Source organism: Chryseolinea sp. H1M3-3, assembly GCF_029360725.1.
In the GTDB taxonomy this organism is placed as follows: Bacteria; Bacteroidota; Bacteroidia; order Cytophagales; family Cyclobacteriaceae; genus Chryseolinea.
This window is the reverse complement of the sequence record NZ_JARKMY010000002.1, coordinates 1-57,671: the sequence shown is the minus strand read 5'-3', so window position 1 is coordinate 57,671 and position 57,671 is coordinate 1. Positions and strand designations below refer to the sequence as shown.

The following is a 57,671-nucleotide window of genomic DNA, read 5'->3' as shown; positions in this document are numbered from 1 at the left end:
AAGCTGAATGCAGAAAGCTAGTTTTGATTTATTAGTTTTTTGGAAGATCATTCACGTTCAAGTGTTACCGGTTTTGGATAACTGCTATTTTTATACCTTCACCAGACTCTCCTTTATTATTTTTTGAATTTCAGGTTTACAACTGCCGCATCCTAGGCCCGCTCCGGATCTTTGACAAAGTGCCGTAAGTGTGTGACATCCTTCCTCCACCAATTTGGTAAGATTCCCCTCGCCTACCTGGTTACAAGAGCATATCAATTTACCAATTACCGGCTCAACTTTTTTACCTGACCGCAACAGCTGCATTCTTCGCTCTGACAATTCGATTTTACTCTCAATGAGCGATTTAAATTCGGCAAATTCACTTTTGTCACCAATCAAAATTGCTCCTACCAACCGGTCGTCCTTGATAATACATTTCTTATAATACCGCAAAGATTTGTCGATGAATAAAATTTCATCATAACCTTCTCCGTTAACCGGAACATCCGGAATACCAAGTGAGCAAAGGTCGAATCCGGAGAGCTTCAGAATATTCATGGGCACCGCGCCCTCATATAAGCTTTGGAAATCGCCATGGATGAAATTCGCCAACACATCCGCTTGTTTTTCAGCCGCAGCGGTGATACCCATCATGCGTCCCCGGTGCTCAGCAATTTCACCAATAGCAAAAATGTCCGGGTCGCTTGTTTGCATATAGTCGTTTACGATAATTCCCTGAGCAGAATCAAGTCCGGACTCCACTGCGAATTCAATGTTCGGCCGGGTCCCGACCGCGTACACTACCGCATCAGCCTGCAAAATTTTTCCGCTGCGCAACCGGGCACGCAACTTTCCTTTTTGATGCGCAGGTTCCACTACTTGTACCTGGTCGTTCATGTAGACGGTGATGTTCTTTTCTTCAATGAAATCCCGTAGGAGCTCTCCTGCCAAATTATCGATTTGACGTTCCATCAGCCGGCTTCCCAATTGAAGGATGGAAACATTTACATCAATGTCACTCAACGATGCCGCTAACTCCAGGCCTAGCAGTCCACCGCCAATAATCAACACATGGCCTTTGGGTTCCAGAAAATTCTTAAGGGTGTCAGCATCATGCCGTGTGCGCATGGTAAATATTCCAGGTAAGTTGACGGGAGCATCTTTTGGCACATGTGCACGGGTACCGGTCGCTAAAATTAATTTGTCATAATTGTGCCTCTTGCCGTGTTTATCAACGACATATTTTTCACTTCGGTTGATTTCAACTATTTCAGTTTCCAGGTTTAACTTCACATTCAAAACTTCAAATTCTCCAACTTGAAATTTCTGCAGTTTATCCCACGATAATTTATCATTCACATATTCGGGGAGTAGAACCCGGTTATAAAAGGGATATTTCTCTTTAGAGAACACCTGAATTTCATCCGTAGGATTCAGGGAACGATACGTACACAGAAATCTGTATGATGCAGCCCCTGCGCCAGCGATAATGATTTTTTCAACAGGCTTCTTATATTTTTTTACTTCTATTGCTGCGAATTTAAAATCAGGTTCTTTTGATATCGGGTCGACCAGTGTGCTTGTCAGATTATTTGCACGGGCATAATCCTGGTTTAGGATTTTACCCCAATGCATCGGTAAAAAAACAACACCACGTTTAATATCCTCCGTGACTTTTGCGCATACCCTTACTTCACCTCTTCCATTTTCAACGATCACGACATCGCCCTCTTTTATATTTCTGGCGTCAGCGTCCTCGGGATGAATTTCGACATACGGTTTGTCAATATGTTGGCGAAGCTTATTCACCTTACCGGTTTTGGTCATGGTGTGCCATTGATCGCGTATACGTCCCGTTGTAAGGATCAATGGCAATTTTTCACTCACTGGCTCGGAAAGATTTTCAGGATGATCGAGCGGAAAAAATCTTGCTTTTTTGGATGGCGTGAAAAACGTATGATCCGTAAACAATCTTTTGGTGCCTCCATGATCGGCTGACGGTACTGGCCATTGGAAAGTACCTTCGGATTTTAATCTTTCGTAGGAAAGTCCACTGATATCAATGTTTGTGTTTTTAGTAAGTCGACAGTGCTCATCATAAATTTCAGATGGATTGCTATAATCGAATCCCTGGAAGCCCATCGCTTTAGCAAATTTGCAGAGTATCTCAGCATCCGGTAACGCTTCACCGGGAGCATTTACAATTTTGCTCAGATGACTTATGCGACGATCGGAATTTGTCATGGTTCCTTCCTTTTCAAAATGCCCTGCGGCAGGGAGAATAACGTCGGCAAATTGCAACGTGTCAGAATTTCGAGAGATATCCTGAACGACCACAAATTTCGCTTTCTTGAGCGCTGCCTCAGCCCGCCGTGCGTCCGGCAAACTGACTAAAGGATTTGTACAAACAATCCATACAGCTTTAAGATCTCCACGTTCTAACGCTTCAATCATTTGTGTTGCTGTAAGACCAGGCCTGTCTGAGATCTTAGGAACGCCCCAAAACTCCGCCACTTCGGTTCTGTGTTGAGGATTCGCAATGCTTCGGTGCGCTGCAAGCATGGTAGCCAATCCTCCTACTTCCCGGCCTCCCATTGCGTTGGGCTGTCCCGTTAGTGAGAATGGTCCTGATCCAGGCTTTCCAATATGACCTGTGATGAGATTAAGGCTAATCAACGCGAAATTTTTCTTTACCCCAATCACACTTTGATTAAGACCCATGGCCCAAAGGGTAAGAAAACCTTTAGAAGACGCAATGTAGCTTGCAGCCAACCTGATTTGATCGATCGTGATATCACATTTGTCAGCAGCTTCCTCGATGGAAATTTTAAAAACAGAATCACGATATTTTTCAAAGTCCTCCGTGTGTTTGGCAATGAAATCAAAATCGACTTCACCATTTTCAATCAGTACACGAGCAATGGCATTATATGCATAAATATCGGTACCTGGCGTAATTTGAAGGTGCAGGTCGGCAATAGAACAGCTTTGTGTTTTTCGTGGATCTACAACGATTATCTTAACGTCCGGATTATTTTGCTTATGCGCTTCTATTCTCCTGAATAAAATCGGGTGACACCAGGCGGGATTGGCGCCTGCAATTAAAAAACAATCTGCAATTTCAATATCCTCATAAGAAACAGGTACGGAATCCTCTCCAAGCATATTTGCATAACCCGCAACTGCGCTGCTCATGCAAAGTCGCGAGTTGGTATCTATGTTGTTCGTTCCAATAAACCCTTTTACCAGTTTGTTGGCCAGATAATATTCCTCTGTGAGACATTGTCCGGATACGTAAAATCCTACTGCATCAGGTCCATAATTTTGAATGATCGATTTAAAAACAGCGGCGCTCCGTTGCATGGCGGCGTCCCAGGTGACGCGTTGGTAAGGATGATTTTTACTCCACCGCATTTCCGGATAAAGCAGCCGGTCGCGCGTATCCTGCATCGCGTAGTGAAGGTTCATTCCTTTCGAACACAACATTCCCCTGTTTGCCGGATGGTCTTTGTCACCTTCGATCACCAGGTTGTTTTTTCGATCCTTCTTAACAACAATGCCGCAGCCTACACCGCAATAGGAACACGTTGTTTTAAAACTACCATCTCTTTTGATTGCCACGTTACAAATTGTTTTGTGCTACATAAATGAACCCCATCCAATAACTTTGAATGACGATTAAGCTGCCCGCTCCTCCTTATAAAATTCCGATTCATCCAACGCTACTTTCTCAATTAATAAATTCAATAAGCGTTCGCGGATAATTTTATATTCAGGTAAGTTCACAGTGTCTTTTTTATTTCTTGGCCGAGGTAAATGCACCTCCTCAATTTCTCGGATGGTTGCTGCCGGTCCATTGTTCATCACCACAATCCGATCAGAAAGAAAAACAGCTTCTTCAATATCATGTGTCACCATGACGATGGTCTTAGACCGATGTGTAAGATTCCATAATTTCAATAGCTCAATATGAAGTGAAGCTTTTGTCAAAGCATCCAGTGCGCCAAAAGGCTCGTCTAGCAACAGCACTTCTGGGTCAATGGCAAATGCCCTCGCTATTGCGACACGTTGCTTCATACCTCCTGAAATTTGCTTGGGATATTTTTCGCGATGCTCCCAAAGGTTTACCATCTTCAGGTACTTCTCAGACAATTCATGTTTCTCCGACTTGTTTTTATTACGCAAGGCTGCATCTACAGCCTGAAAAATATTCTGGTAAACCGTTAACCAGGGCAGCAAAGAATAATTTTGAAATACTATTCCGCGGTCTGGACCAGGACCTTTAATTTCTTTCCCATTTAAAACGACCTTCCCCTTTGACGGGAACACCATTCCGCCAATCGCATTCATGATAGTTGATTTACCACATCCCGAATGTCCAATGATTGAAATGATTTGTCCCTTTTCAACTTCCAGGTTGATATCTTTTACCGCTACAAATTTGCCCTTCAAAGAGTTGAAGGCGATTTCCATATTTTCAATTTTCAGATAGCTCATACATTTCACATTTAGATTGAATAGGTAACTTTCTTTTCCAGGTAAGAAAACACGCGGTCAAGCAACAGACCCACGAGCCCGATGATGAGGATCGCTGAAATAACTTTTTCAAGGCTCAAAGCATTCCAGCTGTCCCACACAAAAAATCCAATGCCCATACCTCCTGACAACATCTCGCCTGCAACAATCACCAACCACGCTACGCCTATACTAAGACGCAGTCCAGTAATGATATGAGGGAGACTGTATGGCAGAAGTACTTTTGTAAGATATTTCCATTTGGAAAAACCAAAAGCTTTAGCCACATTTTTATGATCGTCAGGTATAGAAGCTACACCAAAAGCGGTGTTAATAAGCGTGGGCCATAAGGAAGTAATGACAATGATAAAAATCGTGGCATCACTCGCTGATTGAAACGCAACCAGGCCAATAGGGAACCAGGCAAGCGGCGAAACGGGTTTTAAAATTTGCACAATAGGATAAAAAATCTTTCGACAGAAAGAGTTTGCCCCCATTAACAAACCTATCGGGATGGCTATTATTGATCCTAATATAAACCCTGTAAACACACGGCTCAATGAACTGTATAACTGTAAGGCTATACCTTTATCGTTGGGTCCATAGTCGTATACCGGATTGCTGATCAATTCCCAAAAAACGGATGACGTTGCGATAGGCCCTGGCAATTCACCATCGGTAACCAGGCTTACAACGTGCCAAATTCCAAGCAAAAGCACTATACCAATAAGGTTATAAGATAATCCCGTAAAAATGGATATAATTCGTTTTATAGTCGTGTGCAATCCTTGAGATGACGAAGGAGTAGTTCCTTTCATCCAATCTCTTGTCAGCGTCATTGTGAGTGTTATGGCTCTTTTCATGCTGTTATTTTTTTAAGTCAACCTCGGCCTGCATTGACCGAGGTTGACGTGAATACTATTGATTAATACTTTTTACCTGTTTCAAATATTCTCCTGGACTGTTCGGATCAAATTTGGCTTTATCAAGATCAATGGTGAACGGCTTCATGTCGTCATCGGGGATCTTGATCTTCATGCTAGCGGCGACCTCCTTATATAAATCCTGCATGATCAATTTGTCAGCAATAGCTTTGTAATCCGGGGCTTCTTTTAGATAATCAAATCTTACAAATTGTGTCATAAACCAGATCGCATGAGATTTCCGCGGAAAATTGGTTTCACCGCTACGATGAAAGAGCATGTAATCATCGGTGTAGATTTCAGTTCCCTGATTACAACCCAGGTTGTAATCACCTAATAGTCGGGCTTCAATTACGTCCGCAGGTGCATTGACATAGGGTGTTCTTCCGATTACTTCGGCCGCCTTTTTTCTGTTCGCCCTGTTGTCTAACCATTTACAAGCTTCCAGGACGGCTTTCATGACTGCTTTTAAATCTTCTCTTCTTTCCTCACTAAATTTTTTATTCACGACCAATGCTTTTTCAGGATGGTGTTTCCAGATGTCCTGAGTTGATATCTCCGTAAATCCGATATTTTGCTTCACAGCTACGCCATTCCACGGTTCGCCTACACAAAAACCGTCCATGTTTCCAACTTTCATGTTAGCAACCATTTGGGGTGGAGGAATAGTAATGATCTTTGAAGTCTTCTGGCTTACGTTTGCAGCTGCTAGCCAGTAACGTAACCAGATATCGTGTGTACCACCAGGAAAAGTCATGGCAAACGTAACTTCTTTATCCGCTTTTAGCTTGGATGCAACTACTGGCGCAACCTTGGTGGTCTGCTTAAAACCTACTTTGCCACAAAAATCTTTTGATAATGTAATGGCCTGACCATTATTATTAAGAATCATCGCAATTCTCATTTCAGATCCCGCTTTTCCGCCAACGCCAGTATATACTGAGAGCGGCATACTGGAAAGACAATGAGCTCCTTCTAATTCACCAGTCAGAATTTTGTCTCTAACATTAGCCCAGGAAGCTTCTTTGGATATTTCGACATTGACACCATATTTTTCAAACAGCCCTAGTTCTTTAGCCATGACAATGGGTGCACAGTCAGTAAGTGGAATAATTCCAAGACGAATTACTGGCTTCTGACTTACATCTGTATTCAAGGGACTGGATGATGTAAGGACCATCAATAATACGGGAAGGAAGAACCACGAGGTAATCGATTTTATATAAGTTTTTATGTTTTTCATGAGGATGTCGGTTTAGGTTATTTGAAAACAAATTCAGGTTTGATGGAGATCATTAGATATGCCCAGCTTGAAAAGCTATCTGCATTTTTCACATTCTTAACCTTGGCCGACGTCAATGTCGAAGTAGAAAACATCGAGGAATATCCCCCTTCAATGTTGATTACCTTCGTCATCGCATAGCTAAACACAAAATCAATTTCAGTTCCTAATGATTTATCCAGCGCTACACCTGCCTCATTCGTTACGGCAGATGGCAATGCAAATTGGTGGACATCCAATGAAAGGGTTAGATTATCTTTTGGTTTGTATTTGGATTTTAAATAGTAGTTAACAAGACCGCTGGGGCCAAATCCATCGGCTACATAAAAGTAGTCCATGTATCCCCAGAACTTATGCGGTGTTCCGTATAAAGGATCAAAGCGTTGAAACTTCTTTGAAGGATCAGCGCCATTATTCCCGGAGGTGACGTCAACGCCTGGGCCAAAGCTGAATTTCCTTCCGACCGAGTACATGGTTGAAAGCGAAAGCAAATACTCATCGAGTGAAGTTCCTTCACGATATTTTCCTCCTTGATAAAAGGCGCTTGCTGTAAAGGCAAGTTTTCTGGCCGCGGTACCAACCAAATGACCTCCTATCGTGAAACGGCTCCATACTCCTTTATCGTATATGGGCGTTTTCCTCTCGAGATCTGTCTCTGCAAAATGGAATTTACTGAAGTCGTCTTTGAAAGCAAGTAACGATGCATTTCCGAAGTGAAGTTTTCGGGCAACGTATAAAAACTGCATGGACTTATACATCGCCCCCATGCCGTTGGTACTGGCGGGATATCCCGTAGGTACACCGTTATATATGTGATTTGATTTACGCTCTGCGTTTTGATTATATGCAACTCCGAGATGAGCAGTCCAGCCGTTGTGATCAAATTTAAGAAGTGCAGCGTCATGACGACGGGCCTGCTGAAGCCAGTCTAGATTTCCAAGTAATCGGACATCATCATATACCAATTCCTGACGACCGATTTTTAAAGCAAAGTTCTTAATAACTTTTCCTGTATCAACCAAACTGATTTCTCCCCATGCTTCGTGAACCATAAATCCATCATAAGCATCAGTGGTGATACGGTTCACGGATGAAGCATCCTGTCCCCAGACTCTTACATCTTGCAAAGAAGCATAGAGCTTGAATCGGTAAGCTGAATATCCAAAGTTGATACGGGTACGTTGCGAGGTAAAAAAGGCGGGTACTGTGTCCTTAACAGATGGTGTGCCCTGTCCATCCCGGAGTTCAGTTCGTGTTCTGATTTGTCCGGAAACAGTGAATTGTGCCTGAAGTTGGCTCGTCAGGCACAAGCAAAAAAGAAAGGCTAAAATTGGTGAGTAAGTTTTCTTATCCATATTTTTGAGTTTAGTGTTACAACTAAATGCTTGTCCCCTGGAAGAATTCGTGGTTCTGAAAGGGGACTCTTTTTTTGAGGTTGGCTACCTGGTAACTTTCCTCGGGGAATTGTTCTTGTCTTTTTACTTTTTCGGTTAAGTTGGTCGGGTTAATAGTTAGGCGATAGCCTCCTTCAAAACTGGCTTTGGCTGCCGAGATTCCGATTTTGTATCCACATGCACGGTATCGGGATTAACATTTTTGGAAAAGCTCAACGCAAGTGAAACGAATGAAACCAGTGTTACAGCTATTCCGATGAAGAAGAGGCTTTCGCGATAGGAGATCGTTTCAGAAGTAAATAAGAAACCTGCAAGTACAGCCCCTACGTTACCACCAGCGCCAACAATCCCAGATACCGCGCCCATAGCCTTTTGGTTAATGAAGGGCACGACTGAATAGGTCGCACCATTTGACATTTTAAGAAATAGCGCAAATAGCAACATGGTTGCGATAGCCCATACCAACACGTCCATTGTGGAAAAAAGCATGATTCCGAGACCTTCCAGCAAAAGGAAGATTCCGAGGATAAAAATCCTTCCTTTCAACCCCCATTTTTTGCCTGCCTTGTCTCCGAATATCCCGCCCAATGCGCGGGCAAAAATATTCATCATGCCAAAAGTGCCTGCAATAATTCCTGCTTCCTTAAGGCCAAGATCGAAGTAGTCGACAAAATATAACGTAGCAATATTGTCGATAGTGATTTCTATGCCAAAGCAAGCCCCATATGCCAGAAAGAGTACCCATACCCGGTAATCCCGGCACGCGCTTAAGAAACTGCCTTTAGAATCTTTTGCTTTTGCCTTATAGTCAGGATTGGATTTCCGCAGATCCCGCAGATTGCCGTCTGGCGTATCTTGTGTGAAAAAATAATATACAATTCCCATAACAAACAACGCTATGCCTGGAATCACCATGCTGTATCTCCATGCTTGTTCATTTAGATACCCCATTCCTACGAATGCAGCAAACACCAGGGGCATAACCATCAACGTTACTCCGCCGCCCATATTCCCCCAGCCTGCTGCGGTAGCATTCGCAGTGCCAACGACATTCGGAGCGAACATCACCGACGTGTGATATTGGGTAATTACGAATGACGCCCCAATAAGACCAATGGCTAACCGGAACAAAAGAAAGGATTCATAGCTGTTGCTAAACCCAATGAAGATAACCGGCAGGGAGCCTATTAAAAGTAAACTTGTATACGCGATGCGTGGTCCGATTTTATCGCATAGCCAACCAAAAAAAAGGCGAGCAAATATGGTGATCGCTACAGATGCGATAATGATGTTGCCAATTTGCCCCTTGGTGAGTCCCAGGTCTTCACGCACAATCGGCATCAATGGGGCAATTCCAAACCAGCCAAAAAAACAAAGAAAAAAGGTTATCCAGGTGATGTGAAAAGTCCGCATGGGAACCGATTTAAAATCCAACAGACTAATTTTGGTAGCTTTCATATCCGGGGTTGTTAACTTATAACTACGTTTATTTACGTATTAAAAATAAGTAAACAACAAGTATTATTACGTATAAATACGTAAAAATATTAACGTAACGGATTTAATTACGTAGAAAATCGATTGCAGTACAGAGTATTAACAGGCCGGATATCTGTGCTAGGGGTCTTGACATCGATTATTTCCAAAAAATTCGATCCATTAAAATATGGTACACCCAGTATGGTGATTAAAAAGAATGCTGTAAAAAAACTTTTACTTTGCGGCTTGATTGGAAAAGAACCTCAATGAAAAGAATCCTCATCTTATACTATACACAATCCGGACAACTGTTGTCCATACTTCAATCACTTGCAAAACCTCTCATTCACGCAGGGCATACTATACACTTTGAAGAGATACAACCTGAGGAAAAGTTTCCTTTTCCATGGAGCTCATATCAGTTTTTCAATGCATTTCCGGAGGTGTTCAGTCAGAAGCCCCAATCTTTAAAAAATATATCCTCCAAAGCTGCAAACGGATATGACTTAGTCATCTTAGGCTATCAGCCGTGGTTTCTTACTCCTTCAAGGCCGGTTAGTTCATTTTTACAAAGTGCGGAAGGCCGACGGGTATTATCTGATAAACCAGTGGTAACGGTTCTGGGTTGTCGAAACATGTGGCTCGGCGCTCAGGAAAAAGTGAAGAAAAAATTAAAAGAAGCTGACGCAAAACTCATTGGCCATATCGCGCTCATGGACCGATCGGCTAACTTAACAAGCTTGATTACGATCCTGAGATGGATGTTTACCGGCGACAAAAAACCTTTCTGGATTTTTCCCGCCGCCGGAGTTTCCGATCGTGATATAGAGCATACCCAAACCTTTGGGGAAATTATTAATCAAGCTCTTGTAAAAAATGAGCTAGAAAACTTGCAGACAAAATTAAATGAAGCGGGGGCTATAGACATTAAACCCAACCTGGTGTTGTTGGAACGACGTGGGCAAAAAGCTTTCTCGGTGTGGTCTAAATTTATTGCTTCCGGTGGGCCTGTCCACTCGACAGGAAGGAAAATCAGGGTTTACATTTTTATGTATTTATTACCTGCGGCAATTTTTGTTTTGTCCCCATTATTGTGGATGCTCTCACGGATTTTGCTAACTGTAAAAAGGAAAGAACTAATACAGGATGTTGAGTATTATAAACAGAATTCGCTACGCAACAATTAAGATCATTTTTAAAAATTGAAAAAGGTACAAGACGAAATTTTTTGTAATACCAAGGTGTTAGTACGTTATCACTATCAGGTTTCACCAATTACCATACGTTGTCGATGACCCCAAAAAGGCTTTAAATTTTTTAATTCTTATAGGAAAGAAGTACTTTCGAACTCAAATTGCCCTTATAAAAACTGGCAACAAAGACCGCAAACTTATAGCAGAGAATGAATAGGAGTGTTTACATAACCAAATTAGCAAGTTTCTTACCTAATGATCCCGTGTCTAATGACGAGATGGAGAATATTCTCGGGAAGATCAATAATCAAGCATCCAAGGCGAAGCCTCTTATTTTACGCAATAATCAAATTAAAACCAGGTATTACGCTTCCGACAAAGAGGGAAATCCTACCCATACCAATACAGAGCTGACAAAATTAGCTGTCGAAAAACTTTTTGATAAGAGTTTTGGCTTGGAAGACATTGAAGTTTTGTCTTGTGGAACAACGTCACCCGATCAGCTTTTACCTGCACATGCCGCAATGGTTCATGGCGCGCTTGGGGGAAATCCTGTTGAGATCAATTCTACTACGGGGGCCTGCAGTGCAGGTATACAAGCATTAAAGTTTGGATATCTTTCTATCCTGTCCGGTACCGCGTCTAACGCAGTGTGTACCGGCTCAGAACGATTTTCCATCTGGATGCTCGCAAAATATTTCAAAGAAGAAGGCGAAAAGGTTGCTCAACTGGAGGGTGATGGAATTATCGCTTTTGAAAAGGACTTTCTACGTTTCATGCTATCGGATGGCGCCAGCGCAGCATTACTGCAAGATATGCCTAATGCAAATAGTTTATCCCTTAAGATAGAATGGATAGAACAACGATCCTTTGCGCACGAACTGCCTGCTTGTATGTATGCTGGTGCGATAAAAGATGAGGCCGGTGAATTCATCGGATGGAGTGATTTGGATCAGGATGTATGGACGGGTGAGTCTGTCTTTGCCATCAAACAGGATACTAAATTGCTTGGCGATTTTATTGTAAAAAAAGGCGGACAGCTTCTGAAGGATCTCGCTGCATCAAAAAAGTTCGATCCCGAAAAAGTAACGTACTTCCTGCCGCATCTTTCGTCTCAATATTTTGCTTCCCGCATCGCGAAAGAGCTGGAATTAATAGGATTGAATATTCCGTCTTCAAAATGGTTTACAAACTTGTCGTGGGTAGGCAATGTAGGTGCTGCCTCACCTTTCCTTATGCTGGAAGAATTATTTAATTCTGGTAAGCTGAAGAAAGATGATCAGCTATTGATGATGGTTCCGGAAAGCGCACGGTTTAATTATGCATACATTTTGTTAACAGTAGTTTAGCCACCCCGTTATCCGTTATATGATGAAAGTTTTCTGACGTACTTCTTAAAAATGAACCTCAAACGGATCACAATATGGAAAAAGATCAGGTACCACAAGATCAGGTAAACCTAAACGAAGGCAAGCTTGCAAAACTCTACTATGCAACTGACGACAAAGGCCACTATGTTAAAGTAAATAGCATTGGGTGGGAGCCTGAGACAGTGGCCATGCAGCAAGCATGGGATGTGGTGTTTGACGAGGTAGAAGAAGCCCGAACAAAAGTATTACAAGGCAAAGCCAGCCCGCTGTTGTACCACATCAGAAAAAATATCATGACCCATGCAATGGTAGCCAGCTATGCCTCAACGTTTGGCTTCATGGTAAGACTGCATTGTTATCCATATTTTTTTAATAAACTTTCCCGGAAGACATTGGAGCGATACGCATACACGTTCCGCATAACCGTTGAAGAGCTCACCGATATAGAATCACTCAGAAAAAATGATCGTTAACTTCACTCACAAACAATCTGCACACTGTGAAAGTGGTGTCGTTTCAAATCTGTTGCGCTTTCATGGATTAGAATTCGATGAGCCAATGGTCTTTGGGATCGGCTCTGGTTTATTCTTTTCCTACCTGCCGTTTATTAAGGTTAACGGTATCCCTGTAGCTGCTTACCGGATTTGGCCAGGGCAAATCTTTAAACGTTTCGCCGATCGCATCGGCATTAAAATCGAGACTAAAAAATTTTCTAATCCAACAAAGGCCATGACGGCCCTCGATCAGATGCTGGAGAAAGGCCAACCGGTCGGAATGCTTACATCCGTGTTTTACCTGAATTATCTTCCTGCCGCATACCGTTTTCATTTCAATGCCCATAACCTGATTGTCTTTGGAAAAGAAAACGGAAAATACCTGGTGAGCGATCCGGTAATGGAATACACAACGGAGATATCTTATGACGACCTTGTTCGCGCGCGCTTTGCAAAAGGAATGCCCGAACCCAGCGGCCGGATGTATTATCCCGTTGAAGTGCCAAAAGACTTCAGCCTGGAGAAAGCATTATGGAAAGGCATTAAACAAACGAGCGACAATATGACGCGTATACCAGTACCCATCGTCGGCTCCAAAGGCATGAAATATCTTTCAAAACGGTTGAGATACTGGCCAGAACGAATCGGCGATCGAAAGGCCATTCAATGGTTAGGTAATCTTATAAGGATGCAGGAGGAGATTGGAACAGGCGGCGCGGGATTTCGTTTTATCTATGCAGCCTTCCTTGATCAGGCAAGTGCGAAATTAGAGAATGACAAACTTTTCAACCTTTCCAGGCAACTTACAAAAAGCGGGGATCAGCTTCGCGATTTTGCATATTACGCCGGAAGAGTTTGTAAAAATCGCAAGTCGGATACCAAAACTTTTGCTGAACTCGCTGACATGCTGGAAGCTTGCGCTGCGGAGGAACATGAAATTTTCCGCCAACTCTATGAAGTTAGCAAATCAAAATGAGTACAGGGGCCATACGATTAGATAGCATCACGAAGCAGTACCCCAACTCAGCTAAACGCGCTGTTTCAGAATTAACACTCGAAATTCAGGAAGGATCGGTGTTCGGTTTACTGGGTCCCAATGGCGCGGGAAAATCTACCACAGTCATGATGCTATGCGGTCTTATGCGTCCGGATTCGGGATCCATCTCTGTCTTCGGCACAGATGTGATGGAAAATGGTGCCGATATCCGAAAACACATTGGCGTAGCACCTCAGGAAATAGCGCTATTCCCAACCCTCACTGCCTATGAAAATCTGTTTTATTTTGGCCGTATGTATGGGTTGAAAGCCTCAGAAATTCGTGCGCAGATTAAAAAATATTTACAGGTTTTTGGTTTAAGTGAAAAAGGAAATAAAATAGTATCGACATTTTCGGGCGGCATGAAAAAAAGGCTGAACCTTATTGCTGCCTTACTCCATCAGCCAAAACTTATTATACTCGACGAACCAACGGCTGGGGTAGATGTACAATCGCGAAACATGATCCTCGATTTCCTGGAAACCTTGAAGAAGGAGGGTACGACGATCATTTATTCCTCACATGTATTGGAAGAAGTTGAAAGAATTTGCTCGCATTTGGGAATTATCGATGAGGGTAAATTGATTTCCACAGGAACCCGCACTTCGATCATGGGTGCACACGATGACTGCAAAAACCTTGAACAGGTATTTTTAAAATTGACAGGTAAAAATATTCGCGATTGAAAATTTTAGCCACCATATATAAGGAGTTTCTGCTGCTGATCCGTGATCCCGGAGGGATGGCCCTAATTTTTATCATGCCGCTTGCACTAGTAATTGTAATGGCATTGGTACAAGACGCACCATTTAGGGACTACCAGGAAATAAAACTTGAAGTAATTTTTGTTGATCAGGATCGCGATTCATTAAGTGCCAAAGTATTGAAGGCTTTTAAGGCTTCTCCCAATGTTAGCCTAATCGTAAAAAACGATACCACGGAAGCAAAGAAACTTGTTCAGGCGGGAAATTTTAAAGCGGCTATTGTACTTCCGAAAAATGCAAGTGCCGATCTGCGGCGAAAAACAAAACAGTTAATTTCAAGGGTGTTTGCCAATTTTGGCTTTTCAGCCGAAACTGACTCCGCCACACTTCCAGTCATTGATATTAAAATATTTTTTGATCCCACTATTAAATCGAATTATAGACAAGCGTTATCGGGCGCGGTAGAAAAAATTGCAGCAAATGTGCAAACCGAGTGGGTGCTAGACGAACTACAACAACAGCTGAGCGAGGGAAGAGAAGAAGCACCCCAAAAAATTACTTTTGACATCACCAAGATCATGCGCATCGACGAGCGCTATGCATCGGAAAATAAATACCAGGGATTGATGTTGAATTCTGTACAGCATAATGTTCCTGCATGGACCATGTTTGCCATGTTCTTTATCCTTTATCCCTTGGCCGGAAATTTTATCAAGGAAAGAGAAGAAGGAAGCATGCTTCGTCTTCGACTCATTTCAGGATCGCAATGGCCTGTAATTTCAGGCAAGTTTGGTTTCTATTTCATGATATGCCTTTTGCAATTTGTATTAATGATTGCCGTCGGCATTTACATCATGCCATTGCTCGGCTTAACAAAACTTGTACTGGGCAGCAATCCGTTAGGTATATTGCTTACGGCCAGCTCCGTTGCGATGGCAGCCACAGGATATGGCGTGCTGATAGCAGTATATTTCCGTACGCCGCAGCAAGCGCTTTCTTTTGGGTCTGTGTCGGTTGTAATTCTTTCGGCCATCGGAGGTGTTTGGGTGCCCGTGTATGTGATGCCCGAGATTTTACAGACCGTTAGCCGATTTTCTCCCATGAGTTGGGGATTGGAATCCTTTAATGATTTATTTTTGCGTCAAGCCTCGATACGCGCCATATTACCAAATGTTTTACGATTAATGGGTTTTGCGATGGCAGCACTGGCTACCAGCGTAATTATCCACAAGTCCAGAACAGTTGTGTAAACAAATTTTAAATACCAAACCATGAAGCAACAGACTATAGATGAACTTATCGTAGAACTCAGGGAAGAGCTCATCAAACAACTTAATCTCGAAGACACCCTTCCGGAAGGCTTTGATGAGAATACGCCCCTATTTGGAGAAGGCCTCGGGCTTGATTCCATCGATTCGTTGGAGCTGGTCGTGCTTTTGGATAGAAATTATGGTATTAAATTAAAAGACCCGAAAGAGGGTCGTCACGTATTTCAAAGTATTCGAACGATGGCTGAATATATTGCTAAGAACAGGCCACAAGTATGAGTCATCGTGTGTTTATCACAGGTTTTGGCATCATCACATCCATTGGTAAGAACGCAGAAGAAAATTTCCAATCGCTTGTCAAAGGTAATTATGGTTTTGGACCCTTGGAAGTTCTGGAAACCGTCCATCGGAATTCCTTATCGGCATGCGAGGTAAAATTCGCCGACAAAGAACTATATGAACAAGCTGGCGTCGACGCTAAGCAAGGGTTTACACGGACAAGCGTATTAGGTTTGATCTCCCTCCAAGAAGCAATTAATGATGCAGGACTAACACACGAAGAAGTAAAAACATCGGGATTGGTTTCCGCCACAACAACGGGTGGGATACGCGAATTTGAAAAATTCTACTACGAATTGATGGATCCTGAACTTCAGGGTGACTTTGTTCGCTTTACAGATACTGCCACATCGGGAGAACACTGTGAACGATTGGCAGATTATGTCGGAATTAAAAAATACCTGGGCACCATCAGCACTGCATGTTCCTCCTCAGCAAACGCTTTAATGCACGGTGCTCAACTGATCAAGAACAATAAACTTGATCGTGTAATATGCGGGGGCGCAGAAGCATTGTCAAAATTCACCGTGAATGGGTTTAATGCATTGATGATTCTTGACAAGGATCATTGCCGCCCTTTTGACAGCTCACGAAGTGGACTCAATCTTGGCGAAGGTGCTTGCTACCTCGTGCTGGAATCGGAGGCTGAAGTAAACAGAAAGAAGAGAAAACCCATTGCAGAACTGAAAGGTTACGGCAATGCAAACGATGCCTTCCACCAGACAGCTTCTTCACCGGATGGTGCAGGAGCTTATAGCGCCATGAAATTAGCGCTTTCTTCTGCCCGATTAAACCCGGACGAAGTGGATTATGTCAATGCACACGGAACGGCCACCGAAAACAATGATCTATCTGAAGGCTTGGGCATGAAACGTGTATTTGGCAATACAATTCCATATTTCAGTTCAACCAAACCGTATACTGGCCACACCCTCGCGGCAGCCGGCAGTGTCGAGGCTGCTTATTGTTTGATGGCAATAAAACATCAAATGATCTGGCCAAATTTGAATTACAAACATATGATGCCCGAACTTGGCATTGAACCAATAACAACATTAAAACAGAAAATTGACTTAAAGAATGTATTATCCAATTCTTTCGGATTTGGAGGTAATACATCTTCACTACTTTTAGCATCAGTGTAGGGGCATGGGAGAAAAGGTTGAATATTTTATTAATGGTGCAGGTATAATCTCACCGCAGAAGACTTTCGATTCTAACGTCTTTCTGACCGATGTTGCCCAATATGATAAAAATGTTTTAACCTGTATAACGCCGGATTTTAAAGCCTATATAAATCCGATACAAATGCGCCGCTTAAGTCGCATGCTTAGGATCGGGCTGTCAGCTGCAACGATATGCCTACGCGATTCTAAGGTATTCATGCCTGATGGGATTGTCACAGCGACTGGATATGGTTTCCTAGACGAGACTGCAAAATTTCTTGGAGAGGTGCTTAAACAAAACGAAAAACAGCTGACGCCAACGTACTTTATGCAAAGCACGTCAAATGCTTTGGCTGGACTTGTTGCGCTAACAATAAAATGCATGGGTTATAATAACACCTTTGCAAGCAAAGGATATGCCTTTGAGAATGCGTTGACTGATGTCATGATGCAGTTAAACGAAAACGCTTCAGCCAATTTTCTGGTTGGCGCTTACGATGAGGCTGCAGAAGTCCAATACAAAGCCAGCATGCGTGTAGAACATTTTAAAAAAGAATGCATCAACAACCTTTCACTTTTTGAGACCCCTACGAAAGGATCGATTCAAGGTGAAGGTTCTGCCTTCTTTATGTTAACTCGAAAACAATCGGTTTCTACATGGTGTGGCCTTCTGGACATGCACGTTGTATATAAGCCTGAAGGGAATGAATTAAACGACGCCCTAAAAACATTCCTGTCCAAAAATCATATTCAACCGAAGGATATCGACTTGATTGTGAGCGGCGCCAGTGGCGATATCGATCATGATGCAATCCTGGATTCGGTCATTCAGTCCAGTTTACATACCACCTTTCAAACGCGGTTCAAACATTTATCCGGAGAGTACTGCACAGCCACCGCGTTTGCACTTTGGCTGGGGGCATCTATGCTAAAAAATCAAACAGTACCGGAGGTTGTGAAAGTTAAGAAAACCCAATTACCCGAAAGGCTAAAGAATATTCTAGTGCTCAATCATTATATGGGGAAGAGCTTTACATTTATCTTGTTGACGGGGCTTGATTGATCTATCGCCTTTTCCAAACAACTGACATTAAAAATCTATTTTGTCCGTTCCTTCGCAGTTTCACGCACAAGCTTGATCGACATAAAGCCCAACACTACCGTTACTAGCGCAATCGCTACCCAAATAATCGTCTTACTTGTAAAGAAAGTATGCGGGGTTTCTTCCGAAACGGTTTGTGAAAATTTGATTTCATGCACTTCCAGCATAGCGCTTTTAGCTGGAATGCTATCGCGAAAAAAAGAAAGGTCGTAAACAGGAGGCGTCAATTCCGGATCACCGAATTTAAGAACGTATTGGTCGTCGTGATCTAACCATGCCGTTAAATAACGGTTTAATTGAAATGCTTTTACATCGGCTATCGTGAGCGGTGGGTTATCTTCGTTTTCAATTTCAATTACCAATTCCTGAGCTCGTGTGTCATACAATTCAACAAAGGCGGTTCGTCCGGAGGTAAGCTCAAACTTTTTAATCGGTTTATAATAGCCCGATCGTTGCCCATTTTTGGATATCCTAATTCTTTTCTCGAGAACGGTTGCATTTCTTCTATAATATTTTGCGCCGCTTACAACTACTTCAAGCTTGTCTATAAACTGAAGTGAACTTAACGCTAAACGCACATAGGTTTTCTTTTGCACCGCACTATCGGAAGCATGTGTTCCTACAGGGAGCTCTGTAAATTTTCCTGTTGACGTTTCAGATTCATAGTATCCTACTTTCAGAATATTCAGTGGGGCCAAAGCACTATCGCTTATTTTAAGTAAATAAAACTCGTAGTTGCTCCAGGGGAAGCCAACTAGTTTTATTTCTTCAGTCTCCTGCGAACCACCGGGTGCACTCAGGGCAAAATAGTCTTTAATCGCAAACCATTTTTTCTGATCATCACTTCCCAACAGAGATGCCTCCCGCCACGCATCAGCATTCTTTATCTTTAGATGTATATTGTTAATGGGATTTTTTTTCGCGTTCCTTAATAACAAGGACGTACAGCAACCGGGTTTACTATCCTTCTCAAGGATTTCATATTCAATAAAATTTTCCTGATAATAATTTGGCAACTCCTGTTGCAGGATGTAAGGGACCTCGAGGCCTTTTTTATTATAGATCCTAATATCCGACAAGACGTCATTTAAATGAGTGCCTATTTGTGGTGATAAAACTATCCGATAGAAGTCATCTTTCTCTATAGCAGGTAAAGCCGCCTCCGCTTTGAACGTTTGCCCGCCGCTATAAGAAAAGCTCAACACAAAAATGGTGACAATTATCCCTCTCATGATGCGCTTTTATTTTCTGTTTTATCTGTAACTGGCACATCGGCCAGCAAAAGCCTCTTTAATCGCTGATACATAAATGAAACAATTAGTAACAACACACCCAAAGAAATAAACGCTGCAATTTTACCGCCTTCCGAAATTCCTTTGATGTCAATAAGAAATAGTTTTATAAGCGTAATTAGAAAAAGCGTTAACGAAATGATGCGCAGATGTTTTATTTTCTTTTTCAGCCCTATCGCAATCAATACAAAAGAGGTAATACCCCACAAGATCGGGTACCCGATTTTATGATTTTGATTTAAAATGTGCGACAATGATTCATCAGGTTCGTACGCCATTACGACCACGACATTGTCCAACTCAGCGCTAGTCAGGAAGACAAAGAAAAAAACATAAAACCACGAATAGAGGTTATACGTCTTTTCATTAAAAGCTTTCATCTGTTGAATTCTCACAAGACTTAAAGCAACGACTAACAATAACAACCCGATCAACACGTAATGAAATATAAATCCGGTACTTACGTCGATGCCGTTCACATAGTCATTCCGCACAGCGATGATCTCGCCTTGATAAAAGAAAAGATATGACAACATGGCGACCACACCCAAAAGAGCAAATGCATCTTTAACATCTGCCGGCAATACAAATTTCTTATGTGCCACCAACAGCCCGGCCAGAAATAACATGTTGTAGCTTCCAATGATGACGTTTTGTGTCGAATAATTAAACCCGTGTTCAAAAAGCTGGTACTGAAGTTCTAAAAAATTAGCCATGTACAGAATACCTATGGCGACCGTTGTAATAGCGGTTTTATATATCCTGACATTTTCTGACAGCTCAGATTTCTCTAACCTTAACAAAAAAAGTGTACCGATCAACGAAACGAATGCAACAACACTTGTTATGTACGCTTTATTAAACACTATTCTTAAAATTGTCTCCTCATTGCCTTTATATAGCTGCTGCCAGTCCATTGCCAAACTGATAACCATCAATCCGGTAATAACGACAGAAGCTAACTTCATTAACCGAATACCCGATTTTTGCGAAAGCCACAAAAGAAGCACTGCCTCAGCCGACCAAAAAAGCGTAATGTAATTGCCTTCCAATTGGATTGGGGCCGCTAAGCTTATAAACGTCAAAACCAATCCAATTAAAAGAAAAACTAAATTCTTATCGACACGGCCGCTACGATGGAGCGTATAGGCGAAAATAAAATTGAACACTCCCAATGCAGTTGTAAAGAGACCTTTGTAATCTTCGCCATATGTATTATTCAACAACGTCATGCCTGCTGCGTAGTAGAAAAAAGTGTTACTCAGCAACAAACTAATATCAAGACTTTTAAATGCGGCTCTATTCCTCACATTATTAATGATGTTCATGGCAAAAAACACCAGGTAAAACAGCGTAGAAAATATCAATCCACCCCACACCATGGAAGGTTCATCACTTTCGAAACTCTCGATCAGCCATGTACCAAAAAGTAACACGGTGAATACGTACGAAACAATATTGACTAAATTCCACTTCTTATAATATGCCAACACCAGCATGCCAACATCGAGAATAAAAATGTAGATGAATAGGACGACGTAATTACCTTCGCCCGTGCTGACCATAAATGGCGAACCAAAACCTCCCAATATGGAAAGTATCGCCAGTTCAACTCGGTTGTATCCTAGCGATAACACAACGGCAAAAGCAGTTATACCCACCATCATCACAAAAGCAGCCGTCTGACTAAACAAATGATATTCGTGAAATGCAATAGCAATAGTTAAGTATAAAATTGCAAGACCTCCACCAACAAGCACTGAACTAAATGCAACAAACGTCTTTCGCAACTTGTGGGCTACGCCTAACAAAATTCCTCCGCATAGAATACCGATAAAAACGCGACCGATCTCGTTAATCCAATCCTGATCTATGGCATACTTCACAAAGAATCCTATGCCCAGCACCAAGATCCCGATCCCGATTTTATTCGCGAGATTCTCACCAATGAATTTCTCCAGATCAGGATTGCGTTCGAAGAAACCTGGCTTCTTGGGTTTGGTAATGTTTGGAATCGGTTGGCGAACAGGTCCGCGAGAAGGGGGCGGTGAAATTGCCGGCTTAATTACAGCGGTCTCTTCTTTTTGCATCACCTCCTCCTTAATTTCAGGTTCGGCGGCAAAAGTTTCTTTAACGGGCGCCTCGGGCATTGTAAAAGCGGGCTTCACCACTTCCTCAGCCGTTGATTGTTTTGCCTCCGGTCGGGTGGCGTTCTGACGTTGTGTTTTTAATTCCGCAGACAACAAGTCAATTCTTTCCTGAAGCATTTGGAACTTGTTGGAAATGCTATTCTTAATACTTAGCAGAATAAAGAATATGATCAGGAAAAGAATAACCAGAATTGCTTCCATAATGCATTGTGAAGTTTGGTATTTGGTTTTCGCACGACTATTTAGCTTGGGGTAGTGATTGGTTTAGAGCTAACCTCTTTTGTGACTTAAGTATTAGAATCCTTCGTCATCGCCTTCCGCCGCTTCCTTCTTAGGCTGTTCTTCAACGGGAGCTTGTTCTGTAGTTTTCTTCTCTTTCTTCTGCGTTGCTCTCCTTCGTTTTTCTTCTTTTTTAGGCGCGTCCTGAGGTGTCTCTTCCTGTACTTGTGGCGTCTGCACCGGAGCTTGTTCTGTTTGTTGTGGTATACGTTGTACTTCTTCGCCTGGGGCATAAGGCGTCACTGCTGGTGCTGCGCTTTCATTCAAATCATAAGGCACATCGATATCATAATAATCTTTCCGGAACCGGTTGATAAATGACAGTGTCTCGTCGTCACTTCCGGGAATAAAAGCTACCTCTCCTATTTTAGCTTTTCCGCCGTTGGTCTTTTTGGTAATGATGCTATTGAATTCCGAATTGGAAGATTGAACAAGTAAACGATTATCTTCTAAGCCAAAGTAAAACCATGCTTCAGGGGATGCTTTTATAAATACATTAAATACCGGGCCACCGTCCTCTGTTTTCTTGACCTCCATAAATCCTTCAAATGCTCCGTTAATATCATTCCTACCGATATTTGACATCCCAAGCTTACCCTCGCTGTAAAATGCTTTATGCTTAGGAGACCATTTCAAGTTCACGTTCGAAAAAACAAGTGGTTTCGCTAATGGCATCAATGTGCCTAACGAAACATAACCTTGCAAGCTCTTTTGCTCATATTCTTTAACAGCACGCTCACCCAGAAAATCAGCGATCTTGTATAGCAATTCTGTCTGATCGCCCAGCCCTTCATCTGCTCCTTCATTTTTGATCACATCTTGAATTTGCTTCGCCATGATGTCAAAAGCCTGAATCGGAATATTTGAGTCAACCATAAGAAACGAGTTCATTTTAACCTCATTCGTCTCCATGTTGCCTTGTCCGATGGCGGAAGCCGTAACATTGAAATCCTTGCTTCCCTTAAACAGGTTTACAGGTCCTTCAAATCGAACTTGCATAGTTTCATCTTTGTAGGCAAAAACTTTACCTGAAAGCTTATTTCCCCTGGCTTTTTCAATGTCTTCGATTTTAAACTCATGAGAAGCCGTGTCATAATACAACATTCCGTTGGGCTGAAAAAAGTCTTCATCATCCTCAGAATGCTTATTGTTTAGAAACGTGAAGTAAAGATCGTTGTCCGCTGAGCCTACATGTAGTCCCGCATTGACATCAGCACCATCTTCTGTCGTAGCCGTATTAAAATCAATGAGCACATCGGTCTCGTCACCGGTCTGACTATACGTAATCCAACTGTTATAATTTTTTATACGCTTGATATCCAATTTCACAAATCCGTTCAGTTGCAGTGCTGGACGGGTAGCATACATGATCATGTCACCTTTATAAAACATCCCTGCACCTAATACAAGATTTTCTGTATCAGATACTGAACCCGTTGCTACGGTTTGCATACTTGCACTAGGAGCTTTTCTACGGGAGGATCTTTTGGTTTCTTCTTCTGCAACGATTGGTTCCAGATGGAAGTCTGACATCTTGATTGCAAAAGTGTCGTTCAAGAAATTAACATACTGATAGGTAGCGTATCCCGAAAATTCCTTTCGCGAGACGATGTCTACCACTCCTTCGGTAAGTCGATGATAACCGTTTAACGTATCCAACACAATGGTGGTGTTTTTTAAGGTTCCGATTTTAGCATTCTCAAGAATTAACACCTCGTTATTTTCCGGGGTAATCTTGGCATCGGCCACAATGATGTAAGGGATACCACTTACTTTCAGCTCCTGTGTCTTTAAGTTGTAGACCGCTTTTTCGGCATTAAAATTAAGCGAGTCAAGTTCTTTGCGAGTGGAGTAAAAGTAAGAATTCTCCAACGGTACACCTGGATCTTTGCTCATGGTGATTTTCTGTTCATCCAAGTCCCACCGCATTTTAGGGATCGAAGTCTTAAACTGTGCAAATGGAAAATCAATTGCAGCTTCACCTTCTACTTCCGGACTGATGTCTGCATAGTTTTGCTCCAGGTCGAATTTCAATTTCACATCATTACCCTGTAGCAATGGTTTGGTAGGGTCATCGGATTTTACACGAAATCGTGCGCGTCGTGCACCAAAATCTTTTCCGTTAAAACTCAATCTTTTTGAAACCAATTCTGTTCCCCGGGTCTCCAGTTTACCAATACCTGAAACACCATTCTTCGATACAATAACAGTTCCCTGCATTTGTGCGGACGAGTCATAAAACATGAATGGTGCTTTTACATTCTTGATTCGCATTTCATCTTTTTTCGGAAACCATTTCATTTCAAAATCTGTCAGGGTTGCTTGCGGAAAAGTGACTTCGCCAAATTGCTTCCGCTCAAGCCGGGCATCCGTTCCTTTTGCTGTTACAGAATCGGGATAAAAGACGAAATCATTTGCAGTTACAGAAGCTGCAAGAAAATTAATCGTACCGAGGCCGCGAAGTCCGCGGTTATTCATTGTAAGATTTCCTTTCATCCGCCCATCGCCTTCATAAAGCTGATAGCCGGTAGCCGGTATTTTGTGTTCAAAACCCAACGACTTGTCTGGTTGTGTATGCAACTTTTCTTTAAAAGATGGGAACATACCACTGGAAACAAAAGTCCCCTCAAAATTTATGGATGCCGGATCGGCATTGTTCAAACTGTCAAGTTTAAAAGCGGGCACAACAAAAAACATCGACCGGTCATATACGCCACCCAATACTTCCTCCCGGTCAAAATAAATCGCTCCTCCCGCCGCGGCGTCAAGTCGTGGAAAATCGGGTATCCTTTTCTTACCAGATTTGTTGTTCGACTTACTGATAAATAACGTTCCGGAGGATTTTGATTGATCGCCAAGTCCGCCTACAGCCGCAGCTGTTGAATCAGCACTAACCATCGAGTTATTAATTTTTCTCCGCATGCTTTGCCCACGTGAATTCGTTTCAGTCACGAAGAAATTGATCGAATCAATGTGGGTAAGTTTGATAAAGAAACTGTCGTATTTGAGTGTAAACCCTTTGCCACTGATCTCAAAGTTTCCCGCCGTAATGGATCCATCAAACTTGATGTCACGGTTTTGCAGAATGGTTATAATACTGCTATCAGGTTTAATCCGAACATTTAATGAATCACTCACCTTAAATTCGTCTACGCCGCGAACGATCATATAACCTTCCGGAAAATTTAACGTCGCATTTGGAAAACTATCGATCACGGAGTGAATTTTCAGGTTATCATAATCCATTTCACCCTTATAGGCTTTGTAAATCAAAAGCGCCTTATCCTTCACCCTTACAAGGTCCATGTTTGGATAATAGACGATCAGTCCCTTTTCGTTCAAGAATTCAATTGCCGCTTTAATATCACGCATTTCTTTACCTGAAAAAGCAGCCAAATCGCCGGAATAAAATTCCTTCACATTGTTTTTCAAACAGTAGTTGGCGACCAGCGCCAGCGGATGAAACGAAAACCCCTGTCCTTTCAATAACCGAAAATCTTCGGGGTCATAAAAATCTATTGATTCAATAATCAATGGCACCGTATTCCGCCCGCCATCCGTTAGTAGATTGAGACTATCGGAATTCAGGTCCCATTGAATTACATCTGAGGCAAAGTCTACATTAAAAAATGTAGATGAATACGGAGAATGTTTCATAGCGCCTTTGTCCTTTTTTAACAAAAGCCGTTGTGTGCTATCACCAAATGAATATTTCATCCGTACAACGGGGTGGGTAATCGAGTCTTTGCCTTGAATGATATTGATGCGGGCCTTTAACGAAATAATTGTCGAGTCCGTAATTTGAAAGTCGGACGAGCGCGCAATGAACTTAGGCTGTCCCTGATGCGATACTTCAATCGTGGAAAGTGCTCCCGACACGGAAGCGCTTGTTACTTTTCTGCCAATCAGCCCAAATCCCCCTGTATACTTTACGTTTTCATCGCCGATTCCTTGTATTTGTAGGGTATTCTGAAAAGACTTAAATCTGGGATATGTCGAGGGCACAGAATCTTTTCGCGCAACCGACTTATATTCTAAGATACCAGGAACAAAACCTGGTGTTTTTCCGATGTAATTTAATTTTACCAAGTCGGACCGGAATTCTGGTTTGGCAACATTAAAGTTATAAGAAACCACATTGCAGATTACACTGTCGGCACTGAGGTGCGCTGAAGACCAATCAAACCTACCCTCCTCACCTACAAATATATTTGTGCGAAGAGAAATCATTCCTTCTGTGTTCTTCAGAAAAACAGAGTCGTAAGCCGTTACAAAATTCAACGATACTTTTGAAAACCGAATTACAGGCCCCTCAATGATAGGAGGTGGTGGCGGATTCATCCACAACGGGGGTTCGACAAATGTGGTGTCGGATAATGGATCAAAGGAATCCGTTGAGGTTAGATTTTCCTCTACAACTGTTTCGTCTGAAGATAGCTGTGACGTTGTATCATTTAAATCGATGGTTGGTGCCGGCGCGATGTAGTCGAACGAATAGTCATCATCCCTTGCATATAACCTGGAGGACTTTTCATAATGCAATGCATGATGTGTAAAAAACGTATTGCTTACTTTTAGAAAATTAAGGGCTTTTGCAGAAGACTCTGATTCGATAACGAGACCCGCAACACGGATAAAGTCAGAGATTTTAGCGGCATCTGCTTTTTCAACATTTACGGCACTGGCTATGGCATTAAAATAATTAACCAAGTGGGGACGAACGGGAAATTTTTTCTTCCTCATCTTCCAAACCTGCCCCTGTATGGCAATTTGCTGGTCTACTCTTAAACTGCCCCAAGCCGTCGCAAACGCAGCGCTCGCCGCAACGGCATCGTCTTTTCGGGTATTTTCCAGGGCAAGGCGTACACTATCAGGAAAGCTGACGGGACTCGTGTCAGATTTCTTTTGAGCCGTCACCAAAAAGGCCGAAAAAACAAAAGAAATGAGTACGTATACCTTAATTCTTTTCACAAACTTAAAACCTTGAAATTGGGAAATAATGGGTAAATAAACTACGCGACACACCTTCGACTAAACGCCCATGTAAGAAAAAACGTGCAAACAACTGGAAAAGTCTTTTAATAGCGGGCGAAACGGGTCAGGATTTGCTTTAAAACAACCAATATTTTGCAGAATAAACATCCCATTTCCCCGGCAAAACCCCAGTGGTAGTCCAATTGTTAACTTATCCTTGAAAAGCCAAGCATCGATCGATACCTTGCAATTTAAATGGGTGTTATTCTATAACGTGAGCAGATGAAAATTTCCTTTCTGATTTTTTTTAGTTTTCTCTTTATCCTCCTTCTATTCTCGATCACAACTTACATCAATTTTCAGCAATCCGAGGAAGTAAGCGAGAACTCAAAGTGGGTAGATCAATCAACTACCATCATCCGGAACAGCAACCGGTTCCAGCGTAATATTCTAAATATGATCAGCGGTTTGCGAGGATATTTATTTACCAGTGAGAATTATTTTATCCAAGCCTATGACTCTGCTAAAGCCGAAAACGAAACGATATTATCGGAACTGACAGCACTGATCCCGCCGCGCACCGCGCAGGCGACCCTGCTGGGGGAGATTAGGAACATTAATGATAACTGGCTTAATGATTTTTCAACGCCTTTAATCGAAGCCAAAAAACTGGCCGACGATTCTGACAGTACCCTCATAAGCTTTAATAAATTATACCGGGAGAAACTCACGCAAGGCACAGAACGGTATCTAAACCGCCAACTGCAGGAGAAAATCCGGGTATTCATCAACAACGAGTATAACAGCCGTGATGAAAGAACGCAAATCCTCGATCAATCCGTGCGACGTACCCGTGCCATTTCGTTCGTGCTTACAACTCTATCCATAATTGTTGGCTCAATAATTTCTATATTCTTAGCCTATCGCATCTCCACTCGTATTATGTTGATGGTTAAAATGGCAAATGAAATTGCTGGCGGAAATTACGAAGTATACACTAAAGATTCTGGAAGAGATGAGCTAAGTAACCTTGCGCACTCGCTGAACAACATGGCCCAAGTTTTAAAAGAAAACATCACCCTATTAAAACGTAAAAATCAAGAGCTTGATCAATTTGCCCACATTGTTTCGCATGATCTTAAGGCACCCCTTCGGGGAATCGATAATGTGGTTTCCTGGATAGAGGAAGACCATTCTGCGGAGATGTCACCCAAACTGATCGAATACATTCATATCATTAAAGGGCGACTCCTCAGGGCAGAAAATTTGATTCATGGAATTCTTTCCTATGCACGCATTGGTAAAGAGACACAAGAAAAAGAAGATGTAGATTTGAATCAGCTAGTTGATGAGATCGGAGAATCGTTAACGATGAAATCAGGAATAAAAATTCTCGTGTACCCCAAGCTTCCTAAACTTTTTACTGAAAAGGTGCCACTTGAACAAGTATTTTCAAATCTTATTGGTAATGCCGTTAAGCACCACGATAAAAAGAATGGTGTAATTAAAATATATCACAAAGAGTATTTACAGCATTACGAATTTTTTGTTGAAGACAACGGGCCAGGCATTGGCAAAAACTATCACAATAAAATTTTCGTAATTTTCCAGACTTTACAAGAAAGGGACACACTTGAAAGTACAGGCGTCGGATTAGCAATTGTGAAAAAAATTCTTGACGACAGGAATCAAAAAATTCACATCACTTCCGATGCGGGGACGGGAGCAATTTTTTCATTTACATGGCCTAAATAATATTGTATGGACAAAGTAGTAAACATTTTACTAGTTGAAGATGACAATCTTGACGTCATTGACGTTAGACGATCATTGGATAAAATGGGGATTCTCAACAATATGACGGTCGCTAAAAATGGAGAAGACGCGCTTGCATTGCTAAACAGTAAGACAAAATCCCATGAAGCTGATTTGGATATTGCCCTCATCGATATTAACATGCCCAAGATGAATGGGCTTGAATTTTTGAGCACCATCAGGAAGATGGACGAATGGAAAGATTTAAAATGTTTTATTATTACTACCTCAGATGAAAAGGTAGATCGTATGGCCGCAAAAGAATTAGGTATCTCTGGCTACATTGTTAAGCCACTGAAACTAAATAACCCTTCGTCCATGGATGCATTCAACCTAATGATCGATTTGATGAATTTCAAAAGTAAAATTTAATCGTTTATTCTAATAGCTAATTCCCAAGCGCCGTTGTCCTGATCTTCCTTAGGTATGGGTAATTAAACAGGACAAGAGCAATGCTGATAATGCTATAACCTATCACCTGCAGCGCTGTGACATGCTCCTTAAAAATTATTAATGCGATCGTGAAGTTAATGATCGGGTTAATGTACATCAGTATACCAATCGTTGCAGAATTGATTTTATTTAATGCAAAGAGATTGAGAAACAAGGGAAGAACGGTAAAAAAAATAGCGATGACGGTGATGATGCCGTAGAAGCCAGGAGCGTCCGGCACAGCGTCGATGAGGTAACCATAAATTAGCGTAAGAAGAAAGAGGGAGAATAGAATCTGGACACCCAAAACTAATATCCGGTCAAATCCTTGATTCTTTCGTTGTGAAATCAAATATAACGCGTAAGTCAAAGCTGTTAAAAAACTATAGCCCAATTCCAGCAAAGAACTTAGTCCCATGATTACACAACTTATGGCACATAGGCCTACCGATATCCATTGGAGTACCGTCAACCGTTCTCGAATCAAAACATAGCCTAGCACTGCTGTAATAACAGGGCATATAAGGTATGAAAAGGAAGCCGTTTTAATGTTGATGGCATTCACTGTGTAAATAAACGTTAGCCAGTTCACACATAACAATGCGCCACCCACGAGTGTGAGCAATAGCACAGTGCGTTTCTTATGCGCGGTCATGGACACAAAAATCTGCCTGTCATGCCGGAGCTCGTTACGTTTAAAGAAGGAAATGATAATCAGTAATGTGATTGCAGAAAAAAGTATTCGGAAATATAAAATCTCACCGGCCGAATAATTTTGAAGTGCGCGCAAGGGAATGGAGAAAAAGCCCCAGATAACAAATGCCGAAACAGCAGCGGCGTAATGCTTTTGATTCATCGTAAATTAATGGTGTACGAAGCTCTCCGATTGTAAGGAACGCTGAAGCCTGACAACCGAGTGCCACAAGGTATGCAATGTTTGCTGAAAGGAAGAACAAGATTAATTTAGTTTTTCTTCCTCTTTCTTAGCGATTATCCTTTCTTTTTTGATATCGATGCGGATAAAAGCATAGATGCTCATATAAAGATTTGCAATCCAAACGATTGAAAAACCTGCAATGAGATATCCGGCCCAATTATCGAGTAATAATTGGTAACGGGTTATGATCAGCATAAAGATCGTTACGTAATGACTGAAACAATATTCACAGGTAAAAAGGTAAAAGAACTTTCTGAGTGCAAACGATTTAGAGGACTCTGACCTTTTTTGACAATACTCACGCGGTTCACGAAAAACTTCTTCGTGTGTTACCGTCCATGCAATACACGCCACCGGAATTGACAGAATAAATAACCAGATCAGCTGGGTTGTTAGCTCCATGCATGCTAAAACAATCTGGTAACCGCTATGTTATAATTTCGTCTTACTAAAGTGTCTCTTAGTAATTATAAGATCACAAGCTCTTCAAGTACGCCAGGCTTGCAGGCACCTGGACATTCACAGCATTACTTTCGTCTTCAATGTAGTAGTGTTGAATATCAGACTTTTTAGCTGCCTTCATAATGGAGGCAATGTTAATTTGGCCAGTGCCCAATGCAACATTACTGTCGGTATCGATTTTTCCTGTAGCATCGCCTTTCACACCTTTTCGAACATCCTTTACATGCATAAGCTTAAATCGCGAACCATACTTTTTGATTAAATCGGCTGGATCGTAGCCTGGAAGGTAGGCCCATACAATGTCCAATTCAAAGCTAACAAATTTGGGATCTGTATTAGCCGCCAGATAGTCAAATAAGGTACCGTTTTCATAGGGAACAAATTCATATCCATGATTATGATAACAAAATGTCAGGTTATGATTTTCCTTTAGAAACTTTCCTGCTCTATTGAAATCGTCGGCTGCCTTTTTAATAATTTCGGCATTAACTGTAGTTCCTTCATGCGGGATCCAGGCAACACGAACAAATGATGCGCCCAGCGTCTTAGCATTCTCGGCGACTTCGGCAGTTTTGTTCACCAGGTCATCATAACTTACTCCAAATGAAGTGCACTGCATTCCCCGCTCATCCAACATCTCCCGTATTTCTTTAGCAGTTCTTTTAAACAAGTTTGAAAATTCAATATTTGTGATACCAAGACGTTTGATTGTATCTAATGTGGCAGCAACATCCTTTTCGAAGCTCTTCCGGTAAGTGTAAGAAACTATACCAGGAGTATTCTTCAATGTCTTTCCGAAAGACTGGGCGAAACAAAAGTTCGAACAAATGACCAGGATAAATAAAACAACAATTCGTTTCATGAAATTTCTTTTTATGTATTTAGTATTTAAGTAAGGTAGACATTCAATCAGACATGGATACTCCAGCCTTTTTCATATTCGCGGCTCCAAAGTTGCATCGCTTCTTTGTCGTTCAGGATATGGCCGTTTGAGGGATCACAATTTAACGCCCTGCCTACACGGAACGAAATATTTCCCAGCTGCGGCAGTAAAGTGGATTTATGACCTTCCAGTATGGGTGCATTAATTTTCTCATTCTCGCGAACAGCCTCCACAAAGTTTTTAAGATGTATAGTGTCTAACGTTTCAAAGGGACTTACTTTATTCGTGGCATCAAACGGCGTATTGTCTTTCACTTCCTCTATCAACGCATTCTTATCATTATCGAAAATTTTGTAACTATTGGCACCAGGATAAACAATTGTTCCTTTTTCCCCATAGAAAATTACGCCTCGGCCGCTACCTTCCGATTCATAACCATTACAACTACGACCTTCCCAGGTACAGGCGGTGTTGTTGGCAAAGTTATACGTGATTGTTTGGGTATCCGGTGTTTCCCAGTCATCATTAAAATGAAAGCGGCCACCGCCTGAAACAACTTTCGTAGGATAATCCACACCCAATCCCCACCGGATAACATCAAGCTCGTGCGTTCCATTGTTCAACGCTTCACCTGTACCCCAATGCCAGAACCAATGCCAGTTATAATGAATTAAATTGCTTTTGTACTCTTTTCGGGGTGCGGGCCCTTGCCACAAGTCAAAGTTCAAATTTGAAGGCACGGGAACTACTGTTCCTTTACCGATTGACTTACGATTATTGACGTACCATCCCCTCGCAAAATAAACTCGCCCAATCACACCGTTGCGTAGTTTGGTCACCATACCTTGCACGTTTGAAAAGGATCTTCGCTGGCTGCCCATTTGAACTAACCGTTTGTATTTATTGGTAGCTTCTACAAGCATTTCTCCTTCTTGCGGATTGTGACTACAAGGTTTTTCGATATATACATGTTTACCAGATTGCAGTGCCATGAGTGCCGCGGGTGTATGCCAATGATCCGGAGCAGCAATCGCTAAGGCATCGAAATCTTTTTTCTCCAACATCTTACGAATGTCTGCAAAGCCAGTTGGCTTCTTTCCGGTGATGGTCGCGATTTCATTAATTGTTTTCGCTAATACCGTGGCGTCGGGATCGCAGATGTAGGCGACCTCCACGTTGGGAAGTTTAGCAAACGCCTTTGCCAAAAACATACCTCTGCTGTTGGTACCCATAATGCCCATGACAACTTTTGTATTCGGAGCGCCTTTGAAAAAAGCGGCGCCTGTCGAGAGGTATGGAGATAATACCAAGCTGCCACTAGCCAGTGATATCCGGCGTATAAATTCTCCACGGTTAATAGGTTCAGACATAAGATTGTAATTTGAAGGTACGCGGGTTTAGATGGGAAGTTAGCAAAATTCACTTCATCGTTTGCATTGTTTTACACCAACGCAATACCTCACGTTTTCATTTTGTAAAGTGCCACCGCGACTTAAATGTTAAAAGAAATTCCAGTTTCTTTCGAAATCTGCTTAAGGTCATTCACCACTGCTTCAATGACAGGGATACCGTCTTTGGTCCTGATTTTTTCAGCTTCATGTTCGGGATCCCCCGGAATAAGAACAGCATCCCGTCCGGGAATTGGTTTTGTACTTCTGAAGACATCAATCCAATGATCAACTCTTTTTTTAAACACGTCAATATCTTCGAAACCATCAATTTCCATTGCTCCAAAAAAGTGGCCGATACCTTTGCCTACGCTTTCTTTGGGAGCATCTTCAAATATGGCAAACGGCGGCGCAAACGGACCCCAGTTTGCACCACTCAGCACGCAACATAAAATATCAACCATAGCGGACAGGCAATATCCTTTGTGTCCTCCTGATTCCCGGGTTCCACCCAATGGAAGGAGACCCCCGCTATAAACATCTGCAGGTAAGGTTGAGTTATTTCCATTCTGATCCACAATCCAGCCTTCAGGAATCTTCTTACCTTGCCGCTCTGCAATTTCAACTTTCCCAAAAGCCACAACGCTGGTGGCAAGATCAATGACAATCGGTGGATTTTTGAAACCCGGAAACGCTATAGCGATGGGGTTCGTTCCCAATCTCCGTTCGGCACCCCACAACGGTACGACTATCTTGGACGAGTTGGTCATGGACCATCCGATCATATCGCGCTCCAACGCTTTCAAGGAATAGTAGGAAGCTATTCCATAATGATTTGTATTACTAACGCTTACCCAACCCGATCCATATTGTGCCGCTTTATCCATTGCAATCTCGTTTGCTTTCGGCCCGACAACCAATCCTAATCCACGGTCACCATCTACGGTTGCGACGCTTTTTTTCTCGCGAATAATCCTAACATTTGGTTTCGGATTTATTCTTCCAATCTTAAACATATCTACATAGGTTCGAAGGCGTGCTACGCCATGCGAATCAATTCCTCTGAGGTCAGCCTTCGACAAAACATCAGCAGCCTGACGTGCATCCTTTTCCGAAACGCCAAAGTGCATGAAAACTTGGGTCGAATAGTCCGTTAAGGTTGAAGAGGGAAAAACAAAATATTGCGGCTGTGACATTTTTAAATGGCAGGTTAGTATAAAAATTTTCCAGGCCTAATTATTATTGATCGCCCTTCTTACGAAATGAAATATCTCGTTTTATTTGCAATTCATCATCTCGATTCAGCGAAAGGGATTTAGGATTACTGGTTTTGCGTTTTAGATATCCCACCAGGACCATGGACAGTCCAATAAAAAAAGGACCATAGGCAAGAATAACTAATCTTCCCATTTGAAGGATACCGCTCAACGCAAGAATTGTAAGGATAAGCCCGATGATGGCGAAAATAAAACCAATGCGAATAAACTGTGTAGCTGTTTTACCCGCATTTCCGTGCAGCAACCTGTGATGAAGTTCATCATCTACTGCTCTTACAATTATTTTGATCTCTTCTTCTTCAACTTTTTGTTGCTCCAGTTCTCGCCTTACATCGTAGATCTGAAAATTTTTATCCGAAAGTCTCTGGATATAATAGTCGATGGTTTGCTTACGGTCCATAATTCTAAGCTCATCAGATCACGAATATCTTAATTTATAACCGGTATTCCAGGCGGCGCTCAACCTTACTAAAAAGCAAAATTGGAAGTCATTGACTAATTGCCAAACGTTTCAAATCAATGTAGCGAATTGAGGAGACTGGGAGAGTGCGTAGTTTGCATAAGAGTGGAGTGGTCCTAGTCGCCGTACCGGCGTATCACTCAGTTATAAAAAACAATGCTCAAGGCCCAAAGGATACTGAGTACCAAAGCGGCATAGAAACCGAAAGTAATGAACTCTACAATAGTTACTTCGTGGGATACCTTTCTCTTTGATTTCATACTAGCTATAGACCGTTTTAAAAACTTCCTCCACTCATCGACGAATAAAGCTTGCCTCAAAGCTACCACCCGATAAATCAGCAAAAATCAGGAACCAACGGATTTTGAAAAATAAGGAGAACCCTTACTCCTCGGGGTTCTCCCTGACAGGGTTAGCCTGTTTTTACGAACACCAAAACACCCAGAATAATGACATAAAAGGTCAGTAATTCTTTTTAACTTATTATAAGATTGGGAGTTAAGTTTCACATTTATTCAATATTTCTATCTTTGCGACCGTTCAAAACTATATAAAGGCAAAGGCAAGTTGCCTGAGCAGACAATTGGTCCCGTAGTTCAATGGATAGAATAGGAGTTTCCTAAACTTTTGATGCAGGTTCGATTCCTGTCGGGACTACAATGAATGCATTACTTTAATAATCGCCTTTCGGAGGGTGCTTAAGTAAGATGCTTTCAAACAACAACAATATGCAAGACAACGTAACTAGTTACAGGTGTAGCATCATTGGCGGGATATATGAGCGGGGCCATAGTGTGATAGGATATCTTTCCACGATCAATCTGTTAAAGGATCCAACAATCACGAAATATTTGTAATTCAATATAACTCCTCTCATGTAACTATTTTAACTATGGCAGAATTTAAAGGCCCTTTTGGAGCAAAGATCGGTAAAGCGGAATTTGATAACTACGTCAACCGCTTTCAAAAAAACAATCCCAAGAAAACAAAGTCAGTTATCTTTCATCGTGAAACCTTCGAACGGATTTTAAGTAATCCGGATGTATTTAGTGTATCCGTTTTCTACGGCGAAGATGATAATGGACTTGATACTGTGTTGCTGGTTGGCCGGGATAAAAACAATGAACTCATTTATGCCACTGCGGAAAATCGCGGTGGGCCTTGTCCACCTTATTGCTAAAAGTGATACCGCTGGTTACGATCGCGTCCTTCTCCGTAGCCATTCCTTTTGTAACAGGACTGGCTACATATCGCCGTTTACCTTCGCCTGGCCGATGGTTGACCTGGTTAATGGCAGCTTGGTTAGTTATTGAGACAGTCGCCTATATCCTACGGGTTGAGAGTCAAAACAACTGGCTGGTATACATGATGCTGAGCTTTTTTGAAATCCTGATCGTGACGATGTTTTATCAAAGCATCTTCAAAAATGAAAAGGCGTGCACGATAGCCACCGTACTTGCATGGGTAGGTCTGTTTGTAATTGTTGCTGAATACTCAATCGACCAAAGCCCTGTGAATGTAATTGGCATTCTCTACGAGTGTGTATTTTTCTTCGGGATGGGCTTATATGCTTTTTACGAGATGTCGGCAATGAAGACTTCGCAGAAGTTCAGGTTCGTCAATGCAGTTGTTATGTTTTTCTTTTTAGGAAGTGGCATCTATTACATGAGCTGGAAGTTTATGGACTCCGAAACTTTTATGACGGCCATTACTGCGCATGCTTACTTGCTACTTATTTGTTATGCGCTTTTTACTTATGGGCTGTGGAAATTGCGTGAGTAGTGGTACCAGTACCTTTGCATTCCGAAATCTTCATGGCTACAAATCCAATGGGAATTTGGATTAACATAGAGTGATCAAAAACTTGCAATTTGTGGATGTTGCCGCTTTACTGAAAGACTACGCTACCAGAGCGGAAAAAAAATCTCACTACTGGGTTTTAAAAACACGTTTCAACAATTCTGTGGTTCGGGCCAAAGGATTTTCACGAATGTTCTTTTCTTCTTTAGCGATTAAAATAAACAGGCCTTCCATTGCTTTTTCGGTAGCATATTCATTTAGATCAGGGTTGACATCCTGAACAAACGGAATTTGATTGTAAGTATTAACAATGTCGCTATAATATTTTGTGGCGTTCACCTTATTCAACGCATTTTGAATTACAGGTTTGAATTTTTCTTTTAACTGCAACGTCGTTGTCCGTTTTAAATATTGGGTTGCAGCATCCGGTTCGCCTTTTAGTATACCCCACGCGTCCTGAATGGTCATCGATCTGATAGCCGTAATAAAAATTGGTTTAGCTTCCTTGGCAGCTTCTTCTGCACCTCTATTCAGCGTCAGAATAAATCGATCGACTTCGTTATTTAATCCAAGCTGCCGAAGTTTTTCCTCCACTTTTTTTACCTCAGGCGGAAACGGAATTTTTATTTCCGGATTTTTGAAGTATCCATCTACCATAGATGCCAGGTCAGAGCCCGTTGAAATCCCTTTAATCAACGCCTCCTTTAACCCTTGGGCTACCTCATCCGTTGTAAGCGGCTGCTCAAGCTCAAGGGCTTTGTTTACCTCCCCTAAAGTCTGGTTAATTTGCGTACTGCTGCAACCTGTAACAATATAAATACCTACAACAAGCAGAATCTTTTTCATAGCTATATGATGAGCCATCAAGGTAAAAAAAGTCTGCCAGTTGCAAAGGCTTGTTTCGGTAGATTACGCATGAACGGAGATTGAGTGTATTTAATCGGCTAGAATACCAGTTTACTCAGAAGTATTCCATTATAAAAACCTCCTCCTGTTCTAGAAGTTATAAAGTATTCCAAAACCGATTCCCGCCTTGTAAGGTTTTAAATTAAAAGGTGCCTTTAGTTTTTCACGAACATGAATGGATTGAATGAAAGTAGGCTGAATGAAAACGCGCGTTCGGGCATTCAACCGTAACTCATTCCGGTAAAAAAGCTGGTAAGAGAGATAGTTGGATCCTGAATTATCATAACCTTCTAGACTTTTGTTTTTCAAACCTTGCTGAAACAAAATACCTGCACCAAACTTATGTGCGAACGATTTGCCATAAAGATGATAAAGCGCACCTGCCTGAATGCCAAGATTGATCATGTCATAATTTACGACTCCTTTAGACGATTTTGGCGTAACGACATAATTCCCGTCACCATTTGACTCCACGTTTGATCCATCTGTCGATTGATATTTGAATTGCAAAGTTTGGCTTTGCTGATAAAATGATATGCCACCATAATACTCCAGGCGTTTGCTAATATATCCTTGAATTCCAAAGTCCAGGTTGATCGCAAATCGTTCTGTGGAAAGTATAGACGGATTTGAAATATCGGTAACAATAACGCCATCCCTACTGATCGGAATAGCACGTTGAAAGGACAGCATGGGCGTTGCAGTAATATAAAAAGTATGATTTCTTTTTGGTATCTTTTTCGGGTCCTGGTTTTCACTAACGTTCACTTGTACAACCGAGTCCGTTTTCAGAGCGATAGGCGAATTCACAAGTGTGTCATTTGAAGTTGTTTCAAAATTAAAATTTTCAGTCTTAGCCGTTTTCAGTGTTGCACGTGTAGCCGAATCCGCAAAACCTCCTCCCGGTTGTTTGTCGTTGCCCCACTTCGTGTAGAGATTACGATCCACCACCAGCGGCTTTTGATTTCCGTTCGTAGGAGATCTGAAAACGTTGGTTTGTTGAGGAGAAACCTGATCACGATTTCCATCGGGTATTTTTAACTCGGGAAATGTTTTAGTCTCCTTCTGACGAGATGTTTTAGATTCGGCAACTGTGATTTTCTCTTTTTCCAAAATGCCTACACGCTCTGTTCCTGTCATTAGGACAGCGAACAACAAAACCGTGACCCCACCCGCAAAGCGATCGATCCACGGCAGCCAAGCCGGCGTCCGATTAGGCCTTAGCGCAGCATCAATGTTTTTCCAAACTAACTCATCAGGTTGTTCGGTATATGATTCAAGCCGATGCTGCAATTCATTGAATTGATCTTGGTCAGGAAAATTTTTCATAGTAGTGCATCAAATTCTGACATTTCAATTTCTCCTTTAACAAATACTTCGCATGATAAAATTGGGAGCGAGAGGTTCCTTCTGAAATATGAAGCATGCCTGCAATTTCGGCGTGACTATATCCTTCAATAGCAAACAAATTAAAAACAATTCGACAGCCATCGGGCAATGCATTGATAACAGAAACCAAATATTCATCTGTGAAATTTTGCAGAGAACTCTCATCCGTCACCGGGTGATGCTCTACCTCTTCAACATTCGAAAACATCAATGCGCGGCCTTTGCCTTTATGGTAATAGTTTATTGCAGTTCGCACAGTGATAGACTTCATCCAACTCTCCAATTTATCAGACTCTTTTAATTGATTAAAATGACTGAAAATCCGGATGAAAGATTCTTGCAGAACATCCTGCGCTTCTTCCCTGCTTTGGGTATATCGTCGGCATAATCCCATCAACTTTCCCTTGAAAAGATCGTAGAGGATACGCTGCGCTTTCGCATCCCCTTTTTTACATTGCTCAAAAATGTCGTAATAGCTATGCATCACTTAAAAAGGAAATCCTTGCCGCAGCAAGGATTTCCCGAAGTATCTTAGTCGTGTCGTTTAATAACTACTGCAGCCACACTACACCCAACATCATTACATATCCTATACTGCAACGAATCATATGTAGCAATTTGCATGGTTCGTTCATACTTAATCACATTGTTGTTTATAACCGAGGTTCCATACTTGGGCGACCGGGTAATTTCAAACGTTTTTAAACTTCCGCAAATCGAATCGTTAAGCAGAACTTGTAAGCTGGCGACGTTAGTACTCAGCGTCGAAATATCGAACGAATCAGGTCTCGCATAAATGGTACATGCCATCAGAGAATCTTGTTTTACTTTGATATCTACCCTCGCTGTTTTACATACGGCATCAAGACAAACTTCATAGGTAAAATTATCTGTAAAAGGATAGCTGATTGTAGCGGGCACCTTATAACTAAATCCGTTGGCTACCCGAAACACCTGACCGAATTGTGGCCCTGCTTTCAAATTAATCAGATATCTGTTTAACGCATGACATAGGGAATCATTTTCAAAGACCGGTAACACCGCTAAACTATCAACTGCATGATGATTGAAGACATACTGATCATTAGACAACCGAAAATTACATGCTGAATCATTGGTAATATAAACCATACCGTAGGCTACATGCGACGAATCATTAACAGAAGAAATTTTATACATGATTTTATCGGCTCCCTGAAAATTTGAACCCGGCACATATTTGATTTTATTCCCCAGCACTTCAGCCTGCCCGAAATAAGGAGGAAACGAATTGGACGGTTTGAATACAGAGACGGTGACACTACTGCCGCAAATAATGTCGTTACCCAACACATCAATGACGACAGAGTCCTGACTTACACCATACACGTAATCCGGTCTTGGATAAATGTTGCAAGGCAAGTTTGTTGAATCATTTTCAATCACGATAATAACTGTATCACGCTTGATGATTTCGTTATTTAACGTATAGACCGTGAATTCAAAATTATCCCTCCCTTTTGAATTACCGATAGTGGGTTCATATTGCAAAATCCCTTTACCTAAATCCGTAATCTTTCCCAACCGAGTATCAGATGTAACTGCTATTCGGGCCGGCACATTGCTTTTAAGAGACGCATTCAAATCAATAAAGGAAGCACTGTTAGACAAGACAAATACTTCTTTGCCTTCTAACTCCGTCGTCGGCTGAAGTATGTCCGGATCAGATTCAAGCATGTCGCAGGATATGGCTACTATGGTGACCGCCATCATCCATAAGATTTTATAAAGCGATTTAATTCTATTCGATATTGGTGTTGGTTTCATGCTGTTCGTGTTGAATTGTGGTTATAAAGTTTGCCTGCTACTCGCATTCCACTTCTTTTACGATTAATTTTTAAATGAACGTTCAATTAGTAAGACCAGAATGCAGTTCATAACGTTGGATGGTCAGTAAAATTTTTTATACTTGAGCATGATAACAATAAACGCGGAACTCCTGACCATTGGTGATGAGCTTCTTTACGGTCAGATTGTAGACACCAACGCGCAATGGATGAGTGCAGCGTTAAGCAACGCAGGTATAAAAGTAATTCGTAAAACTACCGTTGGCGATTTGGAAGATGAGATACTTAATGCACTCGCAGAAGCTGAGAAACGTGCCGACATCGTTTTGATCACGGGGGGCCTGGGGCCAACAAGTGATGACCTTACCAAGCCTTGTTTGGTGAAATTCTTTAACTGCGAATTAAAGATTCACCCAGAAGCCTTAGCAGAAGTAACTGAGTTTTTTAAAAGCCGTGGACGGGAACTAACGGAGGTCAACCGTCAGCAAGCTGCGTTGCCAGAATGCTGTGAAAAAATTACCAACAAAGTAGGCACCGCTCCAGGCATGTGGTTCTTCCGTAACGGAAAGGTTTTTGTTTCTATGCCTGGAGTTCCGCACGAGATGAAACTGATGATGACAGACATTATTGTCCCTAAACTCAAAAAAACTTTTGAGACACCTGTCATTCATCATCTGGTAATTCGCACCGCTGGTATTGGAGAATCATTTCTTGCAGACAAAATTGCAGATTGGGAGAAGTCGTTACCAAAACATATCAAGCTAGCCTATTTACCCGGACTTGGAGAAGTAAAACTGCGGTTAACTGGCATTGGTGATTCTCTTGATTCTTTGAAAGCGGAAACCAAACAACTTTCCGAAAAGTTAATTCCGTTAGTGGGTGACTTTATCTACGGTTATGGAGACGAGCCGCTCGAAGTTGTTATCGGGAGAACATTATTGGAAAAAAAACTAACCTTGGCTATAGCGGAAAGCTGCACCGGCGGATACTTATCACATCTCATCACGACTGTACCAGGAAGCTCTGCTTACTTTCAAGGTAGTATTGTTCCTTATGCTTATGAAATTAAAATGCAGCAGTTGGGAGTGATACCCGAAACATTGGAAAGGTTTGGAGCAGTAAGTGAAGAGACGATCCGCGAAATGGCAACGAAGGTCCGAGAGAAATTCAAAACTGATATTGGAGTTGCAACCAGTGGCATAGCAGGCCCGGGCGGCGCTACGCCAGAGAAACCGGTGGGGACGGTATGGATTGCGTTCTCCGATAAAAATCAGACTATCGCTAAAAAACTTCAACTCACAAAAGACAGAATACTTAATATCAAATACAGTTCACAGGCAGCGTTAAACTTAATCCGGTTAGGATTGAAGACCTAGACAGGTACCGTGGGCAATTGAGTGTTGATTTTTCGATCGCTTATGCAGCGCGGCTTCCTGTAAAGCAAGCGCAGCCACGCAAGTTACCATAGACCCCGCCGGTGGACTTCTCTCTAAAAATATTACCTTTACTACCAAAATCATTTCTCATGGCGCTTGTAGAACTCATTATGCCTAAAATGGGCGAAAGCATTACGGAAGCTACGATCTTGTCTTGGCTAAAAAAGCCTGGCGATAAAATTGAATTAGAAGAATCGGTATTGGAAGTGGCTACCGATAAAGTAGATACTGAAATACCATCAACACATGCCGGGGTCCTTAAAGAAATATTGGTGCAACAGGGAGAAATTGTTCAGGTAGGAAAAGCCATAGCAACCCTGACGGTGGATGCTGAAGAAGTAAATGGCGCTGCAGAAGAAACAACGCCTGGTACACCAGTTAAACGCCAACTTTCAATATCCACGCCAGACGTCAATGAAACTGCTCGTTCCCATAACAATGGAAAGAACCATGCGATGGATTTTAAATCCAGCTCAAAGTTTTTTTCGCCCTTAGTTAAAAATATTGCCAAGGAGGAAAATATAACTATCGCAGAACTCGAGACCATAGAGGGCTCAGGAGCGGAAGGCAGAATTACGAAGAAAGACATCCTCGACTATGTTGAAAACCGGAAATTAGGTTCAACCATAAAACCAATTCAACATTCTATCTCCGTACAAACGCCCTCGCCTAAAGTATCGGTGTCGTTAGGCGCAGAAGATGAAATTATTGAGATGGATCGCATGCGGAAAATGATTGCTGAACGCATGGTTGAATCCAAACGAATTGCTCCTCATGTAACTTCTTTTGTAGAGGCTGATGTTACTGGTATTATTTTTTGGAGGAATAAGATGAAGAATGACTTCCAGAAACGCACCGGTGACACCCTCACGTATACACCCTTTTTCATTGAAGCTGTCGTAAATGCAATCAAAGACTATCCGATGATAAACATCCAGGTGGACGGTGACAAAATTATACGGAAGAAAGACATCAACATCGGCATGGCGGTAGCACTACCCTCCGGAAATCTTATTGTTCCTGTAATCAAAAATGCAGATCAGTTTAATCTTGCCGGATTAGCTAAAGTGGTAAATGATCTTGCTAAAAGAGCTCGTGATAATAAACTCAAACCCGATGAACTATCAGGCGGTACTTTCACTATTTCAAATGTCGGCTCTTTCGGCAACGTAATGGGAACGCCTATAATTGTTCAACCCCAGGTAGGCATTATCGCGTTAGGCGCAATTCAAAAGAAACCGGCGGTTATTGAAACACCATATGGTGATTCGATTGCCATTCGTCATAAAATGTTCCTGTCTCACTCCTATGACCACCGTGTGGTGGACGGGGCACTTGGAGGAAGTATGGTAAGGCGTGTAGCTGATTACCTTGAAAAATTTGATACAAGCCGTTCGCTCTGATGCATAAATGCTGATTTCCTTACACGAAGGTCTAACAGACCCAAGGGTTTCCTATTTTTATTTATGGCTAAAATCATATCCTTCATCAGCCGTAAAGGGGGAACAGGTAAAACTACCAACGCAATTAATCTTGCAACCACGCTCTATCAGATGGGCAAGCGTGTTTTATTAATTGAAACGGATACCAACTATACGCTGAACACACTTCGCAAGATGGAGCTTTTCAAAGCCAACGAAACAAAAAACGGTTTTGAAATATTGGGATCGCAAGATAACAATGTTGCTAACGAACTTGCCACCATAAAAGAAACCAGACAGGAAGATATCATTATTGTCGACAGCGCCGGCAAAACCACGGATGAAGGCTTAAAGAAACTTTGCCTCGTGAGCGACATCGTTATTGTCCCTACGAGTTTAACGCAAAATGATTTGTTGGTAACTTATCAAACGGTAACTGACCTTGCACCCGCACGGGACATAAATCACAAACTCAAAATCCTGATTCTTCCCAATCGGATTCACGGTGCCACAAATATCTATACGGTGCGACAAAGTTTGAAAGATCTTGACGCTATCGTTTTACCCGTGATCGTGCCTCAAAAAAATCTCTTTGTCAATTACAGCACATTAGAAGCAGAGAAAGAATACTTACCAATAGCACAGTCTATTTTGAACATTTTATGAGCAAGAAAAAAAACACACTACAGGATCTTAATGCGTTTCTAAAGCAACAGGCAGCAACATTGGTTACACCCGAAACATTCAGCGCTACTGTAGAAACTACATCTGAAGTTAGCTCAGCCGATACAAAAAATATACTTGTACAAAACACATTCAATGACATCGGCGCAAAAGACGATCCTGCATTTAGAAAGAAACTATACGAATTCATTATCCAATCATTGGAAGATCAAAAAAATTCTTTGCCGGAAGACAAAATGCTGATCAACACAGCCCTTTACCTCCAGCATGGAAGTGATTGGAAAAATGCCATCCGGCAGTATTGGAGAAATCGGCCATAAGCGTGATGCGGACATTGTACTTTGTTTAGAATCAAACGCTCTTGCTCTTCATGAACTTTTAATCAATAACTTTCACTGATAACGGATAAGGAATAACTTTGCTTCCCAAATCCTTATCACATGAAATTCGGAACAAAAGCAGTACATGCCGGCGTGGAGCCAGACCCGTCAACAGGTGCCATCATGACACCCATTTATCAAACTTCTACCTATGTGCAGGAATCTCCCGCCAAACACAAGGGATATGCCTATGCCCGTGGCGCAAACCCCACGCGTAATTCGCTTCAAAAAAGCATTGCTGCATTAGAGAATGGAAAATTCGGAATCTGCTTTTCTTCAGGCATGGGGGCAACGGATGCGGTAATCAAATTGTTGAATCCGGGGGATGAAGTTATTACAAGCAATGATCTATATGGTGGATCGTATCGAATGTTCAAACGCGTCTTCGAAAAGTATGGGATAAAATTTCACTTCATTGACCTTACAAAAACATCCAACATTGAACCGGTCCTGAATAATAAAACAAAATTGCTCTGGTTAGAAACACCTACCAATCCATTGATGAACATCGTGGACATTGCAGCATGTGTTGATTTAGTGAAAGGAAAAAATATTACCGTTGCTGTCGATAACACATTTGCTTCACCCTACTTACAAAATCCGTTAGCATTAGGTGCCGACATTGTGATGCATTCAGTTACGAAATATCTCGGTGGTCATTCGGATGTTATCATGGGCGCCCTTGTGATGAACGATGAGAAATTATACCAGGATTTGTCATTCATCATGAATTCATGTGGTGCCGTTCCTGGGCCACAGGATTCCTTTCTTGTTCTCCGGGGAATCAAAACACTTCACCTCAGGATGGAACGCCATTGTTTTAATGGAAGAAAAATTGCCGAATACTTAAAAAGTCATCCAAAAGTAGGACGAGTTTATTGGCCAGGATTTGCTGACCATCCCAACCATGCGATAGCAAAAAAACAAATGAAAGATTTTGGAGGCATGCTTTCCTTTACATTGAAGGATGATAACATGGAGAAAGCGACCCTGCTCATGGAGCGTGTTGAACTGTTCTCGTTGGCTGAATCGTTAGGGGGAGTTGAATCTTTAATTAATCATCCGGCATCAATGACACACGCCAGTATCCCGAAAGAAGAAAGAGTAAAAAACGGATTGGTGGACTCGTTGATCCGGTTAAGTATTGGCGTAGAGGATATTGAAGATTTATTGCAAGACTTAGAACAAGCATTGGGTAAGGTTTGAGAAAACGAAGTTGTTAGCGAAAGTCCTTATAACTTTAACTATTCCCTAATAACTAAACGGACTTTTCCTATTTTAGAAGCCAAATTTCCCAATGGAACAGAAAAACTACAGCGTTCTTTTTAGTGTACCCGTCATTGTTGCTGCCCTCGGTTATTTTGTTGACATCTATGACTTGCTTCTTTTTAGTATCGTTCGTCGCGACAGTCTCCTGTCATTAGGAATTGCAGAAAGCGAGTTGCTTGCAACAGGAGAATATCTCCTTCGCATACAAATGACAGGACTCCTGGTCGGTGGACTAATCTGGGGAATTATGGGTGATAAGCTGGGAAGACTTTCAGTGTTGTTTGGTTCCATCCTATTGTATTCACTTGCTAACATTGCCAATGGATTTGTTACATCACTAGATCAATATGCATGGTTGCGTTTTATTGCCGGCATTGGTTTAGCGGGCGAACTTGGTGCAGGGGTAACGTTGGTCTCCGAAATACTTCCCGCCAACTTAAGAGGTTATGGTACCACAATTATTGCAACTGTTGGACTGATGGGTGCTGTTGTAGGTAACTTTTTATCAAAAATGTTCGAATGGCAAATCTCCTATTTCATTGGTGGCGGCCTCGGTCTTTTGTTGTTGATTGCCCGGGTTAGTGTTTTCGAATCCGGTATGTTTTTAAAATCCAAAGAGAAGAAAGTACAACGGGGTAACTTCTTTCAATTTTTTACAAAGCGTGACCGGTTCCTGAAATTTATGGGTTGCATTTTTATCGGCTTACCCATTTGGTATGCAATTGGCATTTTAATCACTTTCTCCCCTGAATTTGCTAAGGAACTTAACATAGAAGGTACTATCGGTGCCGGAGACGCTGTAATGTTTAGTTATATCGGATTAGCCGTTGGCGATATGGCTAGCGGTGTAAGCAGCCAGATCGTGGGATCAAGAAAAAAGGTTCTTAAGATCTTTATGTTGCTCACACTCGCATTCATATTCTACTACCTGTTTAATCCGGTTAAAAGTTCAGGATTTTTCTATTTCGCCTGTTTTTGCCTCGGTGTTGGCATAGGATACTGGGCGTTGTTTGTGACGATTGCAGCCGAACAATTCGGAACCAATCTTCGATCCACGGCTGCGACGACAGTACCGAATTTTATTCGTGGTACGGTAGTGCCATTAACATTGGGATTTAAATACTTAAGAGCTGAATTCGGCATCATCTATGGCGCCCTTATCGTAGGGGTTTTAACGATCATTATCGCTTTTATCGCCTTACAGCTTATTGATGAGACATATGGACGTGATCTCAATTTTGAAGAGATCGATTAGTTCGTATCTTGTGAAAATTTTTGCCTAAGCCTGCCCTAGCGAAATAGTAAAGTCTCCCTTTTGTGACAAAAAAATTTTTCATTTTTCTGGCTTTTGTAGCCTTTACAATTCCTGCTTTAGCGCAAAATCTTCAGCTTATTGACAGTATCCGGCAACAACTGGAGAACGCACAGGCACACAGAAGATTTGGACTATTGAATGACTTAGCATGGGAATACCGGTGGGCATATCCTGACAGCACGATTTATTATGCAAAACAAGCTAATACTCTTGGGCATAGCTTGAAGCTTACTAAATCGATGGCTAAGCCTATGAATTTTATCGGGGTGGCGCTGAATTATAAAGGCGACCGCATTGCTGCTTTTGAACACTATGAAGAAGCACTGAAAATATCCACCGCACAAATGGATTCAGTTCAGATTGCCCATTCTAATAACAATTTGGGGCGATTATTTTTTGAGCAGGGTCTGCTGGCACGCTCGTATACCTTTTTCATAAAAGCTTTGTCCATTTTTGAAAATATCAACGACTCCACAGGGATCGCTTATACCTATCAGAGTTTAGCCAACTTGTATAAGTCTCAACGCGATTATATTAAGTCTGAAAACAATTATTTAAAGGCTAACAAGATCAGGCTATCATTAGGCAACACACGCGATATTATGTCCGCGTACTTGCAAACGGCCCGACTATACGAAGAGACCAACGAGCCTGATAAAGCATTGTACTATTTGCATAAGGCTGACTCTGCGGGAATGGTGATACACGATGAGATAAATTTGGCGGAGATCAAGACGTTCATCGCCGAGAATTATTTACATCAGGATTCTTTAAATGAAGCAGAAAAAATCTGCCTCGATGGCCTTCGTGTAATTCAGTCGAAAAACATTGTGCGCATGCTCCCCCAAGCCTTTCTCACATTAGGTCAGATCAAGGCTCAAAAAAACGATTTACGTGAAGCAAGAAGATATTTTACACAGGCTCTTACGATCGCCACTTCAACGAAGGACCTGGCCTCAAGAATGAGGGCGCATTATTTTCTTTGGAAACTCTCAGAAAAAGAAAAAAACAGGAATGCAGAACTAGAAAACCTTAACCAATACTTAATATTAAAAGACTCGATTAAAGATCTCGACCTGGCGAGACAAGTTGAGCGACTGCAATTTGAAATTGAAATTGAAAGAAAAGAACAGGAGAATGAACTGTTGAAAGTTAACCAGGCAAAAACTGCTATCACCGTTGAACAACAGAAGCTACAAAATATTGTCCTGATAATTATCATTGGTTTCGTGAGTGTCTTGGGATTCATTCAATGGCAAAGCAGTAAGAAGAGAAGAGAAGTAAACGAAACGTTAGCACAACAAAATCAATTCATCCAAAACCAACGCCGTGAAATTGTTGAACAAAATGAAAAGCTCTCCCGTCGGAATCAGCAGCTTTCAGATTTGAATCATGAGAAAGATACGCTGATGAGTATTGTTGCGCATGATCTGAAATCTCCATTAAATACTATTAAAGGTGTTGCTGACCTAATGGAAATGGAAGGTGGTTTGACCGCCGATCAGCGACGATATATTTCAATGACAAAGGAAGCTACACAAGCCGGCCTTTACCTGATCAAAGATCTGTTGGATGTGCACATGCTTGAAGAAAATGTGCTTCCCAATTATTCATTATTTGACATTAGTGATTTCTTATTGAGAAAAGTAAATGGGTACCAAACAGCAGCCGAAGCAAAACATATTCATCTTCACATTACAAGAATAGAAAATGAGGAAGTTTATTTAGATGCGGACTATTTAAGCCGGATCATAGATAACCTCATCACAAATGCCATCAAGTTTTCCAATAAAAACTCCTCGGTAGAGGTAGCTGCAGGAAAGTCTGATGATCGTATTTGGATTTCGATTAAAGATCAGGGACAAGGTTTTTCAGAGAAAGATAAGCGGGATCTGTTTCAAAAATTCAAGAGACTCAGTTCGAGACCTACCGCTGGCGAATCATCCAACGGACTTGGCTTAGCAATCGTAAAAACGCTGGTGGATCGGATGAAAGGCACCATTGAATTAATATCTGAAAAAGGAAAGGGAAGCGAGTTCATAATCCATTTGCCCATTTCAAATAAATAGCAATATTCTTTCCAAAGCATTAAACCTTGCCACGACCCTGTAGTCAAAGGAATAATTAATTATTACAGACATGAAAAAACTATTTGCATTACTAGCATTCATTGTTTTTGCAGGCATAATCGAAACCCAAGCTCAACAAACGCCGGTGGTAGATCAACGTCAGAAAAATCAACGTCACCGCATACAGCAAGGCGTTGCCAGCGGCGAATTAACAAAGGCTGAAGCCGCAGATGCCCGACATAATCAGCGAAAGATCCGACGATCTGAAAGACGTGTAAAAGCCGACGGTGTTGTTACTCCTGCAGAACGTACCAAGCTTCATCACAAACAAAATAAAGCAAACCGTCAGCTTCGCAGAGACAAGCACGATGCTCAAGACAGACCGGCAATAAACTAATTTAATCCCCGTTCCATGCGGGGATTTTTATTTTGCAGCCTCGCCATCCTTCCAGCTCGCTAACAAATCCCGAAGTTTTTTAAAGTCAGAAGTTAGGGATACCGATTTGGCCTAGTAGCCAACCGTTTTGCTTGGCCTATAATTTTTCACCTATCTTTACTTATAACCTCGAAACCTATGGAAGGAATGTTAAAACCCGGAAGCCTGAAGGACAAAACCATCATCGTCACAGGTGGGGGCACAGGCTTAGGCAAGTCAATGGGAAAGTATTTTTTGGAGTTAGGTGCTAATCTCGTCATCACGAGTCGCAAAGCTGAAGTTTTACAGCATGCAGCTACCGAAATGACAAAAGAAAAAGGGGGAAAGGTACTCCCTATAGCATGTGATGTACGCAAATACGATGAAATTGAAAATGTTATTAAACTCGCAGAAGCTGAGTTCGGACAAATTCACGGCATTGTCAATAATGCTGCAGGCAATTTCATAAGCCCTACCGAAAGATTATCACATCGAGCCTTTGACATCGTTGTCGATATTGTTTTGAAGGGAACTTATTATACAACGCTCGCAGCAGGCAAAAACTGGATCTCAAAAAAACAACCTGGAACATTTTTAAATATCGTTACTACCTATGCATGGACAGGTAGTGGTTATGTTGTTCCGTCTGCGTGTAGCAAGGCAGGTGTACTTGCACTAACAAGATCGCTGGCTGTAGAATGGGCCAAATATAAAATTAGAAGCAACGCCATTGCACCTGGTCCTTTTCCAACTGAAGGCGCCTGGAGCAGGTTACTCCCTGGTGATCTTGCTAAAAAATTTGATCCTGCTGAACGGGTTCCTTTAAAACGAGTAGGTGAGCACCAGGAGCTTGCTAATCTTGCGGCCTATTTAATGTCTGATTACTCAGCTTACGTAAATGGTGAGGTCATCACCATTGATGGTGGGGAGTGGCTGCGAAACGGAGGCGAGTTCAGCCACCTGGAAAACATTCCGGGAGAAATGTGGGACATGCTCGAAAAGATGCGAGGCAAATAATGTTTGAAACGATTTCATGAAATCAGTTTTGTTAATCTGTTATCTGTGGTGCCAGACACTTTGTGTTCATGCACAGGAGTACACCCGCTATGACTTACCCGAACAACATTCAAAATTGAACCTCGGCCTAGGCATTGGTTTGGATTATGGTGGCATTGGAGGGAGGATAACATTTCTTCCCACCAAGCGGTTGGCTGTTTTTGGTGGCATTGGTTATGCGCTGGTTGATTTTGGCTATAACGTTGGTGCGCAAGTTCGATTCGCGCCCGATAACAAATTTTGTCCCACCTTTGGCGTGATGTATGGTTACAACGGCGTAATCAAAGTTCAAAATGCGGCGGCGTACGACAAAATATACTACGGAACATCTTTAAGCGGAGGAATGGAGTTTCACTTTGGAGGAAGGGCGAATTTTATGAACCTTGAGTTGGTAGTTCCATTTCGTCCAAAAGCATTTCACGATAGATGGAATTCGCTCAAACAACAACCTAACATTTCTATTGCAGCCGAACCTTTACCGATTGCTTTCAGCATTGGATATCATTTCACTTTCAAATAAACATACGTGAAACTAAATACTTGGTTTGTAGAAAAGCTGGGCGAGCGAAAAGAAAAAAATCTTTTCAGGGAATTAAAACCTGAAACAGACCTAGTTGATTTTTGCTCGAACGATTATCTCGGCCTTGCACGCTCCGAAGAATTATTTGATTTAATCAATAAGCGGACTAAAGCCCTTCCATTTAGAAGGAACGGATCTACCGGTTCCCGGTTAATCTCGGGCAATAGTGCGTATACACAAGACGTTGAAGATATACTGGCATCAATTTTCAAAAGTGAAGCGGCATTAATTTTGAATTCAGGTTATACGGCAAACCTCGCGGTCTTCTCTTCCATACCGCAAAGAAATGATACGATCATTTTGGACGAACTTGCTCACGCTTCGATAAAAGATGGGGCAAGATTAAGTCTGGCAAAACGTTTCACTTTTAATCATAATGACTTAAATGACCTTGAATCCAAACTAAAAAAGGCATCAGGTAAAATTTTCATTGCCGTTGAATCGATTTACTCGATGGACGGGGATGCATGCCCCTTGCCCGAACTAACAATCCTGGCAAAAAAATATGGAGCGTTTATCATCCTCGATGAAGCGCATAGCACAGGGGTAATGGGAGCTAAAGGCAGCGGACTTGCAACCACATTTAGAATAGAAAATGAAATTGACATCAGGATTTATACTTTTGGAAAAGCAATGGGGATTCATGGTGCCTGTATTGCAGGTTCGAAAAATCTCATTCAATACATTATAAATTTCTCGAGGCCTTTTATTTACACCACGGCATTGTCTCCTCATAGCATAGCTTCAATAGCATGTGCTTTTGCGTACCTTGATAAACATACACATCTCCAAACGGATTTGACCAAATTGATAAACGCCTATCTGGACGGCCTTAAATCTTTAACCAATCGAACGCCTAGCAACAGTGCTATACAAACGGTTATTTTTCCTGGAAACGAAAATGTGAAGAGCGCGGCAAATATCCTTCAGCAATCTGGCTTTGACGTGCGTCCAATTTTATCCCCGACTATTCCTGCGGGGTCAGAACGGCTTAGAATTTGCCTTCACACCTACAATACCTTAAAGGAAATTACTAAACTTACAGCTGCATTAAAGAAGTTGTAAGCACTCATGATTTACTTTGTCACAGCCATCGGAACGGATAGTGGTAAAACCGTAGCCTCTGCAATCTTATGCGAGGCGCTTCAGGCAGACTACTGGAAACCTGTTCAGGCGGGGTTTCCTACCGACTCTGAAACAGTAAAAGAATTATTAAATGATGATGGCCAGACAATCATTCACCCCGAGCGTTACATTCTGAAAACACCTGCTTCACCGCATGCAGCCGCTGCGTTGGAGAATATTAAAATACAATTAGAAGACTTTGAAGTTCCGGATCATGATAACGATTTGATTATTGAAGGAGCCGGAGGTTGCCTGGTACCTTTAAACGATCGTGACTTGGTCATCGACCTCGCGACCAAATTCAAAGCAACCGTAATCCTTGTTTCGAATTTCTATCTCGGCAGCATTAATCACACCCTGTTGACATACGAAGCATTACGAAGCAGAAATATCCCTGTAAAGGGTATTATTTTCAACGGCGTATATAATTCGGAATCGGAACGAATCATCCTGCATCACACAGGTTTAATACCGTTATTGCATATTGATAAAGAGCAAAGCATGAATGGGAAAGTAATTCAAGAATATGCAAGAAAATTGAAATCAAATTGGAATGGATAATCTTCAGCAACTTGATAAGAACAATATCTGGCATCCTTTTACTTCACTAGGAAGTGAGGATTTACCGATTCTCATAGAAAAAGCAGACGGTATTTATCTCCATACATCAGATGGGCGTAAAATCATGGATGCCATTTCTTCCTGGTGGGTTAACCTCCATGGGCATAGTCATCCCGTTATAGCGAAGGCAATAGCGGAGCAGGCTCAGACACTGGAGCATGTTATTTTTGCCGGTTTCACCCATAGACCCGCCATTCAACTTTCAAAAAATATTTTAAGCATTTTGCCGAACAATCAGACAAAAATATTTTTTTCTGACAACGGTAGCACTGCTGTTGAGGTTGCCCTAAAGATAGCTTTTCAATTTTGGCATAACCAGGGTGTCAATAATAAACAAAAAGTGATTGCTATTCGTGGCGCATATCACGGAGACACGTTTGGTTCTATGTCAGTGGGCGAGCGGGGTAGTTTTACGGCGGCTTTTATCCCTTACTTGTTTGATGTTGTGTACATTGACTTTCCTACCGAGAATAACGAAGGTACTATCTTGAATCAATTTAAAGCGTTAATCAAAAATAATGATGTAGGTGCATTCATTTTTGAACCATTGGTGCAGGGAGCAGCAGGTATGCGGATTTATACTGCAGGTATTTTGGATACGTTAATTCACGAAGCACATAAGCATGATGTTATTTGTATAGCAGACGAAGTATTTACGGGATTTGGACGAACCGGAAAAATGTTCGCGTCTGATTATCTATCCAACCAGCCTGACATCATTTCAATCTCAAAAGGTATTACAGGCGGCACGATGCCGTTGGGAGTAACAAGTTGTTCTAAAAAAATTATTTCAGCTTACCTATCACGTGATGATGACAAAACTTTTTTTCACGGACATTCTTACACAGCAAATCCCCTGGCCTGTGCCGCTGCCAACGCAAGTTTTGAACTGTTAACAAATGAAAGTTGTCAGAAGCAAATAAAAAGTATCGAAAGTCAACACCTTAATTTTCGAAATAAGATCAAGGCAATGGAGCTCGTGCAGGACATCCGTTGCCTGGGTACTATTCTCGCCGTTGAATTGAAAACAAATGAAAAGACTTCTTACTTCAATGAAGTCCGGAAAAAAGTATATCCATTCTTCTTAGCCAGAAATATTTTATTGAGGCCTCTGGGAAATGTGATCTACATTGTGCCCCCTTATGTAATTCAAGCACATGAACTTGACCACATCTATACCTGCATTGAAGAATTCTTACTAGAAACAAAAAAGTAAATCACTCATTCGAACTTTGAAGAGGCTGAATGGTAAGCGCATTTTCAAAAATCGTGTATACACTCACTTTGTCCGCATCCAACGGACGCAGCGCGATGGAATAACTTTCAAAAGGTAATATGGTTACTAATTTGCCTTGCGCATCGAATACAAACGATAGATCCTGGTTGGTATCTGTCACGGTGATATAAATTTTACCTGAACCAAAGTCATAGTATTGGGTTTGCGCCGATCGATCAATGAAATCGCTCGTCAATACTGTATTAAGTTTTTCATCTAGTAGGGTAAACTGCTTGGCTTCGTGGCGCGCTATCATGTAGGATTTTGAATCTTTCTCTGCTATGAGACTAAAGCTGGCGTCAACCGTATTTTTTACTAACGCTTCCCTGGTAATTTTTCCATCAAGATTAAACTTGATTCTAAAACCATCTCGTGATACTAAAACGAAATAGGTGCTCTCCAGCGTTTTGCCGGTCTCCAAATAGAAATCACCTGCCGGCCTCGCATTCAGGTTAAGAGGAAATTTTTTCAACAATTCACCCCGACGGTTCATTAAATAAGCATTACCATCATCTCGAATAGCGATGATGTAATCTTTCCCTCGAATTCGATAATGCCTTGGAGAAGCAAAAAGACTTTCCCCTATCTCTTTGGGCTGCCAGCCTTCCAGATTAGTACCATCTTTGTCGTACATCCATATCTTTCCTGACTTACCAGTTATAAAAAATCGATAATTTTTACTATGGTCATAATCGACCAGCGTAACAAACTCAATGTCTGTCTCAGGTATTTTTACAGGAAAGGGTTTTACGTAATTACCTAAACGATCAACAACGTGTAGGGTACCCGGCGTTGCAAAGAAATACTGCAATTTGCCGTTTTTCAGGTAGTCAATTTGAATGATTTCATCTGCTATTAGCCCATCAGTTTGAATCTTCCATAAAATTTTACCCTCTGAGGAGACAAGACTGACATTCCAGGTGGAATCCTGAACCAGAATCTCATTACTCTTGTCTACATGACTTCTAACGACGGCAAACTTAACCAGGGTATTAGCGAAATTTGTAATTAGTTTTTCTGAAGAAACCTGTTCCTGCTTACGCGATACTTTGGATGGTTGATATGCCCATGCGATGTTGGTGTAATAACTATCGTTCAGGTGACTAAATTGTGCGGCACCCATTCCAAGCGATCGCAACAGGGTTCGATTTTCCTTTGCGAATTTTTTCCACCTCGGGCGCAAGGAGCTTTCCAACACATTCCAAATTTTTGGCGTATTGATGAATAGGCTAATATTGGATTCCAGTAAAGTTGATTCCAGGTATTGATTCTGCGCTACCGATTTACCCCACGTATCTTCGCGATCTATGTCATCAAGGTAACGCTTGAGCTCGTTGAGGTCTTCGCCTATAAATAATGTTTTACCCACATTGGTATAATAACTGGTATTAAAACCAGATATCAACGGATAGAATAACTTTTCAGGGAAACGATGCACGGGGAGTTCACGGATTTCATATCCGGAATATTTTTCAAAAAATATTGTATCAATGCTAACCTTCTGGGACAGCGTATTAAATGTCTTGACCCAGTTATCCACGCCATTATGAGAATCAATAACAACAACTTTTGATGTGCCTTGTCCCTTAGCTTCTAACCAAACCACACCTACTTCACCGGCCAGGTTACCCATCATTTTTTGAAAATCGACTGACGACAATTTTGAAAGCTGGCTAAGCGTGTCTCGAATTGCCCGTGGTCCTTTATTGAACGATTGCAAGTCTTTCTGAAAATCCGCTCCATTGCTAACCCCATAACTCACTACCATTAACGCGCGATTAGAAATAAACTGCTTCAATCCAAAAGGGACCGGAACCTGATTTTTAAAAGCTGACAGAATATAATTTGCGTGTGTTATGCTATCGACGCTGAAACCATTCATTATAAAATTGTTGTCGTTGTTTATTTTAACATCGAGAAGAGCGGATTGACCGAAATGCTGAACGAGCGGGGAAGGCGGCTCATTGATGAACAAAGAAAACCATTCAGCAAAATTTTTCAGACTCAAATAGACATTTCCGCCGTCATTTTGTACGCGCGGAAGCTGATATACACTTCCTAACCTCTCTTTATATGTCACGCCATCTGAATTGTGCATTCGTATAACATCTTCAATCAGGATTGGTGTAAAGCTGCCGACCCAAACGTTTTCAATTTTAACCCAGGAAAAAGTTCTTTGCTTCTGTGAAATTTCAAAAATCTGAACCCCGTTGTATTGTCTTTCCGAAAAAGCAATCCCTTTGCTCTTTCTTAATTTTTCGAGTACTGAATTAAATTGTTGTTCAAGATTAGTCTTTGCTGAAGCATAAAAGATGAAATCAAAGTCATCTCTTCGCGTTACGTGTAGGGAGATTAAAGATCCTGGCTCCAATTGTGATAGCACAAAATCTGTAAGATGCTGCAACGAGTCCTGTTCAGTAGAAAAAACAGCTTGTTTGATTATCTGTAATACACTGGAATTTTTAAGTTGATCTTGGCAAGATTCACAGGGCCCTGCTTCATATACCAAAATAGTTTCAGACGGAACGAGATCCCAGGGGCCAAGTTTATTTTTTATCGCAAGATGTTCATACAAAAAATATCCACCGACGACTGCAATGATGATTCCTAGCGTTATTAGTAATGGAAGTTTTTTCACTGAGTACTTTGCGAGCATTTAAAAGGTTGAAGATAGTGGTGAAAAAATAATTCAACAACTTAAATAAATAGACAGTAACAGTCATTGTCTTCCATAACGTGTTGACGGATCGTTTAGTATAGATAATGTTGTCGTTCGTGGACTTGTCCGTTTTGTATTTTGAACTCCCATGCTACTTGAAGCGAGGATCTGAAGATTTTTTCTGAAGGTAGTTGATGTAACTGACTAAATCGATGATCCGGATGTCGGAAGATTGAAATTTTAAAACAACATTAGGTAATCCCTTCCCCCGTAAATTCAAAAGGAAGGTGGTGTCCACCATCGATAAAGTGTTTATAAAAAAAAGCTTCATTTGAGGATGAGGCTTTAGAATCCGCCTTCGCTAAAGCTATGGTGGATGCGATAAAAGATAGGCAACGTCCCGATAGTTATCGATCGCCGTAAATTCTTTGGTTGATTAAAAACAAAAAAGCCTTCACGATTTCTCATGAAGGCTTTAATAAAAGATAGGCAACGACTTACTCTCCCGGGTGTTATCCTAGTACCATCAGCGCTGGTGGGCTTAACTGCTCTGTTCGGAATGGGAAGAGGTGATCCCCACCGCTATAGTCACCTTAAGATCTTTAATATCTTTTGATAAATATTTTCTATCAATAATTTTAACATGGGTGTGATGAAAGAGTAGTGTGTAGTAAATAGTGCGAGCACATAAGAGTGTTCTCGTTTTTGATATTTGAAATTGTTTTTCTTTATCTGAAGCGTTCGGGTAATTAGTACTGCTCAGCTTTGACATTTCTGCCTTTACACCTGCAGCCTATCAACGTCATAGTCTCTGACGTCCCTTAATGGAAGTCTCATCTTGAGGCAAG

At 41.6% G+C, this 57,671-nt stretch carries 46 protein-coding genes, 1 tRNA gene and 2 rRNA genes; 27 read left to right on the top strand and 22 right to left on the bottom strand.

The features are described from left to right. Positions 1–90: 90 nt before the first annotated feature. The 6 genes from P2W71_RS07610 to P2W71_RS07585 form a co-directional block, all read right to left on the bottom strand. The gene (locus P2W71_RS07610; protein WP_276369197.1) at positions 91–3,603 is read right to left on the bottom strand and encodes a nitrate reductase; all 3,513 of its coding nucleotides are present in this window, start codon (positions 3,601–3,603) and stop codon (positions 91–93) included. A 57-nt stretch (positions 3,604–3,660) separates the two neighbouring features. Next, positions 3,661–4,479 (bottom strand): ABC transporter ATP-binding protein, encoded by an 819-nt coding sequence (locus tag P2W71_RS07605; RefSeq protein WP_276369195.1) that lies wholly within the window; start codon positions 4,477–4,479, stop codon positions 3,661–3,663. Between the two features lie 11 nt (positions 4,480–4,490). After that, positions 4,491–5,360, bottom strand: coding sequence for a nitrate ABC transporter permease (gene ntrB / locus P2W71_RS07600; RefSeq protein WP_276369193.1), 870 nt, complete (start codon positions 5,358–5,360; stop codon positions 4,491–4,493). 55 nt (positions 5,361–5,415) lie between these two features. After that, a complete protein-coding gene (locus P2W71_RS07595) occupies positions 5,416–6,663 on the bottom strand; it encodes a CmpA/NrtA family ABC transporter substrate-binding protein (protein WP_276369191.1) in 1,248 nt (415 codons plus the stop codon). Between the two features lie 17 nt (positions 6,664–6,680). Then, positions 6,681–8,057: an alginate export family protein gene (locus P2W71_RS07590; protein WP_276369190.1), complete on the bottom strand. Its 1,377-nt coding sequence runs from the start codon at positions 8,055–8,057 to the stop codon at positions 6,681–6,683. A gap of 156 nt (positions 8,058–8,213) precedes the next feature. Further along, positions 8,214–9,554: an MFS transporter gene (locus P2W71_RS07585; RefSeq protein ID WP_276369188.1), complete on the bottom strand. Its 1,341-nt coding sequence runs from the start codon at positions 9,552–9,554 to the stop codon at positions 8,214–8,216. 287 nt (positions 9,555–9,841) lie between these two features. On the opposite strand from P2W71_RS07585, the gene P2W71_RS07580 reads away from it, so the two are divergent. The 9 genes from P2W71_RS07580 to P2W71_RS07540 all read left to right on the top strand — a co-directional run bounded on the left by P2W71_RS07580 (position 9,842) and on the right by P2W71_RS07540 (position 18,208). Continuing rightward, entirely contained in the window at positions 9,842–10,762 is a 921-nt protein-coding gene (locus tag P2W71_RS07580) for a hypothetical protein (RefSeq protein WP_276369186.1), read from the top strand. Between the two features lie 215 nt (positions 10,763–10,977). Continuing rightward, complete coding sequence (locus tag P2W71_RS07575) at positions 10,978–12,117, top strand: beta-ketoacyl-ACP synthase III (protein WP_276369184.1); 1,140 nt, start codon at positions 10,978–10,980, stop codon at positions 12,115–12,117. Between the two features lie 74 nt (positions 12,118–12,191). Next, complete coding sequence (locus P2W71_RS07570) at positions 12,192–12,611, top strand: hypothetical protein (RefSeq protein WP_276369182.1); 420 nt, start codon at positions 12,192–12,194, stop codon at positions 12,609–12,611. After that, positions 12,601–13,608: a BtrH N-terminal domain-containing protein gene (locus tag P2W71_RS07565; protein WP_276369180.1), complete on the top strand. Its 1,008-nt coding sequence runs from the start codon at positions 12,601–12,603 to the stop codon at positions 13,606–13,608. The genes P2W71_RS07570 and P2W71_RS07565 overlap by 11 nt, the downstream gene beginning before the upstream one ends. Continuing rightward, complete coding sequence (locus P2W71_RS07560) at positions 13,605–14,354, top strand: ABC transporter ATP-binding protein (protein ID WP_276369177.1); 750 nt, start codon at positions 13,605–13,607, stop codon at positions 14,352–14,354. Before P2W71_RS07565 ends, P2W71_RS07560 begins: the two co-directional genes overlap by 4 nt. After that, on the top strand, positions 14,351–15,622 hold the full coding sequence (locus tag P2W71_RS07555) for an ABC transporter permease (protein ID WP_276369175.1): 1,272 nt from the start codon (positions 14,351–14,353) through the stop codon (positions 15,620–15,622). The genes P2W71_RS07560 and P2W71_RS07555 overlap by 4 nt, the downstream gene beginning before the upstream one ends. Positions 15,623–15,643: 21 nt before the next feature. Next, positions 15,644–15,919: a phosphopantetheine-binding protein gene (locus P2W71_RS07550; RefSeq protein ID WP_276369173.1), complete on the top strand. Its 276-nt coding sequence runs from the start codon at positions 15,644–15,646 to the stop codon at positions 15,917–15,919. Continuing rightward, entirely contained in the window at positions 15,916–17,124 is a 1,209-nt protein-coding gene (locus P2W71_RS07545; protein WP_276369172.1) for a beta-ketoacyl-[acyl-carrier-protein] synthase family protein, read from the top strand. Before P2W71_RS07550 ends, P2W71_RS07545 begins: the two co-directional genes overlap by 4 nt. Before the next feature lie 4 nt (positions 17,125–17,128). Continuing rightward, the gene (locus tag P2W71_RS07540) at positions 17,129–18,208 is read left to right on the top strand and encodes a beta-ketoacyl synthase chain length factor (protein ID WP_276369170.1); all 1,080 of its coding nucleotides are present in this window, start codon (positions 17,129–17,131) and stop codon (positions 18,206–18,208) included. Between the two features lie 35 nt (positions 18,209–18,243). On the opposite strand, the gene P2W71_RS07535 is transcribed toward P2W71_RS07540, so the two are convergent. From P2W71_RS07535 to P2W71_RS07525, 3 genes are all read right to left on the bottom strand, one after another. Then, positions 18,244–19,479, bottom strand: a complete 1,236-nt coding sequence (locus P2W71_RS07535) for a hypothetical protein (protein ID WP_276369168.1) — start codon at positions 19,477–19,479, stop codon at positions 18,244–18,246. Then, positions 19,476–21,890: a DUF2339 domain-containing protein gene (locus P2W71_RS07530; protein ID WP_276369166.1), complete on the bottom strand. Its 2,415-nt coding sequence runs from the start codon at positions 21,888–21,890 to the stop codon at positions 19,476–19,478. The genes P2W71_RS07535 and P2W71_RS07530 overlap by 4 nt, the downstream gene beginning before the upstream one ends. Before the next feature lie 93 nt (positions 21,891–21,983). Next, positions 21,984–26,939, bottom strand: coding sequence for a hypothetical protein (locus tag P2W71_RS07525; RefSeq protein WP_276369164.1), 4,956 nt, complete (start codon positions 26,937–26,939; stop codon positions 21,984–21,986). 285 nt (positions 26,940–27,224) lie between these two features. Here P2W71_RS07525 and P2W71_RS07520 point away from each other — a divergent pair, with 285 nt between their 5' ends. Both P2W71_RS07520 and P2W71_RS07515 read left to right on the top strand, forming a co-directional pair. Next, complete coding sequence (locus P2W71_RS07520; RefSeq protein ID WP_276369162.1) at positions 27,225–28,697, top strand: sensor histidine kinase; 1,473 nt, start codon at positions 27,225–27,227, stop codon at positions 28,695–28,697. Between the two features lie 6 nt (positions 28,698–28,703). Further along, positions 28,704–29,129 (top strand): response regulator, encoded by a 426-nt coding sequence (locus P2W71_RS07515; protein WP_276369159.1) that lies wholly within the window; start codon positions 28,704–28,706, stop codon positions 29,127–29,129. 16 nt (positions 29,130–29,145) lie between these two features. On the opposite strand, the gene P2W71_RS07510 is transcribed toward P2W71_RS07515, so the two are convergent. From P2W71_RS07510 to P2W71_RS07485, 6 genes are all read right to left on the bottom strand, one after another. Further along, a complete protein-coding gene (locus tag P2W71_RS07510) occupies positions 29,146–30,045 on the bottom strand; it encodes an EamA family transporter (protein WP_276369157.1) in 900 nt (299 codons plus the stop codon). A gap of 102 nt (positions 30,046–30,147) precedes the next feature. Continuing rightward, a complete protein-coding gene (locus P2W71_RS07505) occupies positions 30,148–30,528 on the bottom strand; it encodes a hypothetical protein (RefSeq protein ID WP_276369156.1) in 381 nt (126 codons plus the stop codon). 73 nt (positions 30,529–30,601) lie between these two features. Beyond that, entirely contained in the window at positions 30,602–31,450 is an 849-nt protein-coding gene (locus tag P2W71_RS07500; protein ID WP_276369153.1) for a sugar phosphate isomerase/epimerase, read from the bottom strand. Positions 31,451–31,497: 47 nt separating this feature from the next. Then, entirely contained in the window at positions 31,498–32,841 is a 1,344-nt protein-coding gene (locus P2W71_RS07495) for a Gfo/Idh/MocA family oxidoreductase (RefSeq protein WP_276369151.1), read from the bottom strand. A gap of 122 nt (positions 32,842–32,963) precedes the next feature. Further along, entirely contained in the window at positions 32,964–34,055 is a 1,092-nt protein-coding gene (locus P2W71_RS07490; protein ID WP_276369149.1) for an Ldh family oxidoreductase, read from the bottom strand. A 43-nt stretch (positions 34,056–34,098) separates the two neighbouring features. Beyond that, on the bottom strand, positions 34,099–34,536 hold the full coding sequence (locus P2W71_RS07485; RefSeq protein WP_276369146.1) for a hypothetical protein: 438 nt from the start codon (positions 34,534–34,536) through the stop codon (positions 34,099–34,101). Positions 34,537–35,181: 645 nt separating this feature from the next. On the opposite strand from P2W71_RS07485, the gene P2W71_RS07480 reads away from it, so the two are divergent. The 3 genes from P2W71_RS07480 to P2W71_RS07470 all read left to right on the top strand — a co-directional run bounded on the left by P2W71_RS07480 (position 35,182) and on the right by P2W71_RS07470 (position 36,378). Next, positions 35,182–35,253: transfer RNA gene (locus tag P2W71_RS07480), tRNA-Arg, on the top strand. 235 nt (positions 35,254–35,488) lie between these two features. Beyond that, complete coding sequence (locus tag P2W71_RS07475; RefSeq protein ID WP_276369144.1) at positions 35,489–35,776, top strand: hypothetical protein; 288 nt, start codon at positions 35,489–35,491, stop codon at positions 35,774–35,776. Further along, positions 35,758–36,378 (top strand): hypothetical protein, encoded by a 621-nt coding sequence (locus tag P2W71_RS07470; protein WP_276369142.1) that lies wholly within the window; start codon positions 35,758–35,760, stop codon positions 36,376–36,378. Before P2W71_RS07475 ends, P2W71_RS07470 begins: the two co-directional genes overlap by 19 nt. Positions 36,379–36,525: 147 nt before the next feature. Here P2W71_RS07470 and P2W71_RS07465 read toward each other — a convergent pair whose 3' ends face one another. The 4 genes from P2W71_RS07465 to P2W71_RS07450 all read right to left on the bottom strand — a co-directional run bounded on the left by P2W71_RS07465 (position 36,526) and on the right by P2W71_RS07450 (position 40,497). Next, the gene (locus tag P2W71_RS07465; RefSeq protein ID WP_276369140.1) at positions 36,526–37,242 is read right to left on the bottom strand and encodes a DUF4197 domain-containing protein; all 717 of its coding nucleotides are present in this window, start codon (positions 37,240–37,242) and stop codon (positions 36,526–36,528) included. Positions 37,243–37,392: 150 nt separating this feature from the next. Beyond that, positions 37,393–38,631, bottom strand: a complete 1,239-nt coding sequence (locus P2W71_RS07460; RefSeq protein WP_276369137.1) for a hypothetical protein — start codon at positions 38,629–38,631, stop codon at positions 37,393–37,395. After that, positions 38,615–39,175 (bottom strand): sigma-70 family RNA polymerase sigma factor, encoded by a 561-nt coding sequence (locus P2W71_RS07455; protein WP_276369135.1) that lies wholly within the window; start codon positions 39,173–39,175, stop codon positions 38,615–38,617. Before P2W71_RS07455 ends, P2W71_RS07460 begins: the two co-directional genes overlap by 17 nt. A 47-nt stretch (positions 39,176–39,222) precedes the next feature. Beyond that, positions 39,223–40,497 (bottom strand): hypothetical protein, encoded by a 1,275-nt coding sequence (locus tag P2W71_RS07450; RefSeq protein ID WP_276369133.1) that lies wholly within the window; start codon positions 40,495–40,497, stop codon positions 39,223–39,225. A gap of 148 nt (positions 40,498–40,645) precedes the next feature. On the opposite strand from P2W71_RS07450, the gene P2W71_RS07445 reads away from it, so the two are divergent. The 13 genes from P2W71_RS07445 (at position 40,646) to bioA (ending at position 54,104) form a co-directional block, all read left to right on the top strand. Further along, a complete protein-coding gene (locus tag P2W71_RS07445; protein ID WP_276369130.1) occupies positions 40,646–41,893 on the top strand; it encodes a competence/damage-inducible protein A in 1,248 nt (415 codons plus the stop codon). A gap of 149 nt (positions 41,894–42,042) precedes the next feature. Then, a complete protein-coding gene (locus P2W71_RS07440) occupies positions 42,043–43,356 on the top strand; it encodes a dihydrolipoamide acetyltransferase family protein (protein WP_276369128.1) in 1,314 nt (437 codons plus the stop codon). 63 nt (positions 43,357–43,419) lie between these two features. Next, on the top strand, positions 43,420–44,040 hold the full coding sequence (locus tag P2W71_RS07435) for a ParA family protein (protein WP_276369126.1): 621 nt from the start codon (positions 43,420–43,422) through the stop codon (positions 44,038–44,040). After that, positions 44,037–44,378, top strand: coding sequence for a hypothetical protein (locus P2W71_RS07430; protein WP_276369123.1), 342 nt, complete (start codon positions 44,037–44,039; stop codon positions 44,376–44,378). Before P2W71_RS07435 ends, P2W71_RS07430 begins: the two co-directional genes overlap by 4 nt. 120 nt (positions 44,379–44,498) lie before the next feature. Further along, positions 44,499–45,644, top strand: a complete 1,146-nt coding sequence (locus P2W71_RS07425; protein WP_276369121.1) for a cystathionine gamma-synthase — start codon at positions 44,499–44,501, stop codon at positions 45,642–45,644. A gap of 91 nt (positions 45,645–45,735) precedes the next feature. After that, positions 45,736–46,962 carry an MFS transporter gene (locus P2W71_RS07420; protein ID WP_276369119.1) on the top strand — a complete coding sequence of 409 codons (1,227 nt, stop codon included), beginning with the start codon at positions 45,736–45,738 and terminating at the stop codon, positions 46,960–46,962. A 62-nt stretch (positions 46,963–47,024) separates the two neighbouring features. Then, positions 47,025–49,091 (top strand): ATP-binding protein, encoded by a 2,067-nt coding sequence (locus tag P2W71_RS07415; RefSeq protein WP_276369117.1) that lies wholly within the window; start codon positions 47,025–47,027, stop codon positions 49,089–49,091. Positions 49,092–49,161: 70 nt separating this feature from the next. Then, a complete protein-coding gene (locus P2W71_RS07410) occupies positions 49,162–49,488 on the top strand; it encodes a hypothetical protein (protein ID WP_276369115.1) in 327 nt (108 codons plus the stop codon). A 177-nt stretch (positions 49,489–49,665) separates the two neighbouring features. Further along, positions 49,666–50,523: an SDR family oxidoreductase gene (locus tag P2W71_RS07405; RefSeq protein WP_276369113.1), complete on the top strand. Its 858-nt coding sequence runs from the start codon at positions 49,666–49,668 to the stop codon at positions 50,521–50,523. A 16-nt stretch (positions 50,524–50,539) separates the two neighbouring features. Then, a complete protein-coding gene (locus tag P2W71_RS07400; protein ID WP_276369111.1) occupies positions 50,540–51,082 on the top strand; it encodes a hypothetical protein in 543 nt (180 codons plus the stop codon). A 6-nt stretch (positions 51,083–51,088) separates the two neighbouring features. Next, positions 51,089–52,207 (top strand): pyridoxal phosphate-dependent aminotransferase family protein, encoded by a 1,119-nt coding sequence (locus P2W71_RS07395; protein ID WP_276369110.1) that lies wholly within the window; start codon positions 51,089–51,091, stop codon positions 52,205–52,207. A gap of 6 nt (positions 52,208–52,213) precedes the next feature. Then, positions 52,214–52,828 (top strand): dethiobiotin synthase, encoded by a 615-nt coding sequence (gene bioD, locus P2W71_RS07390; RefSeq protein WP_276369109.1) that lies wholly within the window; start codon positions 52,214–52,216, stop codon positions 52,826–52,828. Next, on the top strand, positions 52,821–54,104 hold the full coding sequence (gene bioA / locus P2W71_RS07385; RefSeq protein WP_276369108.1) for an adenosylmethionine--8-amino-7-oxononanoate transaminase: 1,284 nt from the start codon (positions 52,821–52,823) through the stop codon (positions 54,102–54,104). The genes bioD and bioA overlap by 8 nt, the downstream gene beginning before the upstream one ends. A gap of 1 nt (position 54,105) precedes the next feature. On the opposite strand, the gene P2W71_RS07380 is transcribed toward bioA, so the two are convergent. From P2W71_RS07380 to P2W71_RS07370, 3 genes are all read right to left on the bottom strand, one after another. After that, on the bottom strand, positions 54,106–56,820 hold the full coding sequence (locus P2W71_RS07380; protein ID WP_276369105.1) for a hypothetical protein: 2,715 nt from the start codon (positions 56,818–56,820) through the stop codon (positions 54,106–54,108). Between the two features lie 487 nt (positions 56,821–57,307). Further along, a 5S ribosomal RNA gene (rrf, locus tag P2W71_RS07375) occupies positions 57,308–57,419 on the bottom strand. A 132-nt stretch (positions 57,420–57,551) separates the two neighbouring features. Next, positions 57,552–57,671: ribosomal RNA gene (locus P2W71_RS07370) — 23S ribosomal RNA — on the bottom strand; the annotation flags it as partial.

Bases quoted from the DNA above. Each gene is read 5' to 3' on its own strand.
- P2W71_RS07605 (WP_276369195.1), bottom strand. From the start codon at position 4,479: ATGAGCTATCTGAAAATTGAAAATATGGAAATCGCCTTCAACTCTTTG.
- ntrB (WP_276369193.1), bottom strand. From the start codon at position 5,360: ATGAAAAGAGCCATAACACTCACAATGACGCTGACAAGAGATTGGATG.
- P2W71_RS07595 (WP_276369191.1), bottom strand. From the start codon at position 6,663: ATGAAAAACATAAAAACTTATATAAAATCGATTACCTCGTGGTTCTTC.
- P2W71_RS07590 (WP_276369190.1), bottom strand. From the start codon at position 8,057: ATGGATAAGAAAACTTACTCACCAATTTTAGCCTTTCTTTTTTGCTTG.
- P2W71_RS07585 (WP_276369188.1), bottom strand. From the start codon at position 9,554: ATGAAAGCTACCAAAATTAGTCTGTTGGATTTTAAATCGGTTCCCATG.
- P2W71_RS07580 (WP_276369186.1), top strand. From the start codon at position 9,842: ATGAAAAGAATCCTCATCTTATACTATACACAATCCGGACAACTGTTG.
- P2W71_RS07575 (WP_276369184.1), top strand. From the start codon at position 10,978: ATGAATAGGAGTGTTTACATAACCAAATTAGCAAGTTTCTTACCTAAT.
- P2W71_RS07570 (WP_276369182.1), top strand. From the start codon at position 12,192: ATGGAAAAAGATCAGGTACCACAAGATCAGGTAAACCTAAACGAAGGC.
- P2W71_RS07565 (WP_276369180.1), top strand. From the start codon at position 12,601: ATGATCGTTAACTTCACTCACAAACAATCTGCACACTGTGAAAGTGGT.
- P2W71_RS07560 (WP_276369177.1), top strand. From the start codon at position 13,605: ATGAGTACAGGGGCCATACGATTAGATAGCATCACGAAGCAGTACCCC.
- P2W71_RS07550 (WP_276369173.1), top strand. From the start codon at position 15,644: ATGAAGCAACAGACTATAGATGAACTTATCGTAGAACTCAGGGAAGAG.
- P2W71_RS07545 (WP_276369172.1), top strand. From the start codon at position 15,916: ATGAGTCATCGTGTGTTTATCACAGGTTTTGGCATCATCACATCCATT.
- P2W71_RS07540 (WP_276369170.1), top strand. From the start codon at position 17,129: ATGGGAGAAAAGGTTGAATATTTTATTAATGGTGCAGGTATAATCTCA.
- P2W71_RS07535 (WP_276369168.1), bottom strand. From the start codon at position 19,479: ATGAGAGGGATAATTGTCACCATTTTTGTGTTGAGCTTTTCTTATAGC.
- P2W71_RS07530 (WP_276369166.1), bottom strand. From the start codon at position 21,890: ATGGAAGCAATTCTGGTTATTCTTTTCCTGATCATATTCTTTATTCTG.
- P2W71_RS07520 (WP_276369162.1), top strand. From the start codon at position 27,225: ATGAAAATTTCCTTTCTGATTTTTTTTAGTTTTCTCTTTATCCTCCTT.
- P2W71_RS07515 (WP_276369159.1), top strand. From the start codon at position 28,704: ATGGACAAAGTAGTAAACATTTTACTAGTTGAAGATGACAATCTTGAC.
- P2W71_RS07510 (WP_276369157.1), bottom strand. From the start codon at position 30,045: ATGAATCAAAAGCATTACGCCGCTGCTGTTTCGGCATTTGTTATCTGG.
- P2W71_RS07505 (WP_276369156.1), bottom strand. From the start codon at position 30,528: ATGGAGCTAACAACCCAGCTGATCTGGTTATTTATTCTGTCAATTCCG.
- P2W71_RS07500 (WP_276369153.1), bottom strand. From the start codon at position 31,450: ATGAAACGAATTGTTGTTTTATTTATCCTGGTCATTTGTTCGAACTTT.
- P2W71_RS07495 (WP_276369151.1), bottom strand. From the start codon at position 32,841: ATGTCTGAACCTATTAACCGTGGAGAATTTATACGCCGGATATCACTG.
- P2W71_RS07490 (WP_276369149.1), bottom strand. From the start codon at position 34,055: ATGTCACAGCCGCAATATTTTGTTTTTCCCTCTTCAACCTTAACGGAC.
- P2W71_RS07485 (WP_276369146.1), bottom strand. From the start codon at position 34,536: ATGGACCGTAAGCAAACCATCGACTATTATATCCAGAGACTTTCGGAT.
- P2W71_RS07475 (WP_276369144.1), top strand. From the start codon at position 35,489: ATGGCAGAATTTAAAGGCCCTTTTGGAGCAAAGATCGGTAAAGCGGAA.
- P2W71_RS07465 (WP_276369140.1), bottom strand. From the start codon at position 37,242: ATGAAAAAGATTCTGCTTGTTGTAGGTATTTATATTGTTACAGGTTGC.
- P2W71_RS07460 (WP_276369137.1), bottom strand. From the start codon at position 38,631: ATGAAAAATTTTCCTGACCAAGATCAATTCAATGAATTGCAGCATCGG.
- P2W71_RS07455 (WP_276369135.1), bottom strand. From the start codon at position 39,175: ATGCATAGCTATTACGACATTTTTGAGCAATGTAAAAAAGGGGATGCG.
- P2W71_RS07450 (WP_276369133.1), bottom strand. From the start codon at position 40,497: ATGAAACCAACACCAATATCGAATAGAATTAAATCGCTTTATAAAATC.
- P2W71_RS07445 (WP_276369130.1), top strand. From the start codon at position 40,646: ATGATAACAATAAACGCGGAACTCCTGACCATTGGTGATGAGCTTCTT.
- P2W71_RS07440 (WP_276369128.1), top strand. From the start codon at position 42,043: ATGGCGCTTGTAGAACTCATTATGCCTAAAATGGGCGAAAGCATTACG.
- P2W71_RS07435 (WP_276369126.1), top strand. From the start codon at position 43,420: ATGGCTAAAATCATATCCTTCATCAGCCGTAAAGGGGGAACAGGTAAA.
- P2W71_RS07430 (WP_276369123.1), top strand. From the start codon at position 44,037: ATGAGCAAGAAAAAAAACACACTACAGGATCTTAATGCGTTTCTAAAG.
- P2W71_RS07425 (WP_276369121.1), top strand. From the start codon at position 44,499: ATGAAATTCGGAACAAAAGCAGTACATGCCGGCGTGGAGCCAGACCCG.
- P2W71_RS07420 (WP_276369119.1), top strand. From the start codon at position 45,736: ATGGAACAGAAAAACTACAGCGTTCTTTTTAGTGTACCCGTCATTGTT.
- P2W71_RS07410 (WP_276369115.1), top strand. From the start codon at position 49,162: ATGAAAAAACTATTTGCATTACTAGCATTCATTGTTTTTGCAGGCATA.
- P2W71_RS07405 (WP_276369113.1), top strand. From the start codon at position 49,666: ATGGAAGGAATGTTAAAACCCGGAAGCCTGAAGGACAAAACCATCATC.
- P2W71_RS07400 (WP_276369111.1), top strand. From the start codon at position 50,540: ATGAAATCAGTTTTGTTAATCTGTTATCTGTGGTGCCAGACACTTTGT.
- bioD (WP_276369109.1), top strand. From the start codon at position 52,214: ATGATTTACTTTGTCACAGCCATCGGAACGGATAGTGGTAAAACCGTA.
- bioA (WP_276369108.1), top strand. From the start codon at position 52,821: ATGGATAATCTTCAGCAACTTGATAAGAACAATATCTGGCATCCTTTT.
- P2W71_RS07380 (WP_276369105.1), bottom strand. From the start codon at position 56,820: ATGCTCGCAAAGTACTCAGTGAAAAAACTTCCATTACTAATAACGCTA.